Source organism: Streptococcus halotolerans (assembly GCF_001598035.1).
GTDB classification, from domain to species: Bacteria; Bacillota; Bacilli; order Lactobacillales; family Streptococcaceae; genus Streptococcus; species Streptococcus halotolerans.
Window position 1 is genome coordinate 2101715 of record NZ_CP014835.1, and the last position, 57671, is coordinate 2159385.

Genomic DNA, 57671 nt, shown 5'->3' on the forward strand with positions numbered 1-57671 from the left:
ATTTGAGAGTTTGGATAGTGATATTCAATCTTATACGACTAGCCTAGTGGACATTGATCAGTCTGGGAAGGAATTGTCTGACTTTCAATCACAGGCAACCTTTAGAGTGTATCGTACTATATCTCAGGATACTGGCTACTATCAATCAGCTAAAGAAGAGAGGGAAGCACTGGGGATTTCCACTTATAGTGATTTTTACCAAAATCAAGTCGATCAAGAAGCTGATAGTTTAGCCATTGTTTTGGCTAACAATGGTAGAGTTTACTATGCTAAAGACTACGGCATATCAAATCAGACGGCCTATCTCGAGGCACCTTCACAATTGCAAAGAGCCTATAATCAATTTTTAGCGCAATATCGAAAATCATCCGTTGAATGATGTATATAGTGGGGTATATTTGGATTGTATTTGTTTAAAGTGTCTGTTATAATAAATCTATCAGAGGTGCTTTGAAGTTCATTTGTCACAGGAAGCGGTGTTGCTGAGAAGTCCGCACAAATGTCAAAGTTGGTTGCTGAGATAAGATTTCGTTTAAAAGTGAGCAGCGGGTCTCAAACCCGAATGTGGGTGGTACCGCGGATTTTCTAACAAATTCGTCCCTGTCATTATCGACAGGGATTTTTTTGTCTGCTGAAAGTTAATGTTTTGCCTTCTAAAAAGTTTAGGCTTTATGATAAGAGTGAGTCAGGAGGATCCAGATGGCTAAAAAGAAAAACCGAAAGAAAGAGCTGCGTCGACAACAAAAGCTTAATATCAAATGGTTGTCAGAGGACGAAGGAGATGACTACGGAAATCTAACGACGGTTCCTCCCATAATTATGGAACGTCGACAAATACCGCATTTTGATGAACAGCATGAGGCCCTAGTTGCTTATGCTGCTGATAAAGGAAAAGATTTAGTAGATATTAGCGAAGAAGACTTGCAGCATATTCAGCACTTGTTATTGTTCAATAAATTTCCATTTAAAAAAGCAACTCAGATCTATCGTCAAGCTGTCCAAACGCCAAATAATGTACAACGAAGTAAATTATTGAGACAGGTCTTGGATTTGGATCCAAGTTATTTTGCGGCTAAGTATCATCTCTTGTTGACTAAAGAAATCTCTTTTGATACTGATTATTTTGAACAAGTTTGGCATTTTTACGATGAGATTAAGCAAGGGTGGCGGTCTGAAGGTTATCGTGATTGGAGTTATTGGGAAGCTCGACCTTACTTGACGGCACTAAACTATATGGTGGCTTACTTGTATGAAGAAGGCTTTTTGGGTCTCGCTGCTGAAGTTGTGGAATTTATTCTTTCTAAAAAACCAAAGCGTCTTGCCCCAGATTTTCTTCACCTTGCTTTGTCACTTTATAATGAATTGGGACGGTTCAATCAGATTCAATCTCTTTACTATCATTTTTTACCACTTCTTCCGCGAAATAAAGACAGTTTAATATTTCACTTTATGTTGTCCAAATTACTTCAAGGCCAGATGGTTGAAGCTAGGTCATTGTTTGAAGACTTGATTGATGTTAATGAGGAAGCAGCTGATTTCTTTGCCAGTGACCATTGGCTAGATGAGTTGTTTGATGTAGAGGAAGCTGAGATGTATAAGCCTTTTTCTCGTCAGTCTCTGGCTGTGACAACATACTATTTAATGGACTTTTTTGAACGAAATCTCATAGTCGTCAGCTATTTAGGTCGTTTTGCGAGGGAATGTGGTGGCACGCCAACAGTAGTTGATGGGGTAGCAGATTTTTTCTCTGGTTATAACACCCCTTTGTTTGATGGTATACAATTTAATATTTATAGAACATTGTTTTATGAAGATTTAAGAACAGCTAAAGATTTTCAGCGAATTACTGAAAAAGACTTGTTAGCTATCAAAGGAGTAGGGCAAGCAACCCTAAAAAAACTAAAAGATAACGGAGTGGTTTTCAAGGGAAATTAACATTTGTCAGTAGAATAGAATACCAAGTTAACCTCTCCCCATATATTTATCACTCTCAGGACTATTTTATGACTTTCCTAGCGGCAAGATTTATCAGAATTAAGAAGATAAATTCTTGTGGGATAAGCCAGTAGCTAGTGATGATACAGGATTGAATCGTAGCAGATTTCGGATACTAAGATGAGGTTGAGAAAATCAATCAATGTAACACCGAAACTGCTACGGCAACGCTATTGGGCATATAGAAGCTAAGTAGCGACTATTGAGATACAGAAAAAAAGAGTGGTGATAAACTTTTTCGGTCATTCCCCAACAAGTCTGTTTGCTTGCTAAAGTTGTTACTGTGGTAGGCTCAGAGAATGGATATTTACTATATTATAGAGAAACATAAAGACAAGTTAGTATCATACGCCATGAGTTACACCAATTCATTTTTACAGAACATAATATAAGATACAAGGAGTATTAAATGTCAAAAGAACTATCACCAAAATACAATCCAGCCGAAGTTGAGGCTGGGCGTTATCAGAAATGGCTTGACGAGGATGTTTTCATGCCGTCAGGAGACAAGAAGGCCAAGCCTTATTCTATCGTTATTCCGCCACCCAATGTTACTGGTAAGTTGCACTTAGGGCACGCATGGGATACGACATTGCAGGATATTATTATCCGTCAAAAACGTATGCAAGGTTTTGATACACTATGGCTGCCTGGTATGGACCATGCAGGGATTGCAACCCAAGCCAAGGTTGAAGAACGATTGCGTGAACAAGGTATTACGCGTTACGACCTCGGCCGTGAAAAATTCCTAGACAAAGTTTGGGAATGGAAAGACGAGTACGCTGCGACCATTAAAGATCAATGGGGCAAGATGGGGATCTCCGTGGACTACTCACGTGAGCGTTTTACCCTTGATGAAGGCTTGTCAAAAGCTGTTCGTAAAGTCTTTGTAGACCTTTATAAAAAAGGATGGATTTACCGTGGTGAATTCATCATTAACTGGGATCCAGCAGCACGCACAGCCCTTTCAGATATTGAAGTTATTCACAAGGATGTTGAGGGTGCCTTCTATCACATGAATTACATGCTGGAAGATGGCTCACGTGCTCTTCAAGTAGCAACAACGCGTCCTGAAACCATGTTTGGGGACGTTGCCGTTGCGGTTAATCCAGAAGATGACCGTTACAAAGACTTGATTGGTCAAAATGTTATCTTGCCAATTGTGAATAAGCCAATTCCAATCGTTGCTGACGAACATGCAGATCCAGCATTTGGAACAGGTGTCGTTAAAATCACACCGGCTCATGACCCTAATGACTTCCTTGTCGGTCAACGCCATAATCTTCCACAAGTTAACGTTATGAACGATGACGGTACTATGAACGAATTGGCGGGTGAATTTGTAGGTATGGACCGCTTTGAAGCTCGTAAAGCAACCGTTGCTAAGCTAGAAGAGATTGGTGCTCTTGTTAAGGTTGAAAAACGAGTGCATTCTGTGGGGCACTCTGAACGTTCAGGGGCTATGGTTGAGCCACGATTATCAACACAATGGTTTGTTAAAATGGATCAATTGGCTAAGAATGCTATTGCTAATCAAGATACTGACGATAAAGTAGCCTTCTACCCTCCGCGCTTCAATGATACCTTCTTGAGCTGGATGGAAAATGTCCATGACTGGGTTATCTCTCGTCAGCTATGGTGGGGACATCAAATTCCAGCCTGGTATAATGAAAACGGCGATATGTACGTTGGTGAAGAAGCACCAGAAGGTGAGGGTTGGGTACAAGATGAAGATGTCCTTGACACCTGGTTCTCATCTGCACTTTGGCCATTTTCAACCATGGGCTGGCCTGATACGGACTCTGCCGACTTCCAGCGTTATTTCCCAACATCAACCTTGGTAACGGGCTATGATATTATCTTCTTCTGGGTATCACGGATGATTTTCCAATCCCTTGAGTTCACAGGTCGTCAGCCTTTTGCAAATGTTTTGATCCATGGCCTTATCCGTGATGAAGAAGGCCGCAAGATGTCTAAATCGCTTGGTAATGGTATTGACCCAATGGATGTCATCGAAAAATACGGCGCTGATGCCCTACGTTGGTTCCTGTCGAATGGTTCTGCCCCTGGTCAAGACGTTCGTTTCTCTTACGAGAAAATGGACGCTTCTTGGAACTTCATTAATAAGATTTGGAACATCTCTCGATACATCCTCATGAACAATGAAGGACTTGACCTGGATACTGCTGCGGACAAGGTCGCGCAGGTAGCTAATGGTCAGGCTGGTAACGTCACGGATCGTTGGATTCTCCATAATCTCAATGAAACCATTGTTAAGGTCACGGAAAACTTTGACAAGTTCGAGTTTGGTGTGGCGGGACACATCCTTTATAACTTTATTTGGGAAGAATTTGCCAACTGGTATGTTGAGCTGACTAAGGAAGTGCTTTACAGTGACAATGAAGAAGAAAAGGTTATGACGCGTGCGGTTCTGCTCTACACACTTGATAAAATCCTCCGCTTGCTTCATCCAATCATGCCATTTGTGACCGAAGAGATCTTTGCTCAGTATGCTGAAGGCTCTATCGTAACGGCTGACTACCCTGTGGTTAATGAAGCCTTTGAAAATGCTGAGGCGCATAAGGGCGTTGAGAGCCTGAAAGATCTGATTCGCTCCGTTCGTAATGCGCGTGCGGAAGTAAACGTTGCACCATCAAAACCAATCACCATCTTGGTCAAAACAAGTGACGCTGAACTGGAGACCTTCTTCAAGTCAAATGTCAACTATATCAAGCGCTTCACTAATCCAGAAACATTGGAAATCTCAGCTGACTTAGCAGCGCCAGAATTAGCCATGTCAGCCGTTATTACAGGTGCAGAAATCTTCTTGCCACTGGCTGACTTGCTTAATGTCGAAGAAGAATTAGCTCGTTTAGATAAAGAACTGGCTAAATGGCAAAAAGAACTCGATATGGTCGGTAAAAAACTTGGTAACGAGCGCTTTGTTGCCAACGCCAAACCAGAAGTCGTTCAAAAAGAACGCGATAAACAAGCTGATTACCAAGCTAAGTATGATGCCACACAAGAGCGGATTACGGAAATGAAAGCGCTAGTGAAGTAGTTTGTCAACATCGTCTTATGGGCAACTTATACTCTTTGGAAAGCAAAAGCAGCCATTCTTGCCTGATTTGATGAACTTGAATGCTATCAGCAATGGCGTTGTCTAGTCTCTTTTTGATTTTCATTTAGTATAACTATGACAAAACGCCTGGCTGGAAACTTCTCAATCAAGCAAGTTATAGCTTTATTATTGGGCTCTTTGTCAACTGTAGTGGGTTGACTTATAGTTAACACCGAGAGAGGACCAGTTTGGTCTTCTCTTTTGTTGTATTCAAAGCAAGATAAATCCGTTTTTTGAAGTTTTCGAAGTTCCTAAAGCCAAAAGCATTTCGCTTAATGACTTTAATAAGGTTGTTGGTCGCCTCTAGTTTGGCATTGGAATAAGGTAGTTTCAGGGCGTTGATAATCTTTTCCTTGTCTTTTAGAAAGGTTGATAAGACGGTCTTGAAGATGGGATGGACTTGTTTGATGGTATCAGAAATGAGTTCAAAGAAGTGTTTCTCCTGCTTTTCTTGGAAATGAAAGAGAAGGCATTGGAAGAGTTCATAGTGGTGACGTAGCTCATCAGAGTAGCTCAAAAGACGTTGCACAATCTCTTGATTGGTCAAGTGCATGCGAAAAGTTGGACGATAAAACCGTTTATCGTTTAGGTTACGACTATCTTGTTGGATGAGTTTCCAGTAACGTTTCAAGGCCTTATATTCGTGAGATTGACGCTCAAATTGGTTCATGATTTGGATACGGAGACGGTTCATAGCGCGAGATAAATGTTGAATAATGTGGAACCTATCGAGAACAATCTTCGCCTTAGGAAACAGTGTCTTAGCGATGTCATAGTAGGGACTAAACATATCCATGGTGATGACTTTAACACGACTGCGCACCTTGTGAGAATACCGCAAAAAATGATTTCTGATGACAGCTTGCGTCCGACCATCAAGGATAGCGATAATCTTGTTAGCATCGAAATCTTGGGCAATAAAGCTCATCTTTCCCTTCTTAAAAGCATACTCATCCCAGGACATGTTCTCGGGTAACCAGGTTAAATCGGTCTTGCACTCAAAGCGGTTGAGCTGCCGATAGACGGTTGACACAGAGACAGACAGGTCTTCAGAGATTTTTGTCATTGCCTCACGACTCATGAGTTTGTCGGTGATTTTGTGGTTAATGACGTTGGGAATCTGGTGATTTTCTCTGACCAGAGAGGTCTTAGCAACAGCCATTTTCCCACACGCTTGACATTTGAAGCGACGCTTTTTGAGACGAATCAGTACTTTACAACCCGCCATTTCCAGATAGGGAATTTTGCAAGGCTTTTGGAAATCGTACTTTGTCATTTTTCCTTGACAAACAGAGCATTGAGGGGGATCATAATCTAACTTGGCATGATACTCTCTGTGAGTGAAGAACTTGTCAAATGTCTTTTCAAAAGTGATGTTAGGGTCTTTAATGTCGAGCGAATCTTTGATATAATCTAGTTGTTCCATATGAGTCTTTCTAATGAGTGGTTTAGTCGCTTTTCATTATAAGTCATATGGGACTTTTTTGCTATATTCAAAAAGACTCCATAATCTCCGAGAAGAATTTACCCACTACAGAAATTATAGAGCCTATTATTGAAGACCAGTATGGTACGCTTGCACTTGGTCAGTTAAAAGTGATGAATAAAAAACGAAGAAGAGTTGACTTGTTCAAAAAGTCAACTCTTCTTTGTTTAGTCGATATAGTGTAATTTGCCTCGGAAATCCTCGATAGTTTGATAACCTTTTTCTGTCATAATGTCTTGTAACTCTTTTTGAACTCGCTCGAAAATAGGAACGTCTTCATAACCAAAAGCAGAGCCAATTTGGACCATGCTAGCACCACAAAGGATATGTTCAAAGGCATCTCGTCCGGACTTAACCCCTCCGGTTCCGATAATTTGAATAGATGGCTTTAGGCGTTGGTAAAAAGCATGGACATTGGCCAAGGCAGTTGGTTTAATGTAGTCACCGCCGATTCCACCGAAGCCATTTTTAGGTTTAATGACAACAGTCTCATCATCGATAACTAAGCCATTTCCGATAGAATTCACGCTGTTGATGAAGGTAAGTGGGAATTGGTTTAAAATATCAGCCATTTGGTCAAAATGGACAATATCAAAATAAGGGGGAAGTTTGACACCAAGCGGTTTTTTGTAATAGGTAAAAATGTCCTTCAAAAGTTTTTCAGTTGTTTCAAAATCATAGGCTATTTGAGGTTTGCCTGGGACATTTGGGCAAGAGAGATTAAGTTCAACAAGTCCTTGATAGTCGCTATTTTGAATGGTTTGTAGGATAACATGCGTTTCCAGTTGAGACATACCAACAACAGACAAAATGTTAGATTGATCAGCATTTTCTTTTTGAAGCGACAAAAGGTAGTCTAGGTAATAAGGAAATCCTTTATTGGGTAGTCCCATTGAATTGATGGTTCCTAGAGGTGTACTTGCCATACGTGGATGAGGGTTGCCAGCACGTTCTTCTAAGGTAGCAGTCTTGGTGACGAAGGCGCCAGCTTTAGAATGACGAATGGCCTCTAACTCTTTGATAGACATGCAGCGGACACCAGCTGCGTTCATAAGACAGTTATCAAACTGAAAATTCCCAATGTGTGTTGCTGTTGAAGTCATCATTTCCTCCTGATTTGAAAAAGGGCGAAGTGCCGTGTTTTGGACAAATTTTTTCTATTCTATCACCGAGAAATGAGATGATCAAGCCTTTTTTGAAGAAAATCATAAAAAGTTCGTGTTTTTCAAAAAGAGGGCAAATTTCAAGTCCAAGTTAGTCAGTAAGTAAAACATTTCTAGGAGATATGTAATCTAATATGTTTTTGGGATAATTATTAAGCTCATTTTCAACAATACGCTCTGCTGCTGGGACTATTTTTGGTAGCCGCTTATCGATGGTTTGAATCCTGAACAGATTTATTTGGCACCCCCTTATACTTCTTGGGAACCTGACACTGATAAAAATCATAACTACCTGATTAGATAGTGGTTAGCTTGAGGGACTAGGAAAACGATCTAAAGACAAGTCGTTTTTATCGAAAATGGGAAACAGTTCTCTTAAAAATGCTTGAACGACTGATTTCCTAGACAATTTTTAACAAGTGGCTAACCTAGTGTTGCCATTTAGTGTTTTTCAAAAATAGTAACAACGAAGCAACAAAATCAAGGAAACGCTATCATGGAGAAAGTTGTGATTTTGCTAGCTTTTTGACGCTTTTTTGGGTAAAATATAGGAGTAATTGGCATTAGCCAAGAATATGCGGATAAGGCTGACCTTAGTCCGTAAAATCTAAAGGAGTTACTCTAATGGTAAAATTAGTTTTCGCTCGCCACGGTGAGTCAGAATGGAACAAAGCTAACCTTTTCACTGGTTGGGCTGACGTAGACCTTTCAGAAAAAGGAACACAACAAGCGATTGATGCTGGTAAATTGATCAAAGAAGCTGGTATCGAATTTGATCTTGCTTTCACATCAGTGTTGAAACGTGCTATCAAAACAACTAACTTAGCTCTTGAAGCAGCTGATCAACTTTGGGTACCAACTGAAAAATCATGGCGCTTGAACGAACGTCATTACGGTGGATTGACTGGTAAAAATAAAGCAGAAGCAGCAGAACAATTTGGTGATGAACAAGTTCACATCTGGCGCCGTTCATACGACGTATTGCCTCCAGAAATGGCAAAAGATGACGAACATTCAGCTCATACTGACCGTCGTTACGCTTTGCTTGATGATTCAGTTATTCCAGATGCTGAAAACTTGAAAGTAACTCTTGAGCGTGCTCTTCCATATTGGGAAGACAGCATTGCTCCTGCTCTTAAAGAAGGTAAAAACGTCTTTGTTGGTGCACATGGTAACTCAATCCGTGCGCTTGTAAAACACATCAAACAATTGAACGATGATGAAATCATGGATGTTGAAATTCCTAACTTCCCACCACTTGTCTTTGAATTTGATGAAAAATTAAACGTTACGGCAGAATACTACCTTGGTGGCGAATAAGTAATATTCTTAGAACAATCATAAGCCCTTAATGTAGCTCAATGGTCTATCGAACATGAGGTACTGGGGTTTATCTCTAGTGATGTTCTGTGAAGATAAGGAAAAGAACTAGCTTTGGCTGGTTCTTTTTTTAGAAAAAATCTTTTGATTTATCACACCTACATTGTCGTTATCAGAACATTTTGTGATAGAATAAGAGGTAACTGTCAGCTATGGAGAAGAATATTGAAGCAATTATTAAACAGTCTCTGGTCTAGTTATCGAACACTTCCTTTGATTGCAAGGAGGCTTTATTTGATTTTCTTGACCGTTGTCATGCTCTTTACCATTTTAATTATTCGGTTAGCAAATATGCAGCTGATTAACGGTGATTTTTACCTTCAAAAATTAAAAGCGACGACAACCTATACTGTTTCAACATCAACGGAACGTGGTCAAATATACGATGCTAAGGGTAAACTACTAGTTAAAAATACAGCCAAAAAAGTGTTAACCTTTACACGCAGTAACACCATGACTGCTGAAGGGTTAAAAGATATTACTGAGAAACTTGCTCAATTAGTAACCTTTACTGAGACAAGGGTTTCTGAGCGCGATAAGATTGATTATTATTTGGCAAGCAGTGCTCATTTTGACGAAGTGGTCGATAAACTTCCTCATGAGCAGAAGTATGATAAATTTAATAATAGCTTGTCATCGACAGAAATATATGCCAATGCAGTAGCAGCAGTTCCGAAGAAAGCTGTTGATTTTGATGAAGAAACCTTGAAAAAAGTAGCTATCTTTAGTCAAATGAATGGAACTGCTACTTTTGATACCAGTCGCTTGGTTGTTGAGGATTTAACAGATGAACAAATCAAACAAGTTAATGACCATGCGTCTGAATTGTTGGGGGTGACAGTGTCAGATGGTTGGGATCGTGAAGACAGCACCAGTTCTTTAGCACCACTCTTGGGCCGCATTTCCAGTGAGAAGACAGGCCTTCCACAAGAAGAAGCTGAAGAATACTTAAAAAAAGGTTATTCGATGAATGATCGTGTCGGAACATCTTACCTTGAAAAACAATACGAATCGGTACTTCAAGGTAAGCATCAATCTAAGACTATTACTGTGAATAAGAATGGTAAGATTATTGATGAACAGACAACATCTGAGGGTAGTAAGGGTAAGAATCTGAAATTAACAATCGACTCGGACTTTCAAGCTGGTGTTCAAGACATCCTTCGACGTTATTACCAAGCAGAAATTGCCTCGGGTAATGCAGCTTATTCAGATGGTATTTATGCAGTCGCTATTAACCCCAAAACAGGAGCCATTTTATCGATGGCAGGATTATCCCATGAAAAAGGTAGTGGAAAAATGGAAGACGATGTCTTGGGGACAATCAGTGAAGTCTTCACACCTGGATCGGTGGTTAAAGGAGCCACTTTAACCTCTGGCTGGCAAAATGGTGTTTTAACTGGCAATGAAACCCTGATGGATATGCCAATTGTTTTTGCAGGTGATAGCACCAGCATCCAATCTTGGTTTACAAATGGGTCTATGCCAATATCTGCAACGCAGGCTCTGGAATATTCATCCAATACTTATATGGTTCAACTAGCTCTTCGAATGATGGGGCAAAATTACAGCTACAACATGCCTTTGACGAAGGCAGGCTATCAAGAAGCCATGGAAAAATTGCGTAAAACCTTTGCAGAATATGGTATGGGGACATCAACTGGCATCGACCTTCCAAATGTATCAGAAGGATTTGTGCCAAAAAAATTCACGGTATCAAATACCTTAACAGAATCATTTGGTCAGTTTGATAACTACAATACCCTGCAACTAGCCCAGTATGCCGCAACCGTTTCTAACAATGGAGATCGTATGTCTGCGCATTTAGTGGAAGGTATTTATGACGATAAGGCCGATGGTAGTTTAGGGGATTTGGTCAAGTCAACAGATATCAAATCTTTAAACAAGGTCAATATCACGCCGGATCAGATGGGGATCATTCGCCAAGGGTTCTATGATGTTGTTAATAGTAACAGCAGACTTGCGACTGGATCTTACATGAGAGGTAGAAGTACGGTTATCAGTGGTAAGACAGGGACAGCTGAGACCTTTACCAAAAATACAAGGGGTCAAACGGTTAGTACGGTAAACCTTAACGTCGTGGCTTATGATCAAAACAATCAAATTGCTGTTGGCGTCATGTACCCTAACGCTTCTGATTACCTTGCAAGGGCCCATCAATACATTGCGCGTGACATCATTGATCTTTATGTCTCAAGCTTTGCTCAATAATTTTGATAAAAGGAGAACAACGTGTTATACCCAACACCAATAGCTAAATTGATCGATAGCTTTTCAAAATTACCAGGTATTGGTATCAAGACAGCGACTCGTTTAGCCTTTTATACGATTGGAATGTCGGACGAAGATGTTAATGAATTCGCTAAAAATTTATTCGCGGCAAAACGTGAACTAACCTACTGTTCGATTTGTGGCAATTTAACAGATGACGATCCTTGTAATATTTGTACAGATGACAGTCGCGATCGTTCCGTTCTTCTCGTTGTCGAAGAATCTAAAGATGTTTCAGCCATGGAGAAAATCCAAGAATACCATGGTCTTTATCATGTTTTACATGGTTTGATTTCTCCGATGAATGGTGTCTCTCCTGATGATATCAATCTAAAAACACTTATTACTCGACTGATGGATGGTGACGTCAATGAAGTGATTATTGCTACAAATGCTACAGCAGATGGGGAAGCGACCTCTATGTATATTTCTCGTGTGCTGAAACCAGCCGGCATTAAAGTCACTCGATTGGCGCGTGGTCTAGCCGTTGGTTCAGATATTGAATACGCTGATGAAGTAACCTTGCTGCGGGCCATCGAAAATCGAACAGAGCTCTAAAATCATTAGATTCCAAAGATTATTTGGAATCTTTTTTTATAAAGAAGTCAAAAATACTTAGGCTTAACTTTGTCTTTTATTGGAATTATGATATGATAAAAAGGATTGAGACGTTACTGTAATCAGGAGCGTCAGTTCAATAACGTATCAGCTTTTTGAACTAAATACGAGTTGAAATAATGATAGAAAAGAGTTCTTATGGTAAAACAAACATTAGTATTGCTTTATGGTGGTCGTTCGGCTGAGCGTGACGTTTCGGTACTGTCTGCTCAGAGTGTGATGAGAGCTGTCAATTATGATAAATTCCAAGTCAAGACATACTTTATTTCTCACAAGGGTGAATTTATAAAAACGCAAGAGTTTATTAACCAGCCTGACGAGAATGAGCGCTTGATGACTAATCAAACGATCAAATTGGAACAACAAGTAAAGCCTTCAGACATCTATGAGGACAATGCCGTTGTTTTCCCAGTACTTCATGGTCCAATGGGCGAAGACGGCTCTATACAAGGTTTTCTAGAAATTTTGGGAATGCCTTATGTTGGAACTAATGTTCATGCTTCCAGTGTTGCTATGGATAAAATCACAACAAAACAAGTACTCGAATCGGCAGGAGTTCCACAAGTCGCCTACACGGTTTATATTGAAGGAGATGACCTAGAAAAAGCTGTTGCTGAAAGCATGGCTACCTTGACATTCCCAATCTTTGTTAAACCAGCTAATATGGGTTCCTCTGTTGGGATTTCCAAGGCTGAAAATGAAGGTGAACTTCGTGAGGCAATTGCCCAAGCTCTAAAGTTTGACAGTCGTATCTTGATTGAACAAGGCCTTACTGCACGCGAGATTGAAGTTGGGATCTTAGGTAATACAGATGTCAAAACGACTGAGCCTGGTGAAGTTGTTAAAGATGTTGCCTTCTATGATTACAAGGCGAAATACATCGATAATAAAATTACCATGGCTATCCCAGCCTCTATTCCTATTGAAGTGATGGATCAAATGCGTGCTTATGCGGAAATAGCCTTTAAAACTCTTGGTGGTAGTGGTTTATCACGCTGTGATTTTTTCTATACAGAATCTGGCGATATTTTCCTAAATGAACTCAACACTATGCCTGGCTTCACCCAATGGTCAATGTACCCATTGTTATGGGAAAATATGGGCCTAGCTTACTCTGATTTGATTGAAGAATTGGTAAGTCTGGCTCAAGACATGTATCATAAACGCGAAAGTCATTTACAATAAAAATAGTTTCCAAGGTGAAACTTTAGGTTTGAGAAACAGTTCCTTTTGGACTACTTTCTTGAACCTTTTTATTTGCCAAAAACGACTAGCCGTATTAGTGATTCAAAAGAGCTTCCAGCATAGCATCAAAAAAAACTTAGAAAATGAATTCTAAGGTTTTTGATGTTTTTAACCTGAACAGTTTTCAAGGTCATTTTTTGTTTGGTAGCATTAGCGTTAATGGATTGCTAATTTTGGGGATTTAAGAGTTTGCGATATTCTGGTATACGGTTCAACTGAGGGAAGACTGTCATGGCTACCAAGATACGAATGGGTATTTCAACTATTTTGATCCAACGACCTGCGATGAATTGTGCCATAATAGGAACATGGTAATAGTGTTGAATTAACCAAGGAGTCATGATGAAACTCCCTAAGATGGTGATAACAGTCATAGCCAAAGAAACATAAAACCAATCTTTCTTAGATGACCAACTGAATGACCTGCCGTAAAAGAAGGCGCCGTAGATAAATCCCATAATAGCTTCCATAACGGTCCAACCGATGAGGAACATCCCAGCTTTCTCAGAAAAGAGCGTGTCGATAAGATCAAAAATACCCAAAGTTAGAAATCCTAGCAGAGGACCAGTAATACTACCGATAATGCTTTCGAGAATAAAGGTGAAACTAAACACCAGTTGTTTTGGGATGATAGTAATGGAAAGTCGCCCGAGCAAGTAACTAAGAGCTAGCAAGATCCCGATGGTTGCTAGGCGACGAACACTTAATTTTGGAAAAGTTAATAATGTTTTCATGATCAAAAAACCTCGAAGAGATAGTAGGTCTGCTAGTAGCGATTTAGGTCTCTTGTATGAGACGATTGAGGCTAACTACCGGTGGATATAGTGAATGACTGAGCGTTTTGATTCCTTAGATTACGGATAAGCCAGTCACAAACAGTTGAGGCCAATCCCTGACCTTGTCAGTTGTAAGAACAGCCTCATTTATCATAACACAAGTTTTCAAAATAACAAGGTTCAGTAGAGTTTATGAAAAAAGTTGGACAAGTAATGCTTTTCCTCATTAAAAACTCTTTGAAAAATTATGATATAATGGAAACATTATTGAACAACAAGAAGGATTGTAAGATGAAATTGCGATTACATGAAGTCGCCAAAGTTGTCGGCGCAAAAAATGATATTACAGAATTTGAAGATGTAGACCTGAGTCAGATTGAATTTGATTCTCGCAATATTAGCGAGGGAGATCTTTTTCTTCCCTTGAAAGGTCAGCGTGATGGTCATGACTTTATCGAGACAGCCTTTAAAAATGGTGCCTTAGCTACTTTTTCTGAAAAAGTGATTGAAGATCATCCTTTTATATTGGTTGATAATTGTTTAACTGCTTTTCAAACGCTAGCCAGTTATTATATTGAACGTAGTCGTGTCGACGTTATTGCAGTGACAGGTTCAAATGGCAAAACAACGACTAAGGATATGATTGCTCAGCTTCTGTCAACGACTTATCATACATATAAAACACAAGGTAATTACAATAACGAGATTGGGTTACCTTATACTGTTCTCCACATGCCAGATAATACGGAAAAACTTGTTTTGGAAATGGGACAGGATCGTTTAGGTGATATTAAGTTGTTATCAGAAATAGCTAAGCCACGTATTGGAGTTGTCACTCTGGTAGCAGAAGCTCATCTGGAATTTTTTGGTAACAGAGACAAGATTGCAGAAGGTAAGATGCAAATCACGGATGGGATGGACAGCGATGGCATTTTAATTGCTCCAGCGGATACTGTCATCAATTCTTATTTACCTGAAAATCAACCAACCATTCGTTTTGGCATAGACGAAGATATCTTTATCACAGAGCTTCAAGAATCAAAAGACTCTTTGACGTTTAAAACCAATTTCTTAGAAGACTCTGTTTTCTTACCAGTAACTGGAAAATACAATGCCACAAATGCTATGGTAGCAGCTTATGTAGCTAAATTGTTGATGGTTGCAGATCAAGACATCTATCAAGCTTTCCGAGACTTAGAACTCACTAAAAATCGTACGGAATGGAAAAAAGCTGCTAATGGTGCTGATATCTTATCAGATGTCTATAATGCCAATCCAACAGCAATGAAATTGATTCTAGAAACTTTCTCAAGTATCCCTAAAAACGAAGGAGGCAGAAAACTTGCTGTTCTTGCGGATATGAAAGAACTTGGCAAGGCTTCAAGGGCTCTTCATGAGAGTGTTCTTGATAGCTTATCTTCTGAAAGTCTCGATCTACTCTTCTTTTATGGAGAAGATATTAAATCGTTATCAAACTTAGCTAGAGAAAAATTTTCTGAGAATCAGGTGTTCTTCTTCGAAAAATCAGACGATAAGGATGACTTTGAAAGCCTATCTGAAGCCATTCTTAATAACTTAGAGAAAAATGATCAAATCTTACTCAAAGGAAGTCATTCGATGAACTTAGCTGATATTGTGGCAATTCTAGAAAAAACGAAGTAGGTCAATATGTTTACAATCCCATCAATGATAACTGGTACGGCGAGTCACGCGCCTAGAGTTACACCTGTTGTTTGTAGCTTTCTTGTGTCGCTAGTGATCCTTTCCTTTGGCATGACTCGGCTTTGCTATACCATGCCTGGTTATAGAACTTTTTGGAAGAATGTCCAATATCTTCAAATCGTTTCGTTGTATGCTTGGTACCTTTTAGCACACTTCGATATTACAGAATGTCTTCCTCTTTACCACTGTCGCATAGCCACGTTGGCCATCCTATTTTTACCCAAGGGGAGGCTTAAAACCTATTTTGCCTATCTCGGGACAGCAGGAGCTATCTGTGCCCTTTGTTATCCTATTTTTGATCCCTATCCATTTCCTCACCTGACCATCTTGTCTTATGTTGTTGGACATATGGCTTTGCTGATTAACTGTCTAACTTATCTGTATCAAAATGAAGTTAGTGGTCATCTTTCTTTTAAAAACATTCTTCAAATGACATTTTGGGTAAATATGATTATTGGTGTGGTAGATTTAGTCTTTCATGCTAATTATGGTTTTTTACGTGAAACTCCGATTTTAGCTAGCCAGAATGGTATGTTGAATCTTTTGGTTGTTAGTTTGGTCATTTCAATCTTAATGACACTAGTTCAAAAGCTGATGTCAAAAGAAATTGACCGTTTGACCGTGAGAGCCTGACTTGCTAGACCATCCTTATTTAGCTATAATAAAAGAGTTGCTAATAGTGTAGCTCTTTTTATACTGCACCTGAAGCAAGATAATCAATGAAAAACAGTCATCTAATCTTACTAATTAACCGACTAGAAAAGGATAATCATGTCAATTCAAGACGAAATCAAACGCCGTCGTACCTTCGCTATCATCTCTCACCCGGATGCTGGTAAAACGACCATTACAGAACAATTACTCTATTTCGGAGGAGAGCTCCGTGAAGCTGGTACCGTTAAAGGGAAAAAAACAGGTAACTTTGCTAAATCTGACTGGATGGATATCGAGAAACAACGTGGAATCTCGGTAACATCATCTGTCATGCAGTTTGACTACGCTGGCAAACGAGTCAATATCTTGGACACTCCTGGTCACGAGGATTTTTCAGAGGATACCTATCGTACCCTTATGGCTGTGGATGCTGCTGTCATGGTTGTGGACTCTGCCAAAGGTATCGAGGCTCAAACCAAAAAACTTTTTGAGGTTGTTAAGCATCGTAACATTCCAGTTTTTACCTTTATCAATAAATTAGACCGTGATGGCCGTGAACCACTGGATCTCTTAGAAGAGTTAGAAGAAGTCTTGGGAATCGCGTCTTATCCGATGAACTGGCCAATCGGTATGGGACGGGCTTTTGAAGGACTTTACGATATTCATCATCAACGTTTAGAACTTTATAAAGGTGATGAGCGTTTTGCAGATATTGCTGATGGGGATAAACTTTTTGACAATAATCCTTTTTATGAGCAAGCAAAAGAAGACATTGAACTGTTAAGTGAAGCTGGTAATGACTTTTCTCAAGAAGCTATTCTTGAAGGTGATTTAACGCCAGTATTCTTCGGTTCAGCCCTTACCAATTTTGGGGTGCAGACTTTCCTTGATACTTTCTTGGAATTTGCACCAGAGCCACATGGACACAAGACAACTGAAGATAAGCTGATTGATCCTCTGGATAAGAATTTCTCTGGATTTGTTTTTAAAATCCAAGCCAATATGGATCCTCGTCACCGTGACCGTATCGCCTTTGTGCGTATCGTTTCAGGCGAATTTGAACGCGGGATGAGTGTTAATCTTCCACGTACAGGCAAAGGGGCTAAGCTTTCTAATGTGACTCAATTTATGGCAGAATCACGCGAAAATGTTGAAAATGCTGTCGCTGGTGATATTATCGGTGTTTATGATACAGGGACTTATCAGGTTGGGGATACCCTAACAGTTGGTAAACATAAATTTGAATTCGAACCATTACCAACCTTCACACCAGAGATTTTCATGAAAGTGGCTGCTAAAAATGTCATGAAGCAAAAATCCTTCCACAAAGGCATTGAGCAACTAGTACAAGAAGGCGCCATCCAACTTTACAAAAATTACCAAACAGGCGAATACATGCTTGGTGCCGTTGGACAACTTCAATTTGAAGTCTTCAAGCATCGCATGGAAGGAGAATATAACTCAGAAGTTGTCATGACCCCAATGGGTAAAAAGACTGTTCGTTGGATTAAACCAGAAGACCTAGATGAACGTATGAGTTCGAGTCGCAACATCCTAGCTAAAGATCGTTATGATCAGCCAGTCTTCTTGTTTGAAAATGATTTCGCCCTTCGTTGGTTTGCCGACAAATACCCAGAAGTGACACTAGAAGAGAAAATGTAGCACAATACAGCGATCACAAACCAGGTTGATTTTGTTATCTTTTCTCGGAAGAGAGAAAAGTGATTGAGACCTATTACGAGTTGCGTTATCCGTTGTTTTCATCAATGGAAAATATAGCGTGACATTGTCCATGAGAGTATTTTTACTGGCTTTTATAAGTGTGCTTTAAACCTCATAACTATCTAGAAGCATCTCAAACAAGGGCTCATTTTTATTACTATCAAATACCTGGCTTAGTCAGGTATTTTTGAACAGTAAAAGTCAGAATCCTATTTTTATTTTTGGTACAATGAGGAAAACAAAGATAAAGCGAGGAAAGAAAATGGGTATATTTTCAGGTCTTTTAGGAAATGCATCGCAAAAAGATAATGATCAAGTTGAAGAGCAATTGAGAGACGTACTTGTTCCAGGAGAACAAGTATCACTAGCTTTTGCCCTGATTCGTGATTTAATTGTATTTACGGAACAACGTCTTATTTTAGTGGATAAACAAGGAATGACTGGAAAGAAAACTTCCTATAAATCAATTCCTTACCGTTCCATTTCGCGATTTACTGTTGAAACATCTGGGCATTTTGATTTAGATGCGGAGTTGAAGATTTGGATTTCGTCTGCGGTTGAACCAGCCGAAATATTACAGTTTAAGAGTGATAAAAATATTGTTCAGATTCAACAAGCCTTGGCAGCAGCAGTTTTAAACTAAAACATAAAAACAAGTCGATTCCTCTTGGTATCGACTTATATTGAAGATAGAGAGTCCTTAGAGTTCCTTTTCTAGGCTCTTTGTCAACTGTAGTGGGTTGACTTATAGTTAACACCGAGAGAGGACCAGTTTGGTCTTCTCTTTTGTTGTATTCAAAGCAAGATAAATCCGTTTTTTGAAGTTTTCGAAGTTCCTAAAGCCAAAAGCATTTCGCTTAATGACTTTAATAAGGTTGTTGGTCGCCTCTAGTTTGGCATTGGAATAAGGTAGTTTCAGGGCGTTGATAATCTTTTCCTTGTCTTTTAGAAAGGTTGATAAGACGGTCTTGAAGATGGGATGGACTTGTTTGATGGTATCAGAAATGAGTTCAAAGAAGTGTTTCTCCTGCTTTTCTTGGAAATGAAAGAGAAGGCATTGGAAGAGTTCATAGTGGTGACGTAGCTCATCAGAGTAGCTCAAAAGACGTTGCACAATCTCTTGATTGGTCAAGTGCATGCGAAAAGTTGGACGATAAAACCGTTTATCGTTTAGGTTACGACTATCTTGTTGGATGAGTTTCCAGTAACGTTTCAAGGCCTTATATTCGTGAGATTGACGCTCAAATTGGTTCATGATTTGGATACGGAGACGGTTCATAGCGCGAGATAAATGTTGAATAATGTGGAACCTATCGAGAACAATCTTCGCCTTAGGAAACAGTGTCTTAGCGATGTCATAGTAGGGACTAAACATATCCATGGTGATGACTTTAACACGACTGCGCACCTTGTGAGAATACCGCAAAAAATGATTTCTGATGACAGCTTGCGTCCGACCATCAAGGATAGCGATAATCTTGTTAGCATCGAAATCTTGGGCAATAAAGCTCATCTTTCCCTTCTTAAAAGCATACTCATCCCAGGACATGTTCTCGGGTAACCAGGTTAAATCGGTCTTGCACTCAAAGCGGTTGAGCTGCCGATAGACGGTTGACACAGAGACAGACAGGTCTTCAGAGATTTTTGTCATTGCCTCACGACTCATGAGTTTGTCGGTGATTTTGTGGTTAATGATGTTGGGAATCTGGTGATTTTCTCTGACCAGAGAGGTCTTAGCAACAGCCATTTTCCCACACGCTTGACATTTGAAGCGACGCTTTTTGAGACGAATCAGTACTTTACAACCCGCCATTTCCAGATAGGGAATTTTGCAAGGCTTTTGGAAATCGTACTTTGTCATTTTTCCTTGACAAACAGAGCATTGAGGGGGATCATAATCTAACTTGGCATGATACTCTCTGTGAGTGAAGAACTTGTCAAATGTCTTTTCAAAAGTGATGTTAGGGTCTTTAATGTCGAGCGAATCTTTGATATAATCTAGTTGTTCCATATGAGTCTTTCTAATGAGTGGTTTAGTCGCTTTTCATTATAAGTCATATGGGACTTTTTTGCTATATTCAAAAAGACTCCATAATCTCCGAGAAGAATTTACCCACTACAGAAATTATAGAGCCCTTTTCTAAGGGCTTTTTACTGTTTTTATGTTTGAAAATCAAAGAGTTTTCTAAACATTGTATTTCTTTTGTGTTACAAAGATTACAAAAATATGTTGAAAGAGTATCTTTTGTGTGTTATACTAAACAAAATTAGTTGAAATATTCATTAAAAGCATTGCCACCTCTGTTTAGAGATAAAACTGAACATGAGACTGTATGACAAATAAGGAGAGAAGGCACCATCAGAAATGATATTTTTACCAATCCTATATCTTCTCGCGGTCATTAGCTGTTTCACACTGATGCCGCATACGACCAAGGCTTATGGATCATTAAAGAAAATAAAATTATTATTTCTATGGTCCGTGATAGGCTTAGCCATTGCCAATAGTCTTACATTTACTTATATCTGTCAGTGGTTGGGGCTCTCAGCAGGTTTTACTGGTTTAGTCGTTGTGGCTAATGTCCCATTTAACGCCTTATCACGGTTAAAAAAGTGTTTGTTTATCTTAAATTATATGGTTCTAGTAATCCTTCTTTTTAGACTATTTGTCTATGTCTGGCAACATTTGGTTTCATAGTTCAATAGTTGAAAAAAGGAATCATTAAGAGATCAAGGATTCTATGAAAACGTGTTTATAATCTTTCTAAACAGAATACCTACCAATTTATCGCTGATTGTGTTACACTAGATAAGTTGTCATAATTACTAGCAGATGTGTTGGCTAGAAAAGTTACAAAACTTTGATCAGCCAAATTTTTATCATTAATAAGGATTTGAACTGGCTTTTAGTGAGCCAATTATCTGCACCAGCTTAATAGAGTGGCTTCGCACCACTTTTAGAAAAGAGAAACATTTGAAATTTACAGAATTAAACCTTAGTCAAGATATCCAAGCAGCTGTAGTAACCGCTGGTTTTGAAGAAGCATCACCTATCCAAGAGTTGACGATTCCACTCGCACTGGAAGGTAAAGATGTGATTGGTCAAGCACAAACCGGTACAGGAAAAACTGCTGCATTTGGCCTGCCGACACTTAATAAAATTTCGACTGATCGTAATGTCATTCAAGCTTTGGTCATCGCGCCAACGCGTGAGTTAGCGGTTCAATCACAAGAAGAACTATTCCGTTTCGGACGTGATAAAGGTGTTAAAGTACGTTCCGTTTTTGGCGGTTCATCAATTGACAAACAAATCAAAGCCCTAAAATCAGGAGCACACGTTGTTGTTGGTACTCCGGGGCGTTTGCTTGATTTGATTAAACGTAAAGCTTTGAAATTGGATAATGTTGAAACATTGATCCTTGATGAAGCTGATGAAATGCTTAACATGGGCTTTTTGGAAGATATCGAAGCTATTATCAGTCGTGTTCCAGAAAATCGCCAAACTTTGCTTTTCTCAGCGACAATGCCTGATGCTATCAAGCGAATCGGTGTGAAGTTCATGAAAGAACCTAAGCATGTTAAGATTGAAGCAAAAGAATTAACTAATGTAAACGTTGATCAATACTATGTTCGTGTTAAAGAGCAAGAGAAATTTGATACCATGACCCGTCTTATGGACGTTGATCAACCAGAATTATCCATTGTCTTTGGCCGCACAAAGCGTCGTGTTGATGAATTGACACGTGGATTGAAACTTCGTGGTTTCCGTGCGGAAGGGATTCATGGTGATTTAGATCAAAATAAACGCCTTCGTGTAATCCGTGATTTCAAAAATGATCAAATTGATATTCTTGTTGCAACAGATGTAGCAGCCCGTGGTTTGGATATTTCTGGTGTCACACACGTTTACAACTATGATATTCCACAAGACCCTGAAAGCTACGTTCACCGTATCGGTCGTACAGGTCGTGCTGGGAAATCAGGTGAGTCAATCACATTTGTTTCGCCAAATGAGATGGGTTACCTGTCAATGATTGAAAAATTAACTAAAAAAGCTATGAAAGGTCTAAAACCTGCAACAGCAGAAGAGGCTTTCCAAGCTAAGAAAAAGGTAGCTCTTAAGAAAATCGAACGTGATTTTGCGGATGAGTCTATCCGTGCCAACTTCGAAAAATTTAAAGGTGACGCGATCCAATTAGCACAGGAATTCACTCCTGAGGAATTGGCACTTTATGTTTTGAGTTTAACGGTTCAAGATCCAGATAGCATGCCAGATGTTGAAATTGCGCGTGAAAAACCATTACCATTCAAACCATCAGGTGGTGGTAAAGGTAAGGGAGGCCGTGGTAACCGTGATCGCAATCGCGGTGGGCGTGATAATGACCGCCGTCGTGGTGGACGAGGAGATCGCCGTCGTGATAATCGTGATGGTGGCCGCCGTGATTTCAAACGTCGTGACGATAAATTCAAAAAAGATAACCGTCGTCAAGATAACAAAAAATCACATAAAAATACCTCTAGCGAAAAGAAAACAGGTTTTGTTATTCGCAACAAAGGTGAGAGATAATTAGTAGAACAAACCAAAGTAATATCTAAAAATCGTATGAAACCAGCAATCAGGGAGAGGATTGCTGGTTTTTTGTTTTTTATGGAAGAAAAAATAAGGTAGGAACCCTATAAAACTTAGTTTCACACCTTATTGTTTTTTATATATTCTAATTTTTGTTGTCGTGTTTTCTGCTTGAAATAGGCTTCGGCACTTTGGGCTTCTTGCTTGCTGCTAAAGCCTTCTTGATAGAGGAGTTTTACGGGTAAACGAGCTCTTGTATATTTGGCGCCTTTACCAGCATTGTGGGTTTTTAGGCGTCGTTTCACATCTGTCGTGTAGCCAGTATAGAGAGTCTTATCAGCACATTCTAAGACATACATAAAGGCTTTCAATTTAGTCATGCTTTTGTCCTTTTTTACCGAAATAAATCTCAAAAATCTCGTCAGTATAATCCCCGTTGTCTTGGTGAACAAAGAGTGGTGGCAAAATTTTTAAACCATCCATAGAGCCATCTTTGATGGCTTCAATCAAGAGCATATTAGCTTCTTTCTCTTTTTTTGGATAGACAAACTGAACACGCTTAGGGGCTAAATTATACCGTCTCAGAGTGTCAAGGATGTCCAAAAAACGATCAGGTCGATGAACCATAGCCAAACGCCCGTTGGATTTAAGAGCATGTCTTGAGACTTGGCAGATTTCTTCCAAATTGGTCGTAATCTCATGTCGTGCTAACAGGTAGTGCTCAGAGATATTTTTCTTGGATGTTTTGGTTGATTTAAAGTAAGGTGGATTGCAGAGGATGAGATCAACTTGAGAACGAGGGACGTATTCCAAGAGGTTTTTAAGATCATCCTGAACAATTGTTACTTGTTCTTCTAGCTGATTGAGTTGGATAGAGCGGCGTGCCATGTCAGCCAGTCGTTCTTGGAGTTCAACCAGGGTAATTGGAGCCTTGGTTCGGGTGCTAGCGAAGAGGCCAACGGCACCATTTCCTGAACAGAGGTCTACAATGAGCCCTTTCGATGGTATTTTTGGAAAGCGAGATAATAGTACACTATCAATGGAATAGCTGAAAACAGCCTTATTTTGAATGATTTTAACATCCGTTGAGAAGAGCTGATCAATACGCTCTCCCTGTTTTAATGGAAATTGAGACATGATTCTATTATAGCAAAAATAAGACTGACTGTACCTTGTCGTTGCTTTTCTTAGTTTTGATTTTCTGATTAAAATGATTTAAAAATGATGTGGTAATCAGAAAAATCAAAGGAATACTTATCTTTGCACAATTGACTTTGAGGATACCTAAAAGATTCTAAATATAACATTATCAGATTTTTACGGCAAAATTTACCTTGACAGTTAAACTAATTTCCACTAAAATTTCCATATATTTTATCTTAAAAGGAATGTCTATGTCTCTAATTTATTTATTTCTATGCCTAATGTTTGTTATGCGATTGGTTTTTTTACGCTTATCTATTCGAAACGAAAAAGCGATTCTAGCCAATGGAGGTCGTGAATACGGCGCGACAGTTTCTAAGGTCATTACGATATTGCATATTAGTTTTTACCTAGCTGTCGCTATTGAAATTTATCTTCATCAGCCTGCTTTTGATGGGACATCTTTACTAGGGTTGTCATTGATGATTTTTTCACTAGCTATATTAAAAGTAGTCACAAGTTTGTTAGGAGATATTTGGACGATTAAATTGATGGTGGTTAATGACCATCAGTTTGTGGATCATTGGTTATTTAAGACGATCAAACATCCTAATTATTATTTAAACATTATGCCAGAGTTAATTGGGATCTGCCTTTTAGGCCACGCTTGGGTATCCGCAGTAATTATTATTCCCTTCTATGCTATTGCCTTGATGTTTCGTATTCGTGAGGAGAATCGTCTTTTGGCAGAAGTCATCATTCCTAATACACGCTTAAAGTAAGAGGAATAAAAAACTTAGATCGCTGGACCTAAGTTTAGGGATTGCTATTGAGCCAATCGTGGTATTTTTCAACAAGATTGATAGCCATTTGTGTTGCTAGAGCCGTTGAAAAGCTTTCTGTACCTTCTAAGTTATCACCAGCAACTTCCAGTTTTGTCTCATCGTAAATAGCTTTGAGACTCTCTTCTGAGAGGGTTGCTTTGAAAGCTTCGAATTGATTCATCAGATCTTCCTCCTTTATTAGATTCCTATGTTACTGTCATCATATAGAAAAGGGTTTCAATAGTCAAGCGAGAACAGTCTACTATTACCTTCCAACTCGGCTATTTTATAAATGTTCATAACATGATATAATAAAAAGACTTTGTATGGAGGAAATAACATGTTTTATGCTTATTTACGTGGTTTAGTGGTCTTTTTACTTTGGGTTTTTAATGGCAATGCTCACTACCACAATGAAGAGAAAATGTTACCCGCTAATGACAATTATATCCTAGTAGCACCTCACAGAACTTTCTGGGATCCTGTTTATATGGCTTTCGCAGCACGTCCCAAAGAGTTTATCTTTATGGCTAAGAAAGAATTGTTTACCAATCGTATCTTTGGTTGGTGGATTCGTATGTGCGGTGCTTTTCCAATTGACCGTGATAATCCTGGTCAAGAAGCAATCAAGTATCCTATTCAGATGCTCAGGAAATCTGATCGTTCGCTTGTCATGTTTCCAAGTGGAAGCCGCCATTCGCAAGATGTTAAGGGAGGTGTTGCCGTCATTGCTAAGATGGCAAAAGTTAAGATTATGCCCGCCGCCTATGCTGGTCCAATGACACTTGGAGGTCTTTTAAATGGTGAGCGAGTAGATATGAACTTCGGGAATCCTATTGACATTTCGGATATTCGCCGTATGAATGATGAAGGAATCACTGAAGTCGCTCGTCGCATTCAAGCAGAATTTGATCGACTTGATGCTGAAAATGACAGTTATCGTACGACAAAAATGAAGCGCAATCCCTTGACCTTGATCTATCGTATCCCACTGGGCTTTGTAGCTCTGTTTGCTGTCTTCATAACACTTGTTTTTAGTTTTATAGCTAGTTTTATTTGGAATCCTGAAAAGACCATCAAAAAACCATAGTACCCAAAAACTTCAGATTTTCTGGAGTTTTTTTGTTTTGATTTCGAATAAATAAATAGGAGGAACATCATGTTTGAGGATATGTTAGAAAAAATCCATACCAACAAAGTTGTCGTGGGACTGGGGGGGTTAGTTATTTTACTGCTGATGACATGTCTTTTTCTTTTGAGGAATCCTTCAAAGGAAACTCAGGAAGAGCTTTTACCATCATGGTCAGGACAGTCAGAAACCATCAGTAGCACAACGATGCCCTCGAAAGAAGGCTCTCAAGCGGAAAAATCACAATCATCGACGATGATCACGGTTGATGTTAAGGGAGCCGTCAAAAAGCCAGGCGTTTATGACTTACCGAGTGGTAGTCGTGTTAATGATGCTATTTTATTGGCAGGTGGATTAAGAGAAGACGCGGATCGAAAGTCTGTCAATTTTGCTCAAAAATTAAGTGATGAAGGCATTGTTTATGTGGCGAGTCAGGGTGAAAATATCTCAGTCATAAATTCAAGTGTTGCTCCTCAAAACTCAACGGATTCTTCAGAAGTCTCTACCGGCAAAGTCGACCTTAATAGGGCTACACTAGCTGATTTACAGACGATTTCTGGTATCGGTCAAAAACGGGCTCAGGACATCATAGATTATCGTGATAGCAATGGTGGTTTTAAATCGGTTGATGACCTGTCAAATGTTTCTGGTATTGGTGATAAGACTCTTGAAAAGCTGCGTGAGGAAGTGACGGTTGATTGAGACTAGATTGTTAAAGCCAATGTATTTGGCTTTTTTAGTAACGTTGACCTACTTTATTATTTTCACCAAATCTTGGGTTGCTATTTTTTTAGCAGTGGTTGCTTTCATATGCCTTATCAAGCAATACCAGAAAAAGACGATTTGGCAGATCATGCTTATAATCGCTATATTTTCGCTGTATTTTGTTTGGATTGATCATAGACAGCATACATTAGAGAAGAACCTTCCTAGCCAAGTTTCAGAACTACGTCTCATTCCTGATAGCCTTTCAGTAGATGGTGATTTACTTTCAGGACGTGCTGTTCAGGGACACCAAACGTATCAGTTTTATTATCAATTGCAGACGGTATCGGAGAAAAAGTATTTTCAAGAGCTCAACCAAGTGGTTCGTTTAAATGTAGTCGCAAAAGTTGAGAAACCTGTTGGTCAACGCAATTTCAAAGGATTTGACTATGCCGCTTACTTGAAGCGTGAGGGGATTTACGGCATTGCGCAAGTCACTGCTATTACGTCAATTAAAGTGGCACAGCCTAACAACCCCATCGAGTGGGTAAGATTGTGGCGACGCCAGCTTCTAGTTCACATCAATCAGAGCTTTCCTGCTCCCATGCAGCATTATATGACAGGGCTCTTATTGGGGTATTTGGACAAGGCTTTTGATGAGATGAGTGATATATACACAGATTTGGGGATTATTCATCTCTTTGCCCTTTCAGGTATGCAAGTAGGTTTTTTTATAGGTATTTTCCGAACAATACTTCTGAGATTAGGCATTTTAAGGGAGCATTTTAGTTATTTTCTCTTGCCTTTTTCTTTTCTGTATGCTGGTTTAACTGGTTTTACCGTTTCAGTCGTGCGTAGTTTACTACAAACTATCCTTGGTCAGTTTGGCTTTCGTAAGTGGGACAATTTAGGGCTAACGATGCTGATATTCTTTATCCTTTCACCTCATTTTTTAGAGACTGTGGGTGGTGTTTTATCCTTTGCTTATGCTTTTATCTTGTCAAGGCTTAACCTAGAATCACTATCCGGTCGTCGCAAAGTAGTAGCTGAGAGTTTGGTTTTATCATTTGGTATTTTGCCCTTACTGATTTTTTATTTTGGGAGTTTTCAACCCTTATCCATCCTCTTAACAGCCTGCTTTTCAGTGATTTTTGACGTGCTTTTGTTACCTCTGTTAAGTCTGGTATTATTAGCTAGTCCTTTGATGTCTTTGAGTTTCTGTAATCCTTTGTTTCTTGTTTTAGAGTCAGTCATCAAATGGACAGCTCAGCTATCGCCAAAGCCTCTGGTTTTTGGTAGTCCTAACGTAGTAGTTCTTATCCTAATCCTTGCTTTTTTGGCTGCTTTACATGACTTTTGGAAAGAAAAAAAGCTTAGATATGCCCTTTTATTAGCTAGCATCTGTTTGTTTGTTCTGACGAAACATCCTTTGGAAAATGAAGTCACAGTTATGGATGTTGGGCAAGGGGACTCGATTTTGATTAGGGATATGGGAGGGAAAACGCTCCTAATCGATACTGGTGGTCGAGTTGATTTTACACAGAAAGAAGCGTGGCGCAATCGACAGACAAGGGCTAATGCTGAAAAGACCTCGATTCCTTATTTGAAAAGTCGCGGTATTTCGACTATTGATCAACTGTTAATCACTCACACGGACACAGATCATATGGGAGATCTAAGTATTTTAGCCAAGCATTTCAAAATTAAAGAAATTTTGATTAGTCCTGGGGCTATGACCAAGTCATCTTTTGTGAAAGAGTTACAAGCATTAAACATAAAAGTGCGCTTGGTTCATGCAGGAGATCGGTTTCCTATTATGGGGACATCTCTTCATGTTCTTTACCCATGGTCTCAGGGAGATGGCGGCAATAATGATTCTCTTGTTTTGTACGGTAAGTTACTTGATAAAAGATTTCTTTTTACTGGTGATTTGGAAGTTGAAGGAGAAAAAGCCTTGCTTGCTAGATATCCAAACTTACCAGTGGATGTTTTAAAAGCAGGTCATCATGGGTCTAAAGGCTCTTCTGATCCGGAGTTTTTGAGGCATATCAATGCCACAGAGGCCTTAATATCAGCAGGTCTGAATAATCGTTATCATCATCCCAATGATGAAACTTTGGAGCGGTTTGATGTCGAAAAGATGACAGTCTATCGCACTGATCAAGAAGGCGCTATTCGTTATAGAGGTATGAAAAATTGGCGTGTTGAAACGGTACGATAAGGATGTAATAAAGTGATCTATCACAATTTTTCTGTTCCTTGAGTTATTTTTCATTGTCTCTTTGTAAAAGTAGACCAAGACTAGAGTTGCGGTCATGACGATTGTCAAAAAAGCTTGAATAGAAAGATAAGAGGCTTGATAATGGTAATAGAGATGCTTCCCCTATAAAGCTGCAACACAAAATCCACATGAGAACGATTGTCATGTGGATTTTGTGTTATTCAGTTCCTTGTGCCCATTTCTTGGCCAGTCGACGGGAATAAGTCGATATAGCGAAGTTGATGACAAAGTAGATGGCTGTGATGATAAGGTAAAGAGTGAACACTTGACTTGGTTCAAAGTATTTACCCATCAGAATTTGGCTTTTTCCGAAAAGCTCTTGCAAGGCAATAACCGAATAAAGGAGTGAGGTGTCCTTTATAACCGTTACGAATTGTGAAATGATGGCTGGCAACATTTTCCGAATAGCTTGTGGAAAGACAATGTAAATGAAGATTTGCCAGTGTGTCATTCCTTGCGATAAGCCAGCCTCAGTTTGACCGTGATCGACACCATTTAAGCCACCTCGTATAATTTCTGCAAGAGCAGCTGATGTGAAGACAGTAAAGGCTGTGATACCTGCTGGGGTTGACTTCATTTGGAAAACCAAGAAAATAATGAATATCCATAGAAGATTGGGAACGTTACGAACAAATTCAATGTAGATGCTTGATACCCAACGAAGGATAGGATGCTTCCCGTTACGCATAACAGCTAGTATGGTGCCAATAATAGTTGAAAAGACAATCGACAACAATGAGATGTAAAGGGTCAACCAAAGTCCTTGAAGGATAAAGCTAATATTGGTTGGTGTTAAAACTGACATCATTTATCCTCCTAAGTATATGCTTTTTTATTCTCTTCTTCTTTACGCCGCGCCCATGTTGCTAGTGGGAAACAGACGATGAAGTAGAGTAGTGCAGCGCCGGCAAAGGCAGGGACATAGTTAGTAGTCTCATAGGCCCATGCTTTTGAGACGAACATAATGTCGGCTCCTGAAATAATGGCAACCGTCGAGGTATTTTTGATCAGGTTAACCACTTGATTAGTCATGGGGGGTAAGATGGTTCGAACAGCTTGTGGCAGGATAATGAGTTGCATCGTTTCTTTGTAGGTAAACCCTTGAGAAAGTGCAGCCTCGGTTTGTCCTTTGGGAACGGCTTCAATTCCTGAACGGATAACTTCCGAGATATAGGCACCGTGATAAATCCCAACACAGATAACGGCTGTCCAGAAAGCTGAAATCATCATAAAACCGTTCGTGATGATAGCCAAACCATAATAAACAACAACAAATTGCACCAGGAGCGGTGTGTTTTGATAGAGTTCAACATAAACACGGGCGATTGTTTTTAGGATCTTATTCTTAGAAGATGACATAGCCCCAAAAATTAGTCCTAGAAGAAGGGAGAGAGACAAGGCACCAATTGACATGCCCAAGGTATAGAGAAAGCCTTGAGCAAAATCACCGAAATTGGCGAAAAAGTCACCCCATCGAGAAAGGGCGAAGGGACTTGTTACTAAATAATAGGTCATAAATAATGCTTCCTTTCTCTTAATGTTGGGCTTTAGCCGGTTTTAAATCATATTTTTGGTAGATTTCTGTCAAACTGCCATCTTTGGACCAGTCTGCAAGGAGCTGGTTGATGTAGTTGGTTAGGGCTTTGTGATTTTTTTTGCTAGCAATGCCGTAACTTTGCGTATTAAATCCTTGCTCAAGAATAGCAGTCTTCTGGCTACGGTAGCCTGTTAGAATGGATTTATCAACTGAGAAGGCTTGAATACGCTTGGAGTAAAGTGAAATAGCCAGTTCAGGATAGGAACCAAGCTGAACATAGTTGAAGTGTAAATCATTGGCTTTGGCGTATTCTTCAATCAAGCCTTTTGTGGTCGATCCTTGAGCAACGCCAATGGTTGCTTTGTCCATATCTTTGATAGAAGAGTAGTGGCTAGATTTGTTAACTAAAAAACCAACTTCGTCAGTATAATATGGCTCACTAAAACTGTAAGAAGCTTGACGCTCAGGAGTGATCGTGTAGGTCCCAATAACGATGTCAACTTGACCGTTATCGATAACAGCTTCGCGCGTTTGAGCTGTCACAGCGGTAAAGGCTACTTTGACCCCAAGACTTTTAGCGATTTTACGTGCAATGTCAATTTCCATACCTTCGTAGCGGTTTGTTTCAGCACTAAAGTAACCAAAATTAGGAACGTCTTGTTTAACACCAGCTTTGAGAACGCCAGCCTTTTTAATCCGTTTAATGACTTTAGAAGACAAGAGTTGCTCAGTTGTTTCTGCCTTAACTTTTGGAGAAAAACCGATAACAGATAAGACTAGTGCAAATGATAAACAAGCGATAAGAAATGGTTTGATTGATTTCATCTCATATCCTCCTTGACTACGCTTTGCGTTCTTTTTTTTTGGCAGTAACTTTTTCACTGGAATGGTTAATAATTTTGCTGAGGAATTGCTGTGCACGTGGTTCTTTGGGATGATCAAAGAAGCCGTGAACGTCAGTAGTGTCTTCCAAGATTTGGCCATCAGCCATGAAGATGATACGATCAGCTACTTCACGGGCAAAGCCCATTTCGTGAGTAACGACCACCATATTCATCCCTTCGGCAGCTAGGTTTTGCATAACAGCAAGAACATCTCCGATTGTTTCTGGATCAAGGGCAGAGGTTGGTTCATCGAAAAGAAGTAATTCAGGATTCATAGCGAGTCCGCGTGCGATAGCGATACGCTGTTTTTGACCACCAGAGAGCATACCCGGGTAGGAATCCTTGCGATCCCACATGTTGACGTAAGTCAGATACTTCTCGGCAATAGCTTCTGCTTCTGAACGAGACATGCCTAAGACTTTTATAGGTGCCAAAGTCACATTTTCTAACACCGTTTTATGAGGATATAAGTTGAAGTGTTGGAAAACCATACCAACTTCCTTACGCAGTTGAACCAAATCTTTACTGCTAGCGTTGGCTAATTCATGACCGTTTACTTTTAAGCTACCTGTTTCAATAGATTCAAGAGCATTCATGGTACGGATAAGTGTTGATTTACCTGATCCTGAAGGACCTAAGAGAACAACGACCTGACCTTTTTCAATCTCTAAGTTAATGTTACGAAGAGCATGGTAGTCACCGTAATATTTTTCAACATTTTTATATTCGATAAGTGCCATTAGAAACTCCTTTTGTATTAAATTGTTACGTTAGAAAACATAACAAAGATAAGTTACTATAACATATTAGTTTTGAACTGTCAATTGTTAACTTAAAATATTCTGAAAATTAAAACAACACCTAGTGATCCATTTTATAAAGGGGATAAAAGTCGATGATATAAGGTCTTTTTATAGTCAACGTTTTCCATTTGGAGGATAATTTGATATAATCAGAAAAAAGGTAGGTATTAATATGAAAACAATTCTTGTCGTGGATGATGAGAGACCCATCTCAGATATTATAAAATTTAATCTTAGCAAGGAAGGATATAACATTGAGACAGCTTTCGATGGTAATGAAGCAGTTCAAAAATTCGAAGCTGTTAAGCCCGACTTGGTTATCCTAGACTTGATGCTTCCAGGTATCGATGGTCTTGAAGTAGCTAAAGAAATTCGTAAAACAAGCCATACGCCTATTATTATGTTGTCAGCTAAGGATTCTGAATTTGATAAAGTGATTGGTTTAGAAATTGGTGCTGACGATTATGTCACAAAACCTTTTTCTAATCGTGAGTTACTGGCACGTGTTAAAGCGCAATTACGCCGTGTTGAAACCATTGAGACAGTGGCCGAAGAGTCGCTTCAATCCTCACCAACAGAAATTGAAATTGGTAACCTTCAGATTTTACCAGAAGCGTTTATTGCTAAAAAGAATGGTGAAGAAGTTGAATTAACACATCGCGAGTTCGAATTGCTCTACCATTTGGCGCAACATATTGGTCAGGTGATGACGCGTGAACACTTATTGGAAACAGTTTGGGGTTATGACTATTTTGGTGATGTTCGCACAGTTGATGTAACCATTCGTCGTTTGCGTGAAAAAATCGAAACAACACCAAGTCGACCAGAATATATCTTAACTCGCCGTGGAGTGGGTTATTTTATGAAAGCTCATGACTGATCAATTTATTTTTACATTTAGAGATTTAATTATTGCAGGACTAATGTCTATCTTAGTCCTGATTTATGTTTTTTTAATCATCAATGACTCGCTTAATAGCCGGCGAGTGCAGCAATTGACCGAGCAGGTTCAGTCATTGATTTCAGGTGAGTACGTTGTTAATCAAGTAACACGTGGTTCAGCAGAAGTTAGGACTTTGGCAGAACACCTCAATGATTTGTCGGAAGTGTTTCGATTGACTCATGAGAATTTAGGGCAAGAAAAAAACCGGCTTTCTAGTATCTTGTCTTATATGAGTGATGGTGTTTTGGCAACGGATCGGCGTGGTAATATCATCATGATTAATGACATGGCGAGACAGCAGTTAAACTTGTCAGAAGAAGAGGATATTTCCGTCAATATTATGACCTTGTTGGAAGAGACTTCTTATACTTATCATGATTTGATCACGAAAACACCTGAGGTCACTCTCAATCGAGTCGATGAGTTTGGTGAGTTTACTGTTTTAAGAATTAATTTTGCTTTGATTAAGCGAGAAAGTGGTTTTATTTCAGGATTGGTTGCCGTTCTTCATGATACGACTGAACAGGAAAAAGAAGAACGCGAACGTCGCCTCTTTGTTTCGAATGTTAGCCATGAACTACGAACTCCTTTAACATCAGTAAAATCCTACTTAGAAGCCCTTGATGAAGGTGCCCTAAAGGAATCGGTTGCTCCTGGCTTTATACGTGTGTCTCTGGATGAGACTAACCGGATGATGCGAATGATTTCTGATTTGCTTTCCTTATCACGAATTGATAATAATAACTCGCATTTAGAGGTTGAATTGACTAACTTTACAGCCTTTATAACTTACATCCTTAATCGTTTCGATCAGATCAAACTTCAGGAAACGCAAGCTGGCAAATCCTATGACATTATTCGAAATTATCCCTTGGTGCCTGTTTGGATTGAGATTGATAATGACAAAATGACACAGGTTATTGATAATATTATCAATAATGCGATTAAGTATTCACCTGACGGTGGTGAGATTACAGTTAGCATGCGAACAACTGAAACTCAGTTAATTATTTCGATTTCCGATCAAGGTTTGGGAATTCCAAAGAAAGATTTGCCACTTATTTTTGATCGATTTTATCGAGTCGACAAGGCTCGGAGCCGTGCACAAGGTGGCACTGGTCTTGGACTTGCTATTGCCAAAGAGATTATTAAACAACATAATGGCTTTATTTGGGCCAAAAGTGACTACGGCAAGGGCTCAACCCTTACCATAGTATTACCGTATGAAAAGAATATTTTAGAAGTAGATGAAGAATGGGAGGTGACTGAAGACTAAGGTGACTGATAAAGGTTTTAAGTACAGTATTTTAGCTTCAGGGTCGACAGGTAATGCTTTTTATTTGGAGACACCAAAAAAACGTCTGTTGATTGATGCGGGACTGACTGGTAAGAAGATTACCAGTCTTTTAGCTGAAATTGATCGACGACCTGAAGATTTAGATGCCATATTGATCACACACGAGCATTCCGACCACATCAAAGGTGTTGGCGTTTTGGCTCGTAAATACCATCTTGATGTGTATGCTAATGAAAAAACTTGGGAAGTGATAGATGCACGTAACATGATTGGTAAGGTTGATAACAGTCAAAAGCATGTTTTTTCTCGGGAAAAAATGATGACTTTTGGAGATATTGATATCGAATCATTCGGTGTTAGCCATGATGCGGTTGACCCTCAGTTTTATCGTTTGATGAAAGATGATAAAAGTTTTGTCATGTTAACTGACACGGGTTATGTTAGCGATCGCATGGCTGGGATTGTAGCTAATGCGGATGGCTACCTCATCGAATCCAATCACGACATTGACATCCTTAGAGCTGGTTCCTATCCATGGAAAACCAAGCAACGGATTCTTTCTGATTTTGGACATTTATCCAATGAAGCAGGAGCTCAAGCGATGATTGATACTCTTGGCAATCGTACCAAGAAGATCTATTTGGGACACTTGAGTAAGGAAAATAATATCAAAGAATTAGCTCATATGACCATGGAATCTAATCTCATGGCAGCTGACTTAGGGGTTAATCATGATTTTAAAGTATTGGATACATCGCCCGATACAGCAACGCCATTAACAGATATTTAATATGGAATTTACAGTCTAGCCATAAGAGCTGGGCTATTTTTTTGGTATAATAGAAAAGATTACGAAGATAAGTGACAGTCATTTTGGAAAATGGTTTGAGTGAAACTTATTTTGAAATAGAAAAAGGGGAATTTTATGGAACAATTGGAAGAGTTAGCAGCAAAATTAAAAGCAGATTTTCAAATTGAGTTCGCAGACAGTAGCTTGCTAGATACTGCTTTCACCCACACATCCTATGCTAATGAGCATCGCCTCCTAAACATTTCACACAATGAGCGTTTGGAGTTTTTAGGAGACGCCGTTCTACAATTGATCATTTCCGATTATTTGTATCGAAAGTACCCTAATAAGCCAGAAGGGGATTTATCAAAACAACGCTCGATGATTGTCCGCGAGGAGAGTTTGGCAGGATTTTCTAAAGATTGTGGATTTGATGCCTTTATCAAGTTAGGCAGAGGAGAAGAAAAGTCTGGTGGTCGGCATCGAGACACCATTCTTGGAGATCTTTTTGAAGCTTTTTTAGGCGCTTTGCTCCTAGATAAAGGGGTTGAGACAGTTAAGACTTTCCTTTATTTGGTGATGATTCCTAAGGTAGAAAAAGGTCAGTACGAGCAAGTTAAAGATTATAAAACAGCTCTTCAGGAGAAACTTCAAGTTGATGGTGATATTAAAATCCGTTATGAGGTTATCGGTGAAGAAGGCCCTGCTCATGCCAAGTGGTTCGAAGTTCGTGTCACTGCAGACGGTAAGGAATTGAGTAACGGTAAGGGCCGTTCTAAAAAGATAGCAGAGCAGAAAGCTGCTAGAAAAGCACTCCACCAATTAGGTGAGGACTAAGATGTATTTAAAAGAAATTGAAATTCAAGGGTTTAAATCCTTTGCGGATAAGACCAGTATCAGTTTTGACCAGGGAGTGACGGCTGTCGTAGGGCCTAACGGATCGGGGAAATCAAACATTACAGAAAGTTTGCGCTGGGCGCTGGGAGAATCCTCTGCTAAGAGTTTGCGTGGCGGTAAGATGCCTGATGTGATTTTTGCTGGAACTGAGACGCGCCGCCCTCTTAATTATGCACAGGTTCGTGTCACTCTTGATAATAGCGATGGTTTTATTAAGGATGCACCGAAAGAACTGTCTGTTGAACGTCATATTTACCGCAATGGGGATAGTGATTATTTGATCGAAGGCAAAAAAGTTCGTCTACGTGATATTCACGATCTTTTTATGGATACTGGTTTGGGTCGTGATTCTTTCTCCATTATCTCCCAAGGTCGTGTTGAAGCGATTTTTAATAGCAAGGCTGAAGACCGTCGTGCTATTTTTGAAGAAGCAGCTGGGGTTTTAAAATACAAAACGCGCAAAAAAGAAACTGAAACTAAATTAGCTCAAACTCAGGATAATTTAGACCGTTTGGAAGATATTATCTATGAATTGGAGCAGCAGATTCGTCCTTTGGAAAAACAAGCGCAGACTGCTAGACAGTTTCTAACTTTAGACGGTGAGAGAAAAGCCTTGCACTTGCAGGTTCTCGTTCATGACATTCGCTCAGGCAAGGAAGAGTTGCAAGCCTTAGCTGATCGGTTAAATGTGGCTAGAAGTAAGCTCGAAGCTTACCATCAAGAACGTCAAAAGATGGAAGCGACTAATCAAAGTCTCAAGACCAAACGTCATCAACTCTCCCAAGATTCTCAGCGGCATCAGGATGACTTGGTTGCTTTGACGCGTTTGATGGCAGACTTGGAAAAGCAAATCCAAGTAAACCAACTCCAACAGTCACAATCACTGGAAAAAGAAAGCGATTTGAAAGCTCGTCTTAGTGAGCAAGAAACATTGATTAACCACCTAGAAGCATCAATCAAAGAGCTTGAAAAAAAACGGGATGCGGTTATTAGTGACAGTCAGGAGAAAGCTAGGGCTATTAAGCAGCAAGAAGCTGAGTTGAAGGATTTTGCCCAGTCGCCTGATCAGATTATCGAAAGCTTGCGTGAGCAGTTTGTCGACCTCATGAGTCAAGAAGCTGATGTCTCCAACCAGTTGACTGCTTTGGAAAATCAACTTTTACAGGAGAAGCAACAGTCCGAACAAAACCAAGCTGACTTACGAGACTTAGAGAACCGTCGTTTAGCAATGACTGATAAAGCTCAAGAAACCTTAGGTAACTTTGAAGCAGCCAAAGAAGCTGTAAAAGCTTTATTAAACGACTATCAGAATCAATTTCAGGCTGTCAAAAAGTTTGAAAAAGATTATCGAAACCATCAGCAGGCTCTTTTTGATAAGTATGATCGTTTAAAAGGAAAGACAGTTCGCCGTAACAGTCTAGAAGATATCCAAAAAAATCATAGTCAGTTTTTTGCTGGGGTCAAGGCTGTCTTGCAAAATAGTGAGCATATTGGTGGTATTGTTGGTGCTGTCAGTGAGCATCTGAGTTTCAAGTCAGAGCACCAAACAGCGATGGAAATTGTTTTGGGGGGAGCAGCCCAAAATATTATCGTTGAAGATGAAAGAGCGGCCAAAAAGGGCATTCAGTTTTTGAAAGAAGGACGTCATGGTCGTGCGACCTTCCTTCCCTTGACAACTATTAAAGAGCGTTCTTTGAAGCCTGTCTTTCAGGATAAATTGCGACAGCAAGCCGGCTTTCTTGGTCTGGCTAAAGAGTTGGTGAGCTATGACAGTCGTTTGAACACTATTATGGGGAATCTTTTGGGTATGACGGCCGTTTTTGATACCATTGATCATGCTAACAAGGCTGCGCGTGAGTCGCAGTATCAAGTGCGTATTGTTACCCTTGATGGTACTGAATTGCGTCCCGGTGGATCATTTGCGGGTGGAGCTAATCGCCAGAAGAACACAACCTTTGTCAAGCCAGAATTGGACCAATTGGAGACTGACATTACTCAACTATCTTCTGAAATCAAAGTCGATGAAGAAGAATTGGCTAGCTTAAAAGCCGATTTAGATCAAGCTAGTCAACAATTAGCAGAATTGAAGCAAGATGGCGAGGAAGCTAGACTTTCCGAACAAAAAGCAGACTTTGCTTATCAACAAGCTGCTAGCCAGCTTGCTGATCTCAATAAACTCTATCAGGCCAAGATGGCTAATCAGCAAGAATTGACAGCGTCAGGTGATTATCACCTTGAAGAAGAGTTGCAGGCTAAGTTAAAAGCAATTCGGTCTCAGAAGACTCAACTTAATCAAGATATTGAAGCTATCAAGACCGATAAGGATAGCATTGAAGCGAAGCGTCAAGAACTGCAGCATTCCTTATCTGAGTTGAGACTATCAGAGCGTGAACTTCAAGGGGAAAGACAGTACCTTGCACGTGATGTCAACAAGCAAAAAGAAGAGTTACAACAAGCCAAAGATTTGGCTGAAAATCTAGCTTACAGTCTGTCTCACCACAATGATGCCCTAGAGATAGATAAAATCCCAGAGTGGCAGAAGCAACTAGAAGAAGCCAAGCAACGTAAGACCATGTTGGAACAAGAGCAAATTCGCCTGCGGTTTGAACTGGAAGATTTGGAAGCGCAAGGCGAAGATATCGCAGAACGCTTGCAGACATTAAGCCAGCAAAATGAAGCATTTATCCGCGATCAGGCTGAGCTTGAGACACAAGAAAAGCAAGTGAAACAAAGCTTACAAGTATTGGCGCAAGACTTGGTTGATTCCTATCAACTTTCTTTTGTAGAAGCACAAGAACAGGTTGCTTCACTTGAAGATATCAATCAGGCTAAACTAAAGCTCAAGGATTTGCAAAAGGCCATCAAAGCTTTGGGTCCCGTTAATCTGGATGCTATCGAACAATACGATGATGTTGGGCAACGGTTGACTTTCCTGTCTAGTCAGAAAGCTGACTTGGATAAGGCTAGGGATATGCTTTTAGAGACAATTGCCGAGATGAATGGAGAGGTGACCAGTCGCTTTAAAAGGACCTTTGAGGCTATTCGAACATCTTTTAAAGAAACATTTACCCAGATGTTTGGTGGAGGTTCAGCTGACTTGTTATTGACGGATGGAGACTTGCTCTCTGCAGGCGTTGACATATCGGTTCAACCGCCAGGTAAGAAAATTCAGTCACTCAATCTCATGTCAGGTGGGGAAAAAGCCTTGTCGGCTTTGGCTTTACTTTTTGCTATTATTCGTGTGAAAACCATCCCATTTGTTATTTTGGACGAGGTCGAGGCTGCATTGGATGAAGCTAACGTTAAGCGTTTTGGTGATTACCTCAATCGTTTTGACAAATCTAGTCAATTTATTGTCGTTACTCATCGTAAGGGGACAATGGCAGCTGCTGATAGCATTTATGGAGTGACTATGCAGGAATCAGGTGTGTCACAAGTTCTGTCAGTTAAGTTGAAAGAAGCAGAGCAAATTCAAGGTGTGGATTAAACCATTTCGCTTGAGAGATGATAAGAGTTAGCCCTAGCTAGCTCTTTTTCTTCTAACATTTCCTTGTAAGCGGATTTTTTGGTACAATGGTAGGGATTATATAGCTGATACTCAATGAAAATTATAGTCAAATGCATTAACTTTCAGATAAGGAACAAAAAGACGCAGACAGTTCTTGAGTAAGACAAGTCGAAAATGGCAATGTAGTAAAGTTAATTCAAAAGACTATAAAATCAGAACAGGCAAGGCTGATGCAGATAGAACTGTAGTTTATTAAATCAACTCGGCACTGTCTAATTTTGATTTTCAAAGAGTATGACTAAAAAATAGTAGGATAGTATTGAAAAGCTGGAGGAATGACGTGTTTAAAAAAATAGTAGCGTCCGATATGGATGGGACTTTTTTAAGGCCAGACGGTTCTTATGATAAGGAAAGATTTGCTGCCCTTCTGGATAAACTGACTGAAGCAGGTTATCTTTTTGTAGCCGCTAGCGGTAGGTCACTTTTGACTTTGAAACAATTGTTCCAGGATTTTGAAGGTAAAATGGCCTTTATCGCTGAAAATGGCTGTATTGTTGAATGTGAAGGGCAGGTCATTTTTGAAGCTGAAATGCCACCTGAAGATTACCAGCTGATTTTGGCTGAATTGCGGGCTGATTCTGATTGTCAAGGGTATCTGTTATCCGGAGAGAAGGCAGCTTACGCGCCTTTAGATGCTTCAGATGACTATATTCAAAGGGCAAAATATTTTTATGCCAATGTTCAGCGTGCTGATCTTGATAATATCTCTGATAAGATTTTAAAAGTGACTGCTCGATTTGATTCGGAGATCATTCATGATTTTTCGAAACGGTTAAATGGTCAATTAGCTAATTTCCAAGCTGTTGTCACTGGCTTTGATGGGATGGATATTATTCCAAAAGCCTATAACAAATCAACAGGCTTGGCAGTCCTTTGTGGTAAACTAGGCTTATCAGCAGCTGATGTTTTCGCTTTTGGGGATAATCACAATGATTTGGAAATGTTAAGCTTTGCACAGACAGCTATCGTACCTGAAAATGCCGTAAAAGCTGCTAAGGACTTGGCCGAAGAGGTTATTGGAGATAACGCTACAGATGCTGTTTTGAGTTACTTGGAAGGTTTGGTTTGAGATGACAGAGATAAAATTGATTGCTTTAGACTTGGATAATACTCTTTTTGATGATGAGAAAAGGGTGTCAAAAGCTAATAAAGAAGCTATCAAGAAAGCTACACAAATAGGTGTCAAGGTTGTGATTACAACGGGTCGCCCTCTGAAAGCTATCGGCAATCTACTAGAGGAATTAGACCTTAACCATCCTATGGATTATAGTGTGACTTTTAATGGAGGGCTCATTCAGCGAAATGACGGTCATATTTTGGCGCAGCAGGCTTTGTCGCGGCATGAGGTAGATACTATCTATCAGCAACTGTCTGCGATGGGCTTGCCTGTTGATATCTTGAGTGAGGGAACCGTCTATAGTCTGTCTGGGCCAGGTCGTCCATCGCGCTATTCAGAAGCCAATCCTTTGTTAACGTTTAAAACTTTGGAGCAATTAGCCGATTTGCCAGAAGACATTGTCTATAATAAGGTAGTTGTTGTGACGGATAAGGACTTCCTAGATGATAGCATTAAAGAAATGCCGGCTATGATTTTTAATGATTTTGAAGCTTTCAAATCGCGAGAAATCATTTTTGAAATCATGCCTAAAGGTGTTCACAAAGCATCTGGTTTAGCCAAATTATGTAGTCTATTAGGTATTAAGCGAGAAAATGTCATGACTGTCGGCGACGAAGAAAATGATTTGACCATGATTGACTGGGCTGGCTTGGGCGTTGCCATGAATAATGCTGCACCCATTGTGAAAGAAACAGCCAAAGCCATCACCGAAAATGACAACAATCATTCAGGAGTGGCAGAGGCCATTGAAAAATACGTATTAAGTGGAGAAAAAGATGGGATTATTTGACCGTTTATTTGGAAAAAAAGAACAAAAAGAAGAGCAAGAGCTTCATCAAGAAGTGTTTGAAAAGCAGGAAAATGAGGATACAGAGTCTCATCAACCAGAACAAGAGACTGTTTCAGAAGACCTTGCGGTGGATAGATCTTCTGAGCAAGACAGCCTAGTTATTGTGTCCGAAAAAGATGCTCAAATCAGCCAGCCATCTGAAGCTGATTTTGTGACGCAAGTGGATTCGGCGCTTGACGAGGCTACTAATGACAATGAAGACAGCTCTGAAAATCTTGAAAAAACATCTGCTTTAGAAGAGTCAGAGTCAGTTAGCTGGAAAGATGAGTTTTCTTTTGGAGATACAAGCGAAACTGAATCTGATAGTGATGTTAAGGCTGATGTGGTTATTCCAAAACACCAAGAGGATCCAGCAGTTGACTGGAAAGATGAGATAGACGTTGACCTTAATCAAGAACAAACTAGTGACACGGACAAGCAGGATTTGGCAGACTCAACTCATCAAAGTCTGAAGAGTGACTCATCCCTTGACGATGATAAAACGCAATCTGAAGTTTCTACTAGCGAAGTAGATAATGCATCTCTTAATGATGTAGCATCACAATCAAATAATCCTCGTTTTGAATCAGTGATGGCAGATTATTATGCCAAAAAAGCTGCTGTTGCTGAGGCTGCTGAGCGTGGTGAGACCTTGAGTTTTGAGGCCATGCCAACACGCCAAATCGAGGAATTGTCTAAAGAAAACGCCCCAGCAAGCACGCCAGAAATTGAGGAAACCACTGAAGAAAAATACAATCGTAGTTTGAAGAAAACGCGGACAGGCTTTGCTGCGCGTCTCAATGAGTTCTTTGCGAACTTCCGTAAAGTTGATGAAGAATTCTTTGAAGAACTAGAAGAAATGCTCATTATGTCTGATGTCGGAGTGACTGTTGCCACACAGTTAACAGAAGCTTTGCGTCAAGAAGCACGTATCGAAAATGCTAAAAAACCAGACGATCTACGCCAGGTAGTGATTGAGAAGCTGGTTGACATTTATGACAAAGATGGCATTTATAATGAAAAAATTAATTTCCAAGATGATTTGACGGTCATGCTGTTTGTCGGGGTTAATGGTGTCGGAAAAACGACGACTATTGGGAAACTGGCTTACCAATACAAAAAGCAAGGCAAAAAAGTCATGCTGGTTGCCGCTGATACCTTCCGTGCAGGAGCGGTTGCTCAGCTGGTTGAATGGGGCCGCCGTGTTGATGTCCCAGTTGTGACAGGCCCAGAGAAAGTAGATCCCGCTTCGGTTGTTTTTGATGGGATGGAACGTGCTCTCTCAGAAGGTGTTGACGTGCTTATGATTGATACGGCAGGTCGCTTGCAAAATAAAGATAATCTCATGAAAGAACTTGAGAAAATCGGTCGTATTATCAAGCGTGTCGTCCCAGAGGCACCACACGAAACGCTGTTAGCTTTGGACGCATCCACTGGTCAAAATGCTCTTAGTCAGGCGAAGGAATTTTCGAAAATAACGCCTCTAACAGGATTGGTCTTGACTAAAATTGATGGTACGGCAAAAGGTGGGGTTGTTCTGGCTATCCGCCAAGAGTTGGATACTCCCGTTAAGCTGATAGGTTTTGGTGAAAAAATTGATGATATCGGACCATTCAATTCAGAGAATTTCATGCAAAGTTTATTGGAAGGCTTGATTTAGGTCTTGAGAAAAAAGCTCTGAGGCAAAAGGTGGTTCATTTTAGAGATTCTATACCATCGCTATCGATGAATACTCAATGACAATCAAAAGCAGACTAGTTGACGTCGATGCAGGCAGAAGCGAAGTTCATCAAGTCAGCCACATTTAGTTTTGATTTTCGAAGAGTATCAGTTGATCAGACTATAAAAAAGGAACAATATAGTTTTGGCTCTTTGTCAACTGTAGTGGGTTGACTTATAGCTAACACCGAGAGAGGACCAATTTGGTCTTCTCTTTTGTTGTGTTCAAAGCAAGATAAATCCGTTTTTTGAAGTTTTCAAAGTTCCTAAAGCCAAAAGCATTTCGCTTAATGACTTTAATAAGGTTGTTGGTCGCCTCTAGTTTGGCATTGGAATAAGGTAGTTTCAAGGCATTAATAATCTTCTCTTTGTCTTTTAGAAAGGTTGACAAGACGGTCTTGAAGATGGGATGGACCTGTTTGATGGTATCAGAAATGAGTTCAAAGAAGTGTTTCTCCTGCTTTTCTTGGAAATGAAAGAGAAGGCATTGGAAGAGTTCATAGTGGTGACGTAGCTCATCAGAGTAGCTCAAAAGACGTTGCACAATCTCTTGATTGGTCAAGTGCATGCGAAAAGTTGGACGATAAAACCGTTTATCGTTTAAGTTACGACTATCTTGTTGGATGAGTTTCCAGTAACGTTTCAAGGCCTTATATTCGTAAGATTGATGCTCAAATTGGTTCATGATTTGGATACGGAAACGGTTCATGGCACGAGATAACTGTTGAACAATGTGGAACCTATCGAGAACAATCTTCGCCTTAGGAAACAGTTGCTTAGCGATGTCATAATAGGGACTAAACATATCCATGGTGATGACTTTGACACGACTGCGCACCTTGTGAGAATACCGCATGAAATGATTTCTGATGACAGCTTGCGTCCGCCCATCAAGGATAGCGATAATCTTGTTAGCATCGAAATCTTGAGCAATAAAGCTCATCTTTCCCTTCTTAAAAGCATATTCATCCCAGGACATGTTCTCAGGTAACCAGGTTAAATCGGTCTTGCATTCAAAGCGGTTGAGTTGCCGATAGACAGTTGACACAGAGATAGACAGGTCTTCAGCGATTTTTGTCATTGCTTCACGGCTCATGAGTTTGTCGGTGATTTTGTGGTTAATGATGTTGGGAATCTGATGATTTTCTCTGACTAGAGAGGTCTTAGCGACAGCCATTTTCCCACACGCTTGACATTTGAAGCGACGCTTTTTGAGACGAATCAGTACTTTACAACCCGCCATTTCCAGATAGGGAATTTTGCATGGCTTTTGGAAATCGTACTTTGCCATTTTATCTTGACAATCAGGGCATTGCGGGGCATTATAATCTAACTTGGCATGATACTCTCTGTGAGTGAAGAACTTGTCAAATGTCTTTTCAAAAGTGATGTTAGGGTCTTTAATGTCGAGCGAATCTTTGATATAATCTAGTTGTTCCATATGAGTCTTTCTAGTGAGTGGTTTAGTCGCTTTTCATTATAAGTCACATGGGACTTTTTTGCTATATTCAAAAAGACTCCATAATCTCCGATGGGAATTTACCCACTACAGAAATTATAGAGCCATAGTTTTCTGTTAGACAGAAGCCTATACTGTTCGTTTTTTTTTTTTTTTGTGTGTTTGGTGTCAGATTTTTGTCGCAGATGATTTGCTTTTGTCTCTACCAGCTTTTTGTTGATAAAGATAAACAGGGATTCCCAAGGCTGTTAGAAGAATGCCCATTAAGGCAAGTGGAAATTGGTTCTTCAAAGTTAGGACGAGAATAAAGATACCACCAATGATGGCAATCATTGGAATAAGGGGATATAAAGGAACCTTGTATGGACGATAAAGGTCAGGTTCTTTTTGACGCAAGCGGATAACAGCGACAAAAACAAGTGTATAAAAAATCCAGATGACAAAGATTAGCATATCAGATAGCACGTTAAAGCCGCCCAAACAAATCATAATAATAGCAATGGTGATTTGTAACCAGCCAGCCATATAGGGCACCTTATGTTTGTTTAATTTAGTCAATTGGTTTGAGAATGGCAACATGTTTTCAATGGCAAGTGTGTAAGGTAGACGCATACCTGTCATGACATAGCCATTAATGGTACCATAAACTGAAATCAGGATACCAATGGTAATGAGTTTGCCACCAATTGCTCCGAAGTAATATTGGGCAACTTGCATGGCTGCAGCATCATTATCAGCTAAATGATGGATAGGCATGGCTTTGAGGTAGGCAAAGTTGATCAGCCCATAAACCATCATAATGCCTAGCATCCCTAAACCAATAGCCTTTGGCAAATCACGAGCTGGATTTTTAAGTTCACCAGCGATATTGCCGACATGAATCCAACCATCATAAGCAAACATTGTTGCCAGAAGACCGCTTCCAAGAGCAGTAACAATCCCTCCAGAATAAGTGTTGGTTTCTATTGGAAAGAGGCTAACAGTGACATTGCTATCAGCTAACCAACTGAAGATGATAATCGCTCCAATGGGAACAAGCTTGGCAATTAGGGTTACTGATTGCAAAGCCCCGCTAGTCTTAGCCCCTAGAAAGTTGATAAAAGTTAAAGATAGGGAAGCAAGGATAGCGATTGGAATCGTCAGACTAGGCGACAAGTCAAAAAGATTTTTAAGTTGAGTGGCAAAAATAATGGCTAAGGCCGCTACATTGGCTGGAAAATAGATAAGGACTTGTGCCCAACCAAGAAGAAAGGCAGGAAACTTACCATAAGCTCGCTCGATATAGCGAACCATTCCGCCTGTTTCAGGGATTGCAGCAGCTAGTTCAGCACCTGTTAAACCAGCACAAAGTGAAATGATACCAGCCAGTCCCCAAACCAAAAGATGTAAGCTAGCTGAACCAGTAGTACTTGAAACACTGGCTGCTTTGAAGAAGACACCTGCACCAATTACAGTCCCCATGACGGTTGACAAGGCTGGAAAAAAAGTCATGGTTCTTTCTAAGCTATCTTGGTGGGGGTCAGACTTGGCTTGTGTGTGCTTAATTGCTAACATGGAAAAATCCTCCAAAAATCAGTCATTTACGAACACCTTAATCGAGAAGTTAGACTAAAAAGTCTCAGGGATGAACGTATTGCTATTGTCAGTATGAGCTGTCCTTTTACAGACTTTCTAAATAAGACAACACTCTAGTATAACCCATGAGTGGTCAGATACAAAGTGAAAGTTTTTGACAGATTTTTCCAATAATTGAAAGACGCCCTAGAAGGGATTTGATGAGATAAGTGATAAAATAATACTAAAAATGATGATCAAGGGAGGTAGCAAATGTCACTATTAGATTATGGTAAATTAGGTATGGGAACATGGTATCTGGGAGACAAGCCCGAATCGCGTCAGGAGGAACTAGCTGCTCTAAGGTACGGTTTAGACAAGGGCTTAAAAATCATCGACACAGCTGAAATGTACGGCGATGGGCGTTCAGAGAATCTTGTCGGAGAAGCTATTCAGCCCTACAATCGCGGAGATCTCTATTTAATATCCAAGGTTTTGCCTAGCCATGCTAATCAAACTTATTTGGAAGCTAGTTTGGATAATTCCTTAAAAGAGTTAAAAACGGATTATTTAGATCTTTATCTTTATCACTGGAGAGGTGGAACGCCTTTAGAAGAGACCGTTGACGAACTAGAACGCATGGTAGACAAAGGAAAAATTAAAGCCTGGGGTGTTTCAAATTTTGATGTGGAAGACATGGAGGATCTAATGGCTACTAAGTCTGGAAAACATTGTCAAGCTAATGAAGTCCTTTATCATCTTGGCTCACGTGGCATCGAAGTTAACTTGAAGCCTTACCAAGATGAGCTAAAGATCCCGACAATTGCTTATTGTCCACTTGCTCAAGCAGGGGATTTAAAAAGGCAATTACTCAGTCATAAGGCTGTCCAACAAGTGTCTGAAGACTTGGGCATAACGGTTTATCAAGTCCTTCTTTGTTTTACGCTTGCTCAGTCAAATATGGTTTCTATCCCAAGAACTGGACAAGTCAAACACATGGTGGAACTCGTTGACTGTCTATCGATTTCCTTAGATAAAGATCATTTAGACTTACTTAATCAAGCCTTTCCTGTTCCAAAGAAACGCCTACCGTTAGACATTCAATAAAAAGAGGAGCCGATACTGGATCGGACTCCTTTATTAACCATTAAAAGATGCGATAAACATATGGATTGTCTGGTTGAGAAACTTTTTGGCTCTCCTCAATATGGAGGACAGGCAGGTTTTCTTTGAGTTGGCTATTGTATTCGGTTGAAATGGTACCGGAGACCTTGACCCAAGTATTGTTATCAAAGGGCTCAGCGTTGCCGGTTGTCGATAGGCCGTAGACGCCGGAATCGGCGATACAATGAATAATGCCAAAGCGAAAGAGATATTGATATCCCTGGTGGCCAGGTTCGTTGTAGACAAAGCCAACGAAAGAAATTTGTTTACCCGCAAAAACATCTGGATAGAGATAGATCAACTCCATAACCTCCATATAGTTTTGGCTCGTAATCTCAATAGTTTCAAGGTTTTGATAGGCTTTTAATTCGCGTTTCATTTCCTTTTGATAGGCATTTTTGGTGAAATAAAGGCTGGTGTCAGGTTTTAGGTATTGTACCGTAGTACCATCATCAGATTCCCCTTTGCCGACAGAGCCAACTGCTGTTGGAAAGGTATATCCCTTAGCTGAAACAGTTGTAGAATCAAGAGTTACAGTAGGAACGAGTAAACCAACTAAAACTGGAAATACTAGGATCATCGGACTGGTCAGCTTTGCCATTTTTCCAGACAAATGAGAATGGAGTTTGAGATTTTTCATCCAGATAATGAGTTGAACCACAGCTAAGACGAAAGACAAAATCATGGCAATGAAAGCCAGATAAGAATAGTGAATGTTGATATACTGGTCCAATTTGCCCGACAAGTAAAGGTACATGCTGAGCTCAAAATAGCCAACTAAGATTAAAAATCGAATCATGCAAAAACTCCTAAGGCGAGACAATAAAGGGACACGATAACAGCAGAAACCGTGATAAACTGAAGGATGAAGCCCTTTTTGAAGCTAGTCCACATCATCATTAGGTTTTTGATGTCAATGATGGGACCGATGAGTAGAAAAGCCATGACAGGTGCCGGTCCAAAGCTAGAGAGGAGGCTGGCACCGATAAAGGCATCCGCTTCACTACAAAGGGAAAGGACAAAGGCTAAAGTCATCATGACCAAGATTGCTGTCAAAGAATTTCCAGCCAAAGAGGTTAGAATACGGGTTGGTAGGTATATTTGCATAGCAGAGGCAATCAAAGTCCCAAAAACCAAGTAGCGACCGGTATCAAAGAATTCATCGATAGCATGAGACAAGGAGTAAAAGATTTTTTTGAGGTGGCTATGCCCACTGTAATCATGAAAATGCGGGGCTTCTTTTGAAGGCATTTGAATATCTTCATCCGTTAGGTAGGCTAAGAGGACTCCCAGAGCCACTGCCACCAGAATAGCACCTGTTAAACGCCAGATGACAAACTGCCAAGAATTGCCAAAAGCAGAGTAAGTCGCTAAGATAACAATGGGATTGATCACCGGAGCCGTCGCTAAAAAGGGAACAGCTGTATAACTGGGGACTTTTTTCTCCATGAGACGATTGACAATGGGGACAATACCACACTCGCAAGAGGGGAAAATAATCCCGATAAAAGTACCAAACAAAATACGCAAAAAGCGATTTTTGGGAAGATGTTTGGTCACTTTATCAGGGGTGACGTAAACTTCGATAAAGCCTGTTAAAATAGCACCTAAAAGGACAAAAGGCAACGCTTCAATAATAATGGACATGAAAATAGCCATCCATTGTAGAACACTGTCAGGTAACTGATTAAACAAAGACATGAGTAACCTCACTTCATCCAAGATTTAAAATAATGGAAAAGGATTCCTAAACAAAAGGTTGATGCTATTATGATCAGGAATTTGACAGAAAACGACCATGGTAGGATATCTGCTAAAAAGGCACTTAATCCTCCAAGTATTATATTAAATAGAAGGTCAATTTTAGGATAATGTGTTGTCGCTTTCTTTTGGCTCATTGTCTTTTTTTCCTTTCTTAGGATCTGAACCCACATTGTCAGGCAGTTTAGCAAAGCTTGCAAACAGACTTTCTAGCTTCTCGTCTTTTTTATATGAAATAGCCATGAGGCACCTCCGATTTTTTAGTATTGCTATTATATTATCATTTTTTTTGAATAGCTTAAAGCAATTATATTTTGAGATGGGCTGGTGATGAAACAGCTAATTGTCTAAAAGAAAAGAACCGTTGGGACTCGGCTCTTTAGTCAGTCTGATTTTTAGGCTCTTGTTTAAGAGGAATTGACAGAGAGAATTTACTCCCCTTAGCTTTTTGGCTATCAACGCTGATAAAGCCACCGAGTTGCTGCGCTAATTCTTGAGCGATATAAAGTCCTAAACCATGTCCGCCTGTGGCCATATTTCGAGAACTTTCCACACGGTAAAGACGGTTGAAAATCTTAGATTGATGTTCCGGGCCAATCCCAATCCCTTTGTCAGTGACAGTGATGGTAAGTTTTTCCTTAGCTTTAATAAGATCAATCGAAATGGGTGTCTTAGCAGGAGAATACTTGAAAGCATTACTCACTAGGTTTTGTAGAATGCGATAAAGCTTATGATAATGGCTCATAATATAGGCAGATTCTGGCAGGACAGAAATAGCGATATCTCGTTCTTCGTCGGTAATTTGCAAATGAAATTCAGACAGAACATCAATAATAAGCTTATCCAGATAAATGGTTTCAAGAACTTCATTTTCTTTGTCGCTGCCATAAACTTCTGAAGTAAGGAAATCCAGTTCTTTTACCAAATGATTCAATCGTCCCGTTTGTCCATGAATAGCTTTTAAGTAGCGAGGGGTGTCTTCTGGTGGGATAATGCCGTCTAAAATTCCCTCAACTTCAGATTGGATAGAGGTAATGGGCGTTTTGATATCATGTGATAACTGAGCAATCATCAAAGCTTTTTCTCGCTCACTTTCTGTGAGAGAAGCAAAACTTTCTTCAAGAGATTGCGCCATGCGACTGAAAGCTAAGTCAAGGTGAGCAAATTCTTGCGGTGAGGTGATGGAAATATCCGTTTGAAAATCTCGCCGCGAGAGAGCATCCATTTTGGCAATCAGTAAGGATAAGGATGTAGTGATTTTGCTGAGTAATAATAGGCTAAATAAGGCACCAAGAAGACTTGCAGTGATAACTATTGCCATGATAAAGAAAACTTGCTTTTGTTCGATAACCATATAATTGAGGCCGATGAAAACCCCAATTAAGGTGATCAGGATAGCTATTAGGTGCCCAGTGATTAAGTAATATCTAAGTGTCATGGTGCCACCTCGAGTTTGTAACCCAGCCCCCAAACTGTTTTTATAGTTGGTGTTTGTGGGGTGCTGTGTTTGGCTAAATCATTTCGTAAAGCATGAATGTGAACGTTAAGCGTATTAGTATCTTCGATAAACGTTTCATCCCAGACCCTTTCGTATAATTCTGACTTAGAAAAAACACGATTTTTTTGATAGGCTAAGAGCCACAGGATATCGAAAGCCTTATTAGTCAATTCAAGAGAATGGCCATTGATCAAGACAGCACGTGTCTGACGATTAATCCTCAAATCACCTATAACCAGTTCCTCCTGCTCTTGTTGTCTGCCATAAAGTCTTTTTAAAATATTGGTAACTCTAAGAACTAACTCTCTAGGGCTAAATGGTTTGCAAATAAAGTCATCAGCTCCCAAACTAAGAGAATAAATCTTATCAGGCTCAGCTGTTTTAGCTGTGATGAAAAGAAAGGCCTGCTCCTCTTTAATACTCAATACTTCTGAAATAAAATCATAGCCATCCATTTGAGGCATCATGATGTCACTAATAATGAGGTCAATAGGATGTTTTTGGAAAGTGTCTAGTGCTTCCAGACCATTATTGGCTGTAAAAACGCTAAAACCAGCCTGATTCAAATAACGTTTATTGATGTCGATAATTTCAGGTTCATCATCAACCAAAAGAATAGAATAGGTCATATCTTTAATCCTTATCTTTAAAATGAAAACTGTTGAAGAAGTAGTCAAAATAGTGTTATACTTTGCTAAGTATAACACTATTCTGATATAAGACCAAGCGGTTTTTTGAGTTGCCAACGGTTTAGACAGCAGGGTCTTTTTGCGATGCTTAATAAAGGTGTTTAGCTTGCCTTTTTCTTAGATAGAAAAGTTTTAAGAGACATTCCAAAAGCTACTAAAAGAGTGACGAGTCCAACGCCGGTCAACACTTGGTGGTTCGTTTCACCAGTCATAGGAAGGTGATCTTTAGCCATTTCTTTTTGACTTGGGTCCATCATGTCAGACTTCTGATTAGCTGTCATCATTTTAGCTGACATGTCAGCCTTGGATTGAGTAGTTGGCATATTGTTTTTTTCAGGCATGTTCATCTTGTCCATGCTTGGTTTATCCATCATGCCAGTCATGCCTTTATCGGAATGCTTGTCTTCCATCATTTGTTCTTTATTCAAATGAAGGGTAACCATTTTGCTGGCAAGGATCTTGGATAAGTCTGGCATATCACCTTTGGCTGCGTAGACAAGAACCTTACCTGTGATGGTTTTGCCTGACATTGCTTTTAAGGTTTTTAAAAGATCATCGTCCATCTTCCCTTGAAGAGCTCCTTCAAGTTCTAAGTTATAGAAATAATGTCCTTTGGAAAGATTTTCTAGTGGTAGTAAGGCGGGATTCATGTCCTTACCATTATCAGACCAAGCAGCACCATCAGATGATTTTAAGAGTAAGCGTGTTAGCATACCGTCACCGCCGAATGCTTCGAAAGGAATAACTTGGTTGACACCAGCTGTGAACGGGCCGGGGAAGTTGGCTTTTTTTACATAGGATTCAGGAACACTAATGTCTTCATGAATGACTTGCTCAACAGCTGTTGTAACTGTTTCAGGACTTGTGACAGTAGCTTGAGGCATTTCAGCAGTTGATGGAGCATCAGAACTAGCTTCTGTCTGGGAGTCCATCATTTCCATCATTTTTGATGTGTCTGTCGTGGAACTTGTCTCAGAAGTGTTAGACATATCGGTCATCTTGGCTGGTTGACTAGCTTCTGTGTTTGACATTTCTGGGCTCATTTTAGGAGTAGCATCAGTGCTTGGACTAGTAGTGACACTAGACACCGGTTGATTGGTCATATCGTCAGCCCTAACCTGATTACCCTGTGCTAAAGCAACGATACTTCCACTAGCGATAATGATGGAAGCTAAACTCACTTTGCCATAATGGAGTGATCCTTTTGTGAATGATTCTTTTGGTCCCTTTGTTGAAAAGTTTAACATAAGCTTCTCCTTACTTTTTTTGATACTTTCATTATAAGAAGTGACTTTAAGTATTCATAAGTTATTTCTTAAATAAGTCTTAAGTAACCGTTAGGAAAGGCTTAAATCAATTGCTAATCTGTCTTTACGTGACAGTTAACAGCGAAGAGAATTTCCGATAAATAGACCATTCAAGCGTTAAACAAAAAGGTCTCAGTTCTTTAAAGAACTTGACTGTCAGCTACTGATATTATAATCACAATAGAAAGCTACCGCTTTATCAATCCAGATTTGTCTCACTCTACTTGGTCATTGAAGGAACTTTTAACCTGTCGTTTGTATTTTTTACGAAGCCTTTCTTTTTTTAATGCTCACAAGCTTACTAGTTTAGTTTAGTCATTATCGGCTGCACAAGACTCTTGTTATTAGTAACAAAGTCTATGAAGATGTCACTCAAATCGCAACGATTTGATCAGTCCGTTTTCAAAAATTAAGCCGTGTTTCCTTTGACTGGCAACAAAGTAGTTTTGATATCGGTATGGTTAGCAAGAACAAGGTTGCTTTGGGTGAGACATAGGTCTTAATCAGAATCTTTCATCTGGATAAAACTAGCTGAGACCTTTCAGCCTCAGCTATTTGAAGAATTTGAAATGTTGAACATATCTCTTAGACATGGAATCCGGTACGATATCTTTACTGTCCGAAATAACAGAAAAAACCTGTCAAAAACCTTTGCTGTTAACTGATTGAAAGAACATTCAGAGTTCTTTTTTATTTTGCAGTTGCTAGTTGTTCAGACTGGTAGGTTTGTGTTGAGCTGACTTGAGCATTTTTAGCATCTTTTTTTGCACAAAGGTTAGCATAGATGGTTCCCCATAAAGTATGGACAATGGTACCAGCAGCACCAGCAAGAGCAGCCAGTGGTGAAAAGTGTGCTAAGCCCAGGCTAGCAGCAAGCGAAGTATTTTGTAATCCAACTTCAATAGCCATAGTGCGTTGGCTAGCAAGGTCATACTTAAAGAGTTTGGCTAGTCCCATCCCAGTAAGGTAACCTGATAGGCTGTGGATGAAAACAACCAAGAAGATGATCCAACCTGTTGATAAGAGGTTATCGCGATTGACAGCAACTGTTCCAACCAGAACTAGTAGGACAGCCAATGATGAAAAGGTTGGCATTGCCACGCTGACTTTTTGGGTGTATTTCCCAAAGAAGGCGTTGAGGATCATACCACCGACAACGGGGAATAAGACGACTTGAGCCACGGACATAAACATGGCAGTAAAGCTCATTTCAAAGTAAGAACCGCCATAAAAGGTTAACATAACTGGCGTCATCAAAGGCGCTAATAAGGTAGAAACTGCTGTGGCAGAGATAGATAAGGGAACATCTCCGTTAGCCAGATAAGCCATGATATTTGACGATGTTCCACCCGGCACAGACCCAAGTAAAATCAATCCAAGAGCTACTTGATCGGGAAGATTGAAAAGCTTGGCTAGCACAAAACCAGAAAAAGGCATAAAGAAGAATTGGAGGACTTCAACGAAGATAACACGAGAAGGACGACGAAAAACCTCGCTAAAATCTTTCATAGTCAAAGTTAGCCCCATAGTGAACATGATAAACTGCAAGAGTGGTGTTAAATAAGCCGTTACCCATGTAAAGAGGTTAGGAAGAGTCAGTGCCATGGCGGCGACAGCAAGGACAACATAAGAAAGGTAATCTCTAAAAACTTGGTTGCATTTATAAAATAGTTTCATAATCATTCTCCTGATTTTTCTAACAAAAAAGCTTCCCACAATGAGTGGAAAGCCTACAAGCAAGTCCACTCGTACGACGAATAGGACTTGGCAATATCATCGGTAAACGATGTCTGCTAAGTCCTGAATTTAATAATAATGACTGCTTTAGTAGTTGAAACTGTCATTACGAGTGTCTCCAATCTTTTGTGATAATGCTAATACTATAGCTTAACTATTCAGAAAAATCAAGTAATTTTTCGAAAAAATCAAAAAAATCTGATTATTCCGAGAGATTACGGCTTACTCAAGTAGGTGTTAGGTCACTTTGCCCTTCTTTGCTAAGCCGAAGCAAGATAGATCTTATATGAGAAACGTTTGCAAGCATTACCTCTCAAAGAATAAGGTTATTGTTAATAGGATGAACGATTATTTCGTCCACTTTTTGTTGATATTTCCATGAAAATCTGTGATTGTTTTCTCATTTTATTTTCCTAACGCGCTTATTTTTTGTTATACTTTTTTTAGCTATCATTTTTCCATTTAGGAAATTTGAGTGACCGTTTAGGATTTACTGACTCAATGCGATTCTTTCTATGGTATTCCTTCTTTAGGAGGAGATTAAAATGACTGCTATTGTTTTTAGAATGAATCGTCACTATCAAAAAATGCCTTTATCAAACGTTTATTACATTGCAACTCATCCGACTAAACCTCATCAGCTGAGGATGGTTACAAATATTGGAATAATGGACTTTTTCGATAACTTAAATAACTTAGAAAAACGCTATTCAGGTTATCTTGTCAGCTGTCATAGAAGTTGTTTAGTTAATATGACTAAGATTAGGGAAATTGATTTTAGTGAAAGAACACTGATTTTGGAAAGTCCAGATGAGATGCGTGTTCCTTTTTCGAGAAGGCGTCGACAGCAGCTATTACAATCATGGTTAGAAGAAGGAGAAATGAGATGAATATTTTTGTATTAGAGGATGATTTTGCGCAACAGACACGGATGGAAACACTTATTAAAGAGATTGTTGCTAAACATAAGTTAGACGTTGAAAGTGTTGAAGTGTATGGTAAGCCCGACCATTTATTAGCAGCATCAAAAGAAAAGGGAGCCCATCAATTATTCTTTTTAGATATTGAAATTAAAAATGATGATATGAAAGGGTTAAAAGTAGCTAAGGAAATCACGTATAAAGATCCTTACGCAAACATTGTTTTTGTGACCACACACTCAGAATTTATGCCCCTGTCATTTAGGTATCAAATCAAAGCCTTAGACTATATTGACAAAGAATTGGAAACGGTCAATTTTGAAAAGCGTATTGAAGATAATATCCTATACGCACAGACAAGAGATAATAAAAGGGTGATAGAAGATTCCTTTTATTTTCAATCAAAATATAACCAAATTCAGTATCCTTTTAAGGATTTGCTTTATATAGAAACATCACCACGTCCACATCGCGTCATCCTTCATACGGCTGTTGATCGCATGGAATTTACGGCTAGTTTATCAGATATTGTTAAGCAGGATAGGCGATTGCTACAATGTCATAGATCTTTTGTTATTAATCCTATGAATGTCATCAAGGTGGATAGGCATGAGCGGATTGCTTATTTAAAGGACGGTTCAACGTGTTTAGTTGCACGTCATAAAATGGATCTTTTACTGAAGACCATAGCTGATTTGCATTGATGGGAGAAATAATGGATATCGTTATTCAGATATTTGAACAAATGTTTTCACTTCTTATTTTTTTGTTTTTATTTACAATGGTAAGTAAAAAAAAATTAACATCTAAAGACCTATTTTTAGCTCTCAGTATAGATTTAACAATATATTTCAGTATTGCTTTATTGATGTTTTACTTCAATGTACAATTTTTATCCTACTTTTTATTACCTATTGTTATGGTTTTGCTCTCGTTCATTTTATTAAGACGATTAAATACTACAATGATAGTTTTTTATGGGTTATTTCCTGTAGTCTTATGGAACATTTTTTATCGAATTATATTATATTTTATAATACCTAAAATGGGGATTACTATAGATTCTTCTAGTGCTTTGTTATTTAGCATTTCTGATTTAATTGCAGCTGGCATAAGTATTCTTTTTTTAAAATGGTTAGAGTTTGATTTTTCTCAATTACAATCTGAAAATCTTTATAAAAATCACCAAAGAATTATTCAGTTTACTAATTTAATAATGTTTAGTTATTTTGTGCTTATTCAACTACTAGTATATATACAAAATGAATATGGCATTTCTACACATTCTTATCGAGAATTACTTGTAATTATTCAACTTATTACTTTTATGGGAATTGCTAATAAATTAGATAAACGCCTGAAAGAGAGTTTGCAGGAAAAACTAGTTCTGCAACAAGAATTACAATTGCATAACATGGAATCCTACAGTAAGCATATCGAAGACCTATACAAGGAAGTTCGTAGTTTTCGCCATGATTATGCGAATATATTGACAACTCTGAAATTAGGTATTGAAAACGATGATTTAAAATTAATCAAGGAGATTTACCAATCCGTTTTGAAGGATTCCAATAAGCATTTCAGAGATCGAAAATATGATGTAGCTAGACTCATCAATGTAAAGGATTCAGCTTTAAAGAGTTTGTTAGCTGCTAAGTTTGCTAGATCCACTGAAAATCATGTTTCTTTATCATTAGAAGTACCGGAGGAAGTTGAAACTAAAGGAATAAAATTAATTGATTTTATTACAATTGTTTCTATACTATGTGATAATGCCATAGATGCTGCTGTAAATACTACAAGACCCGAAGTAAAAGTTGCTTATTTATCGGTTGAGGAAAAGCAAATATTTATTGTAGAAAATACAATTTCTGAGGAATTCATAGATATAAATCATATCTATGAATATGGAGAAAGCTCAAAAGGTGAGGGAAGAGGTATTGGCCTATATAATATTGCTAAAATTATTGATCAATATCCAAATATTTCAATAAAAACAGAAAGTTATAATTATAAATTTTTTCAAACTTTAGAAATAAAAATATAAAAATCCAGACTTATCGCTTTAAGCCTGGATTTTTTTTAATAAATTTGAGTAGGAGTAATAATTTGATATTTTGAGTTCCTATTAATTTTTCTCAATATCTCCCCAAAACTAAGGCTCCCCCCTGCAATATTTTCCAACTGTTGCTCATCTAATTTACTAAATTTATCAATTGATTGTTGTTTTTTCATATCAACATCTCCTTAATTTTTTTGGTAATTATATTATAAACTATTTCATAAAGTTTGAACGGCTAAATCCTAAACAGTCATTTAACTTTCCTAAATGGTAAAATTCCTATAAAGAAAAGTTAAATGGCATTGAAAAC

Annotated in this window: 49 protein-coding genes (1 of these 49 cut by a window edge); 28 read left to right on the top strand and 21 right to left on the bottom strand. The window is 39.3% G+C overall.

The annotated features are described in order from the left end of the window. The 3 genes from A2G56_RS09620 to A2G56_RS09630 all read left to right on the top strand — a co-directional run. Positions 1-379 carry the 3' portion of a hypothetical protein gene (locus A2G56_RS09620; protein WP_062712059.1) on the top strand. The gene continues 674 nt to the left of window position 1, outside the view, so 379 of the gene's 1053 nt are visible here — the last part of the coding sequence; its start codon lies beyond the left edge, outside the window; it ends in the stop codon at positions 377-379. 320 nt (positions 380-699) lie between these two features. After that, positions 700-1935 (top strand): hypothetical protein, encoded by a 1236-nt coding sequence (locus A2G56_RS09625; RefSeq protein WP_062712062.1) that lies wholly within the window; start codon positions 700-702, stop codon positions 1933-1935. A 469-nt stretch (positions 1936-2404) separates the two neighbouring features. Next, positions 2405-5056, top strand: coding sequence for a valine--tRNA ligase (locus tag A2G56_RS09630; protein ID WP_062712065.1), 2652 nt, complete (start codon positions 2405-2407; stop codon positions 5054-5056). 226 nt (positions 5057-5282) lie between these two features. On the opposite strand, the gene A2G56_RS09635 is transcribed toward A2G56_RS09630, so the two are convergent. Together A2G56_RS09635 and A2G56_RS09645 are read right to left on the bottom strand one after the other, a co-directional pair. Further along, on the bottom strand, positions 5283-6542 hold the full coding sequence (locus A2G56_RS09635; RefSeq protein WP_062712068.1) for an ISL3 family transposase: 1260 nt from the start codon (positions 6540-6542) through the stop codon (positions 5283-5285). A 227-nt stretch (positions 6543-6769) separates the two neighbouring features. Next, complete coding sequence (locus A2G56_RS09645; protein ID WP_062712073.1) at positions 6770-7705, bottom strand: dihydroorotate oxidase; 936 nt, start codon at positions 7703-7705, stop codon at positions 6770-6772. Positions 7706-8389: 684 nt separating this feature from the next. On the opposite strand from A2G56_RS09645, the gene A2G56_RS09650 reads away from it, so the two are divergent. The 4 genes from A2G56_RS09650 to A2G56_RS09665 all read left to right on the top strand — a co-directional run bounded on the left by A2G56_RS09650 (position 8390) and on the right by A2G56_RS09665 (position 13240). Next, positions 8390-9085, top strand: a complete 696-nt coding sequence (locus A2G56_RS09650; protein ID WP_062712076.1) for a phosphoglycerate mutase — start codon at positions 8390-8392, stop codon at positions 9083-9085. Positions 9086-9310: 225 nt separating this feature from the next. After that, complete coding sequence (gene pbp2b / locus A2G56_RS09655) at positions 9311-11377, top strand: penicillin-binding protein PBP2B (RefSeq protein WP_237334412.1); 2067 nt, start codon at positions 9311-9313, stop codon at positions 11375-11377. A 21-nt stretch (positions 11378-11398) separates the two neighbouring features. Continuing rightward, the gene (gene recR, locus A2G56_RS09660; RefSeq protein ID WP_062712079.1) at positions 11399-11995 is read left to right on the top strand and encodes a recombination mediator RecR; all 597 of its coding nucleotides are present in this window, start codon (positions 11399-11401) and stop codon (positions 11993-11995) included. A 198-nt stretch (positions 11996-12193) separates the two neighbouring features. Further along, on the top strand, positions 12194-13240 hold the full coding sequence (locus A2G56_RS09665) for a D-alanine--D-alanine ligase (RefSeq protein WP_062712081.1): 1047 nt from the start codon (positions 12194-12196) through the stop codon (positions 13238-13240). Positions 13241-13467: 227 nt separating this feature from the next. On the opposite strand, the gene A2G56_RS09670 is transcribed toward A2G56_RS09665, so the two are convergent. Then, positions 13468-14034: a folate family ECF transporter S component gene (locus A2G56_RS09670; RefSeq protein WP_062712084.1), complete on the bottom strand. Its 567-nt coding sequence runs from the start codon at positions 14032-14034 to the stop codon at positions 13468-13470. 333 nt (positions 14035-14367) lie between these two features. Here A2G56_RS09670 and A2G56_RS09675 point away from each other — a divergent pair, with 333 nt between their 5' ends. From A2G56_RS09675 to A2G56_RS09690, 4 genes are all read left to right on the top strand, one after another. Beyond that, on the top strand, positions 14368-15738 hold the full coding sequence (locus A2G56_RS09675) for a UDP-N-acetylmuramoyl-tripeptide--D-alanyl-D-alanine ligase (RefSeq protein ID WP_062712087.1): 1371 nt from the start codon (positions 14368-14370) through the stop codon (positions 15736-15738). A gap of 6 nt (positions 15739-15744) precedes the next feature. After that, positions 15745-16431, top strand: a complete 687-nt coding sequence (locus A2G56_RS09680; RefSeq protein ID WP_062712090.1) for a YwaF family protein — start codon at positions 15745-15747, stop codon at positions 16429-16431. Positions 16432-16569: 138 nt separating this feature from the next. After that, on the top strand, positions 16570-18114 hold the full coding sequence (locus A2G56_RS09685) for a peptide chain release factor 3 (protein WP_062712093.1): 1545 nt from the start codon (positions 16570-16572) through the stop codon (positions 18112-18114). A gap of 322 nt (positions 18115-18436) precedes the next feature. Next, positions 18437-18817, top strand: a complete 381-nt coding sequence (locus A2G56_RS09690) for a PH domain-containing protein (RefSeq protein WP_062712096.1) — start codon at positions 18437-18439, stop codon at positions 18815-18817. 108 nt (positions 18818-18925) lie between these two features. Here A2G56_RS09690 and A2G56_RS09695 read toward each other — a convergent pair whose 3' ends face one another. After that, entirely contained in the window at positions 18926-20185 is a 1260-nt protein-coding gene (locus A2G56_RS09695; RefSeq protein ID WP_062707495.1) for an ISL3 family transposase, read from the bottom strand. Positions 20186-21148: 963 nt separating this feature from the next. On the opposite strand from A2G56_RS09695, the gene cshA reads away from it, so the two are divergent. Next, complete coding sequence (gene cshA / locus A2G56_RS09705) at positions 21149-22741, top strand: degradosome RNA helicase CshA (RefSeq protein ID WP_062712102.1); 1593 nt, start codon at positions 21149-21151, stop codon at positions 22739-22741. A 122-nt stretch (positions 22742-22863) separates the two neighbouring features. On the opposite strand, the gene A2G56_RS09710 is transcribed toward cshA, so the two are convergent. Then, positions 22864-23124 (bottom strand): GIY-YIG nuclease family protein, encoded by a 261-nt coding sequence (locus A2G56_RS09710; RefSeq protein ID WP_062712104.1) that lies wholly within the window; start codon positions 23122-23124, stop codon positions 22864-22866. Then, positions 23117-23881, bottom strand: coding sequence for a tRNA1(Val) (adenine(37)-N6)-methyltransferase (locus A2G56_RS09715; protein WP_062712107.1), 765 nt, complete (start codon positions 23879-23881; stop codon positions 23117-23119). The genes A2G56_RS09710 and A2G56_RS09715 overlap by 8 nt, the downstream gene beginning before the upstream one ends. A 257-nt stretch (positions 23882-24138) precedes the next feature. Here A2G56_RS09715 and A2G56_RS09720 point away from each other — a divergent pair, with 257 nt between their 5' ends. Further along, on the top strand, positions 24139-24669 hold the full coding sequence (locus A2G56_RS09720) for an isoprenylcysteine carboxyl methyltransferase family protein (RefSeq protein WP_062712109.1): 531 nt from the start codon (positions 24139-24141) through the stop codon (positions 24667-24669). Between the two features lie 34 nt (positions 24670-24703). On the opposite strand, the gene A2G56_RS09725 is transcribed toward A2G56_RS09720, so the two are convergent. Then, positions 24704-24892, bottom strand: a complete 189-nt coding sequence (locus tag A2G56_RS09725) for a hypothetical protein (RefSeq protein ID WP_062712112.1) — start codon at positions 24890-24892, stop codon at positions 24704-24706. 159 nt (positions 24893-25051) lie between these two features. Between A2G56_RS09725 and A2G56_RS09730 the strand changes: the two genes are divergently transcribed. The 3 genes from A2G56_RS09730 (at position 25052) to A2G56_RS09740 (ending at position 28766) form a co-directional block, all read left to right on the top strand. Next, on the top strand, positions 25052-25801 hold the full coding sequence (locus tag A2G56_RS09730) for a lysophospholipid acyltransferase family protein (protein WP_062712115.1): 750 nt from the start codon (positions 25052-25054) through the stop codon (positions 25799-25801). A 69-nt stretch (positions 25802-25870) separates the two neighbouring features. Next, complete coding sequence (locus tag A2G56_RS09735) at positions 25871-26542, top strand: helix-hairpin-helix domain-containing protein (protein WP_062712117.1); 672 nt, start codon at positions 25871-25873, stop codon at positions 26540-26542. Then, the gene (locus tag A2G56_RS09740) at positions 26535-28766 is read left to right on the top strand and encodes a DNA internalization-related competence protein ComEC/Rec2 (protein ID WP_062712120.1); all 2232 of its coding nucleotides are present in this window, start codon (positions 26535-26537) and stop codon (positions 28764-28766) included. Before A2G56_RS09735 ends, A2G56_RS09740 begins: the two co-directional genes overlap by 8 nt. A 217-nt stretch (positions 28767-28983) precedes the next feature. On the opposite strand, the gene A2G56_RS09745 is transcribed toward A2G56_RS09740, so the two are convergent. Genes A2G56_RS09745 through A2G56_RS09760 form a run of 4 tightly spaced genes read right to left on the bottom strand, consistent with a single transcriptional unit; the run spans position 28984 to position 31987 of the window. After that, positions 28984-29634 carry an amino acid ABC transporter permease gene (locus A2G56_RS09745; RefSeq protein WP_062712123.1) on the bottom strand — a complete coding sequence of 217 codons (651 nt, stop codon included), beginning with the start codon at positions 29632-29634 and terminating at the stop codon, positions 28984-28986. 8 nt (positions 29635-29642) lie between these two features. Further along, positions 29643-30341, bottom strand: coding sequence for an amino acid ABC transporter permease (locus tag A2G56_RS09750; protein WP_062712127.1), 699 nt, complete (start codon positions 30339-30341; stop codon positions 29643-29645). 19 nt (positions 30342-30360) lie between these two features. Continuing rightward, positions 30361-31188 carry a transporter substrate-binding domain-containing protein gene (locus tag A2G56_RS09755; protein WP_062712129.1) on the bottom strand — a complete coding sequence of 276 codons (828 nt, stop codon included), beginning with the start codon at positions 31186-31188 and terminating at the stop codon, positions 30361-30363. A 16-nt stretch (positions 31189-31204) separates the two neighbouring features. After that, positions 31205-31987, bottom strand: coding sequence for an amino acid ABC transporter ATP-binding protein (locus tag A2G56_RS09760; protein WP_062712131.1), 783 nt, complete (start codon positions 31985-31987; stop codon positions 31205-31207). Positions 31988-32222: 235 nt separating this feature from the next. Between A2G56_RS09760 and yycF the strand changes: the two genes are divergently transcribed. From yycF to ftsY, 8 genes are all read left to right on the top strand, one after another. Next, positions 32223-32930: a response regulator YycF gene (yycF, locus tag A2G56_RS09765; protein ID WP_062712133.1), complete on the top strand. Its 708-nt coding sequence runs from the start codon at positions 32223-32225 to the stop codon at positions 32928-32930. Further along, on the top strand, positions 32923-34269 hold the full coding sequence (gene vicK, locus A2G56_RS09770; protein WP_062712138.1) for a cell wall metabolism sensor histidine kinase VicK: 1347 nt from the start codon (positions 32923-32925) through the stop codon (positions 34267-34269). Before yycF ends, vicK begins: the two co-directional genes overlap by 8 nt. Before the next feature lies 1 nt (position 34270). Continuing rightward, positions 34271-35080, top strand: a complete 810-nt coding sequence (locus A2G56_RS09775) for an MBL fold metallo-hydrolase (RefSeq protein WP_062712141.1) — start codon at positions 34271-34273, stop codon at positions 35078-35080. A gap of 135 nt (positions 35081-35215) precedes the next feature. Next, positions 35216-35917, top strand: a complete 702-nt coding sequence (gene rnc, locus A2G56_RS09780) for a ribonuclease III (protein WP_099091487.1) — start codon at positions 35216-35218, stop codon at positions 35915-35917. A gap of 1 nt (position 35918) precedes the next feature. Next, the gene (gene smc / locus A2G56_RS09785) at positions 35919-39464 is read left to right on the top strand and encodes a chromosome segregation protein SMC (RefSeq protein ID WP_062712144.1); all 3546 of its coding nucleotides are present in this window, start codon (positions 35919-35921) and stop codon (positions 39462-39464) included. Between the two features lie 361 nt (positions 39465-39825). Then, on the top strand, positions 39826-40614 hold the full coding sequence (locus A2G56_RS09790) for a Cof-type HAD-IIB family hydrolase (protein WP_237334413.1): 789 nt from the start codon (positions 39826-39828) through the stop codon (positions 40612-40614). Position 40615: 1 nt separating this feature from the next. Beyond that, positions 40616-41452 carry a Cof-type HAD-IIB family hydrolase gene (locus A2G56_RS09795; RefSeq protein WP_062712150.1) on the top strand — a complete coding sequence of 279 codons (837 nt, stop codon included), beginning with the start codon at positions 40616-40618 and terminating at the stop codon, positions 41450-41452. A gap of 127 nt (positions 41453-41579) precedes the next feature. Then, complete coding sequence (gene ftsY / locus A2G56_RS09800; protein WP_418080417.1) at positions 41580-43151, top strand: signal recognition particle-docking protein FtsY; 1572 nt, start codon at positions 41580-41582, stop codon at positions 43149-43151. A 240-nt stretch (positions 43152-43391) separates the two neighbouring features. On the opposite strand, the gene A2G56_RS09805 is transcribed toward ftsY, so the two are convergent. Continuing rightward, a complete protein-coding gene (locus A2G56_RS09805) occupies positions 43392-44651 on the bottom strand; it encodes an ISL3 family transposase (RefSeq protein WP_062712153.1) in 1260 nt (419 codons plus the stop codon). Between the two features lie 186 nt (positions 44652-44837). Beyond that, complete coding sequence (locus A2G56_RS09810) at positions 44838-46223, bottom strand: APC family permease (protein WP_062712157.1); 1386 nt, start codon at positions 46221-46223, stop codon at positions 44838-44840. 273 nt (positions 46224-46496) lie between these two features. Between A2G56_RS09810 and A2G56_RS09815 the strand changes: the two genes are divergently transcribed. Further along, positions 46497-47330, top strand: a complete 834-nt coding sequence (locus A2G56_RS09815; protein WP_062712160.1) for an aldo/keto reductase — start codon at positions 46497-46499, stop codon at positions 47328-47330. Between the two features lie 40 nt (positions 47331-47370). Here A2G56_RS09815 and A2G56_RS09820 read toward each other — a convergent pair whose 3' ends face one another. The 7 genes from A2G56_RS09820 to A2G56_RS09850 form a co-directional block, all read right to left on the bottom strand. After that, on the bottom strand, positions 47371-48186 hold the full coding sequence (locus tag A2G56_RS09820; protein ID WP_062712167.1) for a TIGR03943 family putative permease subunit: 816 nt from the start codon (positions 48184-48186) through the stop codon (positions 47371-47373). Then, the gene (locus tag A2G56_RS09825) at positions 48183-49088 is read right to left on the bottom strand and encodes a permease (RefSeq protein ID WP_062712170.1); all 906 of its coding nucleotides are present in this window, start codon (positions 49086-49088) and stop codon (positions 48183-48185) included. The genes A2G56_RS09820 and A2G56_RS09825 overlap by 4 nt, the downstream gene beginning before the upstream one ends. Before the next feature lie 162 nt (positions 49089-49250). Then, positions 49251-49391 (bottom strand): SPJ_0845 family protein, encoded by a 141-nt coding sequence (locus A2G56_RS09830; protein WP_062712172.1) that lies wholly within the window; start codon positions 49389-49391, stop codon positions 49251-49253. 136 nt (positions 49392-49527) lie between these two features. Beyond that, positions 49528-50586, bottom strand: coding sequence for a sensor histidine kinase (locus tag A2G56_RS09835; protein WP_062712175.1), 1059 nt, complete (start codon positions 50584-50586; stop codon positions 49528-49530). Then, entirely contained in the window at positions 50583-51275 is a 693-nt protein-coding gene (locus A2G56_RS09840; protein WP_062712178.1) for a response regulator transcription factor, read from the bottom strand. Before A2G56_RS09840 ends, A2G56_RS09835 begins: the two co-directional genes overlap by 4 nt. 161 nt (positions 51276-51436) lie before the next feature. Further along, on the bottom strand, positions 51437-52582 hold the full coding sequence (locus tag A2G56_RS09845) for an SSURE domain-containing protein (protein ID WP_062712180.1): 1146 nt from the start codon (positions 52580-52582) through the stop codon (positions 51437-51439). Between the two features lie 750 nt (positions 52583-53332). Then, positions 53333-54319 (bottom strand): bile acid:sodium symporter family protein, encoded by a 987-nt coding sequence (locus tag A2G56_RS09850; protein WP_062712183.1) that lies wholly within the window; start codon positions 54317-54319, stop codon positions 53333-53335. 605 nt (positions 54320-54924) lie between these two features. Between A2G56_RS09850 and A2G56_RS09855 the strand changes: the two genes are divergently transcribed. The 3 genes from A2G56_RS09855 to A2G56_RS09865 are packed head-to-tail and all read left to right on the top strand — an operon-like array spanning position 54925 to position 57346. Further along, complete coding sequence (locus tag A2G56_RS09855; protein WP_062712187.1) at positions 54925-55269, top strand: LytTR family DNA-binding domain-containing protein; 345 nt, start codon at positions 54925-54927, stop codon at positions 55267-55269. Continuing rightward, positions 55266-56003: a response regulator transcription factor gene (locus A2G56_RS09860; RefSeq protein ID WP_062712190.1), complete on the top strand. Its 738-nt coding sequence runs from the start codon at positions 55266-55268 to the stop codon at positions 56001-56003. Before A2G56_RS09855 ends, A2G56_RS09860 begins: the two co-directional genes overlap by 4 nt. An 11-nt stretch (positions 56004-56014) precedes the next feature. Continuing rightward, positions 56015-57346 carry a sensor histidine kinase gene (locus tag A2G56_RS09865; RefSeq protein WP_237334414.1) on the top strand — a complete coding sequence of 444 codons (1332 nt, stop codon included), beginning with the start codon at positions 56015-56017 and terminating at the stop codon, positions 57344-57346. Positions 57347-57381: 35 nt separating this feature from the next. On the opposite strand, the gene A2G56_RS10375 is transcribed toward A2G56_RS09865, so the two are convergent. Then, the gene (locus A2G56_RS10375; RefSeq protein ID WP_082785140.1) at positions 57382-57534 is read right to left on the bottom strand and encodes a ComC/BlpC family leader-containing pheromone/bacteriocin; all 153 of its coding nucleotides are present in this window, start codon (positions 57532-57534) and stop codon (positions 57382-57384) included. Positions 57535-57671 lie beyond the last annotated feature (137 nt).

What these genes read in the sequence shown, in the direction of transcription:
- A2G56_RS09665 (WP_062712081.1), top strand. Translation starts at nt 12,194, where the DNA reads ATGGTAAAACAAACATTAGTATTGCTTTATGGTGGTCGTTCGGCTGAG.
- vicK (WP_062712138.1), top strand. Translation starts at nt 32,923, where the DNA reads ATGACTGATCAATTTATTTTTACATTTAGAGATTTAATTATTGCAGGA.
- A2G56_RS09695 (WP_062707495.1), bottom strand. Translation starts at nt 20,185, where the DNA reads ATGGAACAACTAGATTATATCAAAGATTCGCTCGACATTAAAGACCCT.
- A2G56_RS09810 (WP_062712157.1), bottom strand. Translation starts at nt 46,223, where the DNA reads ATGTTAGCAATTAAGCACACACAAGCCAAGTCTGACCCCCACCAAGAT.
- A2G56_RS09685 (WP_062712093.1), top strand. Translation starts at nt 16,570, where the DNA reads ATGTCAATTCAAGACGAAATCAAACGCCGTCGTACCTTCGCTATCATC.
- A2G56_RS09795 (WP_062712150.1), top strand. Translation starts at nt 40,616, where the DNA reads ATGACAGAGATAAAATTGATTGCTTTAGACTTGGATAATACTCTTTTT.
- A2G56_RS09715 (WP_062712107.1), bottom strand. Translation starts at nt 23,881, where the DNA reads ATGTCTCAATTTCCATTAAAACAGGGAGAGCGTATTGATCAGCTCTTC.
- A2G56_RS09865 (WP_237334414.1), top strand. Translation starts at nt 56,015, where the DNA reads ATGGATATCGTTATTCAGATATTTGAACAAATGTTTTCACTTCTTATT.
- rnc (WP_099091487.1), top strand. Translation starts at nt 35,216, where the DNA reads ATGGAACAATTGGAAGAGTTAGCAGCAAAATTAAAAGCAGATTTTCAA.
- A2G56_RS09720 (WP_062712109.1), top strand. Translation starts at nt 24,139, where the DNA reads ATGTCTCTAATTTATTTATTTCTATGCCTAATGTTTGTTATGCGATTG.
- A2G56_RS09845 (WP_062712180.1), bottom strand. Translation starts at nt 52,582, where the DNA reads ATGTTAAACTTTTCAACAAAGGGACCAAAAGAATCATTCACAAAAGGA.
- A2G56_RS10375 (WP_082785140.1), bottom strand. Translation starts at nt 57,534, where the DNA reads ATGAAAAAACAACAATCAATTGATAAATTTAGTAAATTAGATGAGCAA.
- A2G56_RS09745 (WP_062712123.1), bottom strand. Translation starts at nt 29,634, where the DNA reads ATGATGTCAGTTTTAACACCAACCAATATTAGCTTTATCCTTCAAGGA.
- A2G56_RS09850 (WP_062712183.1), bottom strand. Translation starts at nt 54,319, where the DNA reads ATGAAACTATTTTATAAATGCAACCAAGTTTTTAGAGATTACCTTTCT.
- A2G56_RS09825 (WP_062712170.1), bottom strand. Translation starts at nt 49,088, where the DNA reads ATGTCTTTGTTTAATCAGTTACCTGACAGTGTTCTACAATGGATGGCT.
- A2G56_RS09690 (WP_062712096.1), top strand. Translation starts at nt 18,437, where the DNA reads ATGGGTATATTTTCAGGTCTTTTAGGAAATGCATCGCAAAAAGATAAT.
- A2G56_RS09730 (WP_062712115.1), top strand. Translation starts at nt 25,052, where the DNA reads ATGTTTTATGCTTATTTACGTGGTTTAGTGGTCTTTTTACTTTGGGTT.
- A2G56_RS09725 (WP_062712112.1), bottom strand. Translation starts at nt 24,892, where the DNA reads ATGAATCAATTCGAAGCTTTCAAAGCAACCCTCTCAGAAGAGAGTCTC.
- A2G56_RS09750 (WP_062712127.1), bottom strand. Translation starts at nt 30,341, where the DNA reads ATGACCTATTATTTAGTAACAAGTCCCTTCGCCCTTTCTCGATGGGGT.
- A2G56_RS09635 (WP_062712068.1), bottom strand. Translation starts at nt 6,542, where the DNA reads ATGGAACAACTAGATTATATCAAAGATTCGCTCGACATTAAAGACCCT.
- A2G56_RS09820 (WP_062712167.1), bottom strand. Translation starts at nt 48,186, where the DNA reads ATGATTCGATTTTTAATCTTAGTTGGCTATTTTGAGCTCAGCATGTAC.
- A2G56_RS09835 (WP_062712175.1), bottom strand. Translation starts at nt 50,586, where the DNA reads ATGACACTTAGATATTACTTAATCACTGGGCACCTAATAGCTATCCTG.
- A2G56_RS09675 (WP_062712087.1), top strand. Translation starts at nt 14,368, where the DNA reads ATGAAATTGCGATTACATGAAGTCGCCAAAGTTGTCGGCGCAAAAAAT.
- A2G56_RS09630 (WP_062712065.1), top strand. Translation starts at nt 2,405, where the DNA reads ATGTCAAAAGAACTATCACCAAAATACAATCCAGCCGAAGTTGAGGCT.
- A2G56_RS09755 (WP_062712129.1), bottom strand. Translation starts at nt 31,188, where the DNA reads ATGAAATCAATCAAACCATTTCTTATCGCTTGTTTATCATTTGCACTA.
- A2G56_RS09670 (WP_062712084.1), bottom strand. Translation starts at nt 14,034, where the DNA reads ATGAAAACATTATTAACTTTTCCAAAATTAAGTGTTCGTCGCCTAGCA.
- A2G56_RS09760 (WP_062712131.1), bottom strand. Translation starts at nt 31,987, where the DNA reads ATGGCACTTATCGAATATAAAAATGTTGAAAAATATTACGGTGACTAC.
- A2G56_RS09680 (WP_062712090.1), top strand. Translation starts at nt 15,745, where the DNA reads ATGTTTACAATCCCATCAATGATAACTGGTACGGCGAGTCACGCGCCT.
- A2G56_RS09710 (WP_062712104.1), bottom strand. Translation starts at nt 23,124, where the DNA reads ATGACTAAATTGAAAGCCTTTATGTATGTCTTAGAATGTGCTGATAAG.
- A2G56_RS09805 (WP_062712153.1), bottom strand. Translation starts at nt 44,651, where the DNA reads ATGGAACAACTAGATTATATCAAAGATTCGCTCGACATTAAAGACCCT.
- A2G56_RS09860 (WP_062712190.1), top strand. Translation starts at nt 55,266, where the DNA reads ATGAATATTTTTGTATTAGAGGATGATTTTGCGCAACAGACACGGATG.
- A2G56_RS09645 (WP_062712073.1), bottom strand. Translation starts at nt 7,705, where the DNA reads ATGACTTCAACAGCAACACACATTGGGAATTTTCAGTTTGATAACTGT.
- A2G56_RS09625 (WP_062712062.1), top strand. Translation starts at nt 700, where the DNA reads ATGGCTAAAAAGAAAAACCGAAAGAAAGAGCTGCGTCGACAACAAAAG.
- A2G56_RS09815 (WP_062712160.1), top strand. Translation starts at nt 46,497, where the DNA reads ATGTCACTATTAGATTATGGTAAATTAGGTATGGGAACATGGTATCTG.
- A2G56_RS09735 (WP_062712117.1), top strand. Translation starts at nt 25,871, where the DNA reads ATGTTTGAGGATATGTTAGAAAAAATCCATACCAACAAAGTTGTCGTG.
- A2G56_RS09855 (WP_062712187.1), top strand. Translation starts at nt 54,925, where the DNA reads ATGACTGCTATTGTTTTTAGAATGAATCGTCACTATCAAAAAATGCCT.
- yycF (WP_062712133.1), top strand. Translation starts at nt 32,223, where the DNA reads ATGAAAACAATTCTTGTCGTGGATGATGAGAGACCCATCTCAGATATT.
- smc (WP_062712144.1), top strand. Translation starts at nt 35,919, where the DNA reads ATGTATTTAAAAGAAATTGAAATTCAAGGGTTTAAATCCTTTGCGGAT.
- A2G56_RS09830 (WP_062712172.1), bottom strand. Translation starts at nt 49,391, where the DNA reads ATGGCTATTTCATATAAAAAAGACGAGAAGCTAGAAAGTCTGTTTGCA.
- A2G56_RS09840 (WP_062712178.1), bottom strand. Translation starts at nt 51,275, where the DNA reads ATGACCTATTCTATTCTTTTGGTTGATGATGAACCTGAAATTATCGAC.
- A2G56_RS09650 (WP_062712076.1), top strand. Translation starts at nt 8,390, where the DNA reads ATGGTAAAATTAGTTTTCGCTCGCCACGGTGAGTCAGAATGGAACAAA.